General features: G+C 47.1%; 60 protein-coding genes and 1 tRNA gene (1 of these 61 cut by a window edge). 22 read left to right on the forward strand and 39 right to left on the reverse strand.

Annotated elements, in window-relative coordinates; all coding sequences use genetic code 11:
- Both EHQ17_RS19985 and EHQ17_RS13760 read right to left on the reverse strand, forming a co-directional pair.
- The coding region (locus EHQ17_RS19985; protein ID WP_210414552.1) for a hypothetical protein at positions 1-217 on the reverse strand (217 nt) is incomplete at its 3' end.
- 140 nt (positions 218-357) lie between these two features.
- Positions 358-1,059 carry a hypothetical protein gene (locus tag EHQ17_RS13760; protein ID WP_135595588.1) on the reverse strand — a complete coding sequence of 234 codons (702 nt, stop codon included), beginning with the start codon at positions 1,057-1,059 and terminating at the stop codon, positions 358-360.
- Positions 1,060-1,385: 326 nt separating this feature from the next.
- On the opposite strand from EHQ17_RS13760, the gene EHQ17_RS13765 reads away from it, so the two are divergent.
- Positions 1,386-2,771 carry a protein-disulfide reductase DsbD family protein gene (locus tag EHQ17_RS13765; RefSeq protein ID WP_425460716.1) on the forward strand — a complete coding sequence of 462 codons (1,386 nt, stop codon included), beginning with the start codon at positions 1,386-1,388 and terminating at the stop codon, positions 2,769-2,771.
- A gap of 277 nt (positions 2,772-3,048) precedes the next feature.
- Here the strand turns inward: EHQ17_RS13765 and EHQ17_RS13770 are convergent, their stop codons facing one another.
- Together EHQ17_RS13770 and EHQ17_RS13775 are read right to left on the reverse strand one after the other, a co-directional pair.
- Complete coding sequence (locus tag EHQ17_RS13770; protein WP_135595589.1) at positions 3,049-3,981, reverse strand: prolipoprotein diacylglyceryl transferase; 933 nt, start codon at positions 3,979-3,981, stop codon at positions 3,049-3,051.
- A gap of 151 nt (positions 3,982-4,132) precedes the next feature.
- Entirely contained in the window at positions 4,133-5,149 is a 1,017-nt protein-coding gene (locus EHQ17_RS13775) for a M23 family metallopeptidase (protein WP_135595590.1), read from the reverse strand.
- A 53-nt stretch (positions 5,150-5,202) separates the two neighbouring features.
- Here EHQ17_RS13775 and pcnB point away from each other — a divergent pair, with 53 nt between their 5' ends.
- The gene (pcnB, locus tag EHQ17_RS13780) at positions 5,203-6,717 is read left to right on the forward strand and encodes a polynucleotide adenylyltransferase PcnB (protein ID WP_246057553.1); all 1,515 of its coding nucleotides are present in this window, start codon (positions 5,203-5,205) and stop codon (positions 6,715-6,717) included.
- Here pcnB and recJ read toward each other — a convergent pair.
- From recJ to EHQ17_RS13810, 6 genes are all read right to left on the reverse strand, one after another.
- Positions 6,703-8,649 carry a single-stranded-DNA-specific exonuclease RecJ gene (gene recJ / locus EHQ17_RS13785; protein ID WP_135595591.1) on the reverse strand — a complete coding sequence of 649 codons (1,947 nt, stop codon included), beginning with the start codon at positions 8,647-8,649 and terminating at the stop codon, positions 6,703-6,705. The genes pcnB and recJ overlap by 15 nt on opposite strands.
- Positions 8,650-8,651: 2 nt before the next feature.
- Complete coding sequence (locus EHQ17_RS13790; protein ID WP_135595592.1) at positions 8,652-8,972, reverse strand: bactofilin family protein; 321 nt, start codon at positions 8,970-8,972, stop codon at positions 8,652-8,654.
- A gap of 540 nt (positions 8,973-9,512) precedes the next feature.
- Complete coding sequence (locus EHQ17_RS13795; RefSeq protein ID WP_135595593.1) at positions 9,513-10,679, reverse strand: iron-containing alcohol dehydrogenase; 1,167 nt, start codon at positions 10,677-10,679, stop codon at positions 9,513-9,515.
- Positions 10,680-10,765: 86 nt separating this feature from the next.
- Positions 10,766-11,089, reverse strand: a complete 324-nt coding sequence (locus EHQ17_RS13800; protein WP_135595594.1) for a flagellar biosynthesis anti-sigma factor FlgM — start codon at positions 11,087-11,089, stop codon at positions 10,766-10,768.
- 12 nt (positions 11,090-11,101) lie between these two features.
- Positions 11,102-11,890, reverse strand: a complete 789-nt coding sequence (gene rsmI / locus EHQ17_RS13805) for a 16S rRNA (cytidine(1402)-2'-O)-methyltransferase (protein WP_135595595.1) — start codon at positions 11,888-11,890, stop codon at positions 11,102-11,104.
- Positions 11,887-12,630: an LIC11073 family putative lipoprotein gene (locus EHQ17_RS13810; RefSeq protein ID WP_135595596.1), complete on the reverse strand. Its 744-nt coding sequence runs from the start codon at positions 12,628-12,630 to the stop codon at positions 11,887-11,889. Before EHQ17_RS13810 ends, rsmI begins: the two co-directional genes overlap by 4 nt.
- Positions 12,631-12,746: 116 nt before the next feature.
- Here EHQ17_RS13810 and EHQ17_RS13815 point away from each other — a divergent pair, with 116 nt between their 5' ends.
- Entirely contained in the window at positions 12,747-13,451 is a 705-nt protein-coding gene (locus EHQ17_RS13815) for an LIC_20245 family lipoprotein (protein ID WP_135595597.1), read from the forward strand.
- A gap of 100 nt (positions 13,452-13,551) precedes the next feature.
- On the opposite strand, the gene nadE is transcribed toward EHQ17_RS13815, so the two are convergent.
- A complete protein-coding gene (nadE, locus tag EHQ17_RS13820) occupies positions 13,552-15,492 on the reverse strand; it encodes an NAD(+) synthase (protein ID WP_135595598.1) in 1,941 nt (646 codons plus the stop codon).
- Between the two features lie 134 nt (positions 15,493-15,626).
- Positions 15,627-16,706, reverse strand: coding sequence for an acyl-CoA desaturase (locus EHQ17_RS13825; RefSeq protein ID WP_135595599.1), 1,080 nt, complete (start codon positions 16,704-16,706; stop codon positions 15,627-15,629).
- 188 nt (positions 16,707-16,894) lie between these two features.
- On the opposite strand from EHQ17_RS13825, the gene pyrE reads away from it, so the two are divergent.
- On the forward strand, positions 16,895-17,458 hold the full coding sequence (pyrE, locus tag EHQ17_RS13830) for an orotate phosphoribosyltransferase (protein WP_135595600.1): 564 nt from the start codon (positions 16,895-16,897) through the stop codon (positions 17,456-17,458).
- Positions 17,451-18,158, forward strand: a complete 708-nt coding sequence (locus tag EHQ17_RS13835; RefSeq protein ID WP_135595601.1) for a hypothetical protein — start codon at positions 17,451-17,453, stop codon at positions 18,156-18,158. Before pyrE ends, EHQ17_RS13835 begins: the two co-directional genes overlap by 8 nt.
- A 67-nt stretch (positions 18,159-18,225) precedes the next feature.
- Here EHQ17_RS13835 and EHQ17_RS13840 read toward each other — a convergent pair whose 3' ends face one another.
- The 5 genes from EHQ17_RS13840 to EHQ17_RS13860 form a co-directional block, all read right to left on the reverse strand.
- A complete protein-coding gene (locus EHQ17_RS13840; RefSeq protein ID WP_135595602.1) occupies positions 18,226-19,155 on the reverse strand; it encodes a hypothetical protein in 930 nt (309 codons plus the stop codon).
- A 78-nt stretch (positions 19,156-19,233) separates the two neighbouring features.
- Complete coding sequence (locus EHQ17_RS13845) at positions 19,234-21,714, reverse strand: ABC transporter permease (protein ID WP_135595603.1); 2,481 nt, start codon at positions 21,712-21,714, stop codon at positions 19,234-19,236.
- Between the two features lie 7 nt (positions 21,715-21,721).
- Positions 21,722-22,417, reverse strand: a complete 696-nt coding sequence (locus EHQ17_RS13850) for an ABC transporter ATP-binding protein (RefSeq protein ID WP_135595604.1) — start codon at positions 22,415-22,417, stop codon at positions 21,722-21,724.
- 25 nt (positions 22,418-22,442) lie between these two features.
- A complete protein-coding gene (locus EHQ17_RS13855; RefSeq protein ID WP_135595605.1) occupies positions 22,443-23,567 on the reverse strand; it encodes a SpoIID/LytB domain-containing protein in 1,125 nt (374 codons plus the stop codon).
- Positions 23,568-23,641: 74 nt separating this feature from the next.
- Entirely contained in the window at positions 23,642-25,003 is a 1,362-nt protein-coding gene (locus EHQ17_RS13860; RefSeq protein WP_135595606.1) for a class I SAM-dependent RNA methyltransferase, read from the reverse strand.
- A gap of 149 nt (positions 25,004-25,152) precedes the next feature.
- Between EHQ17_RS13860 and EHQ17_RS13865 the strand changes: the two genes are divergently transcribed.
- Together EHQ17_RS13865 and EHQ17_RS13870 are read left to right on the forward strand one after the other, a co-directional pair.
- Complete coding sequence (locus tag EHQ17_RS13865; RefSeq protein WP_135595656.1) at positions 25,153-25,767, forward strand: hypothetical protein; 615 nt, start codon at positions 25,153-25,155, stop codon at positions 25,765-25,767.
- A gap of 6 nt (positions 25,768-25,773) precedes the next feature.
- Positions 25,774-26,283, forward strand: coding sequence for a hypothetical protein (locus EHQ17_RS13870; RefSeq protein WP_135595607.1), 510 nt, complete (start codon positions 25,774-25,776; stop codon positions 26,281-26,283).
- 275 nt (positions 26,284-26,558) lie between these two features.
- On the opposite strand, the gene EHQ17_RS13875 is transcribed toward EHQ17_RS13870, so the two are convergent.
- Together EHQ17_RS13875 and EHQ17_RS13880 are read right to left on the reverse strand one after the other, a co-directional pair.
- Entirely contained in the window at positions 26,559-27,047 is a 489-nt protein-coding gene (locus EHQ17_RS13875) for a DUF3015 domain-containing protein (protein ID WP_135595608.1), read from the reverse strand.
- Positions 27,048-27,065: 18 nt separating this feature from the next.
- Positions 27,066-27,563, reverse strand: coding sequence for a DUF3015 domain-containing protein (locus EHQ17_RS13880; RefSeq protein ID WP_135595609.1), 498 nt, complete (start codon positions 27,561-27,563; stop codon positions 27,066-27,068).
- Positions 27,564-27,872: 309 nt separating this feature from the next.
- Between EHQ17_RS13880 and EHQ17_RS13885 the strand changes: the two genes are divergently transcribed.
- Genes EHQ17_RS13885 through EHQ17_RS13895 form a run of 3 tightly spaced genes read left to right on the forward strand, consistent with a single transcriptional unit; the run spans position 27,873 to position 30,450 of the window.
- Complete coding sequence (locus EHQ17_RS13885) at positions 27,873-28,850, forward strand: ABC transporter ATP-binding protein (RefSeq protein WP_135595610.1); 978 nt, start codon at positions 27,873-27,875, stop codon at positions 28,848-28,850.
- Between the two features lie 2 nt (positions 28,851-28,852).
- Positions 28,853-29,641, forward strand: a complete 789-nt coding sequence (locus tag EHQ17_RS13890) for an ABC transporter permease (protein WP_135595611.1) — start codon at positions 28,853-28,855, stop codon at positions 29,639-29,641.
- Positions 29,642-29,646: 5 nt separating this feature from the next.
- Positions 29,647-30,450: an ABC transporter permease gene (locus EHQ17_RS13895; protein ID WP_246057555.1), complete on the forward strand. Its 804-nt coding sequence runs from the start codon at positions 29,647-29,649 to the stop codon at positions 30,448-30,450.
- 4 nt (positions 30,451-30,454) lie between these two features.
- Here the strand turns inward: EHQ17_RS13895 and EHQ17_RS13900 are convergent, their stop codons facing one another.
- Entirely contained in the window at positions 30,455-30,967 is a 513-nt protein-coding gene (locus EHQ17_RS13900; protein WP_135595612.1) for a hypothetical protein, read from the reverse strand.
- Here EHQ17_RS13900 and EHQ17_RS13905 point away from each other — a divergent pair.
- A complete protein-coding gene (locus EHQ17_RS13905; protein ID WP_167882481.1) occupies positions 30,916-31,527 on the forward strand; it encodes a hypothetical protein in 612 nt (203 codons plus the stop codon). The two genes, EHQ17_RS13900 and EHQ17_RS13905, sit on opposite strands and share 52 nt — an antisense overlap.
- On the opposite strand, the gene EHQ17_RS13910 is transcribed toward EHQ17_RS13905, so the two are convergent.
- From EHQ17_RS13910 to EHQ17_RS13980, 15 genes are all read right to left on the reverse strand, one after another.
- A complete protein-coding gene (locus EHQ17_RS13910) occupies positions 31,445-32,395 on the reverse strand; it encodes an alpha/beta hydrolase (protein ID WP_135595614.1) in 951 nt (316 codons plus the stop codon). The genes EHQ17_RS13905 and EHQ17_RS13910 overlap by 83 nt on opposite strands.
- Positions 32,358-34,391, reverse strand: coding sequence for an Lnb N-terminal periplasmic domain-containing protein (locus EHQ17_RS13915; RefSeq protein WP_476737700.1), 2,034 nt, complete (start codon positions 34,389-34,391; stop codon positions 32,358-32,360). Before EHQ17_RS13915 ends, EHQ17_RS13910 begins: the two co-directional genes overlap by 38 nt.
- A 52-nt stretch (positions 34,392-34,443) precedes the next feature.
- Positions 34,444-34,926, reverse strand: coding sequence for a DUF3015 family protein (locus EHQ17_RS13920; protein WP_135595615.1), 483 nt, complete (start codon positions 34,924-34,926; stop codon positions 34,444-34,446).
- A 16-nt stretch (positions 34,927-34,942) separates the two neighbouring features.
- Positions 34,943-35,440 (reverse strand): DUF3015 family protein, encoded by a 498-nt coding sequence (locus tag EHQ17_RS13925; protein WP_135595616.1) that lies wholly within the window; start codon positions 35,438-35,440, stop codon positions 34,943-34,945.
- Positions 35,441-35,537: 97 nt separating this feature from the next.
- Positions 35,538-36,428, reverse strand: a complete 891-nt coding sequence (locus tag EHQ17_RS13930; protein WP_135595617.1) for a hypothetical protein — start codon at positions 36,426-36,428, stop codon at positions 35,538-35,540.
- Complete coding sequence (locus EHQ17_RS13935) at positions 36,425-37,153, reverse strand: hypothetical protein (protein WP_246057556.1); 729 nt, start codon at positions 37,151-37,153, stop codon at positions 36,425-36,427. Before EHQ17_RS13935 ends, EHQ17_RS13930 begins: the two co-directional genes overlap by 4 nt.
- Positions 37,150-37,482: a YajG family lipoprotein gene (locus EHQ17_RS13940; protein ID WP_135595618.1), complete on the reverse strand. Its 333-nt coding sequence runs from the start codon at positions 37,480-37,482 to the stop codon at positions 37,150-37,152. Before EHQ17_RS13940 ends, EHQ17_RS13935 begins: the two co-directional genes overlap by 4 nt.
- Positions 37,479-37,817 (reverse strand): hypothetical protein, encoded by a 339-nt coding sequence (locus EHQ17_RS13945; protein ID WP_135595619.1) that lies wholly within the window; start codon positions 37,815-37,817, stop codon positions 37,479-37,481. Before EHQ17_RS13945 ends, EHQ17_RS13940 begins: the two co-directional genes overlap by 4 nt.
- A gap of 217 nt (positions 37,818-38,034) precedes the next feature.
- Positions 38,035-38,373 (reverse strand): TRL domain-containing protein, encoded by a 339-nt coding sequence (locus EHQ17_RS13950; RefSeq protein WP_135595620.1) that lies wholly within the window; start codon positions 38,371-38,373, stop codon positions 38,035-38,037.
- Positions 38,374-38,375: 2 nt separating this feature from the next.
- Positions 38,376-38,696: a TRL domain-containing protein gene (locus EHQ17_RS13955; protein WP_135595621.1), complete on the reverse strand. Its 321-nt coding sequence runs from the start codon at positions 38,694-38,696 to the stop codon at positions 38,376-38,378.
- Between the two features lie 14 nt (positions 38,697-38,710).
- The gene (gene lsa14 / locus EHQ17_RS13960; RefSeq protein WP_135595622.1) at positions 38,711-39,154 is read right to left on the reverse strand and encodes an adhesin Lsa14; all 444 of its coding nucleotides are present in this window, start codon (positions 39,152-39,154) and stop codon (positions 38,711-38,713) included.
- 236 nt (positions 39,155-39,390) lie between these two features.
- The gene (locus tag EHQ17_RS13965; RefSeq protein WP_135595623.1) at positions 39,391-39,753 is read right to left on the reverse strand and encodes a TRL domain-containing protein; all 363 of its coding nucleotides are present in this window, start codon (positions 39,751-39,753) and stop codon (positions 39,391-39,393) included.
- The gene (locus tag EHQ17_RS13970; protein ID WP_135595624.1) at positions 39,750-40,076 is read right to left on the reverse strand and encodes a TRL domain-containing protein; all 327 of its coding nucleotides are present in this window, start codon (positions 40,074-40,076) and stop codon (positions 39,750-39,752) included. Before EHQ17_RS13970 ends, EHQ17_RS13965 begins: the two co-directional genes overlap by 4 nt.
- Positions 40,073-40,624, reverse strand: coding sequence for an adhesin Lsa14 (gene lsa14, locus EHQ17_RS13975; RefSeq protein ID WP_246057557.1), 552 nt, complete (start codon positions 40,622-40,624; stop codon positions 40,073-40,075). The genes EHQ17_RS13970 and lsa14 (EHQ17_RS13975) overlap by 4 nt, the downstream gene beginning before the upstream one ends.
- A gap of 142 nt (positions 40,625-40,766) precedes the next feature.
- Complete coding sequence (locus EHQ17_RS13980) at positions 40,767-42,026, reverse strand: tetratricopeptide repeat protein (protein WP_167881095.1); 1,260 nt, start codon at positions 42,024-42,026, stop codon at positions 40,767-40,769.
- A gap of 13 nt (positions 42,027-42,039) precedes the next feature.
- On the opposite strand from EHQ17_RS13980, the gene EHQ17_RS13985 reads away from it, so the two are divergent.
- Positions 42,040-44,157 (forward strand): sodium-translocating pyrophosphatase, encoded by a 2,118-nt coding sequence (locus EHQ17_RS13985; protein ID WP_135595626.1) that lies wholly within the window; start codon positions 42,040-42,042, stop codon positions 44,155-44,157.
- Positions 44,158-44,393: 236 nt separating this feature from the next.
- Here EHQ17_RS13985 and EHQ17_RS13990 read toward each other — a convergent pair whose 3' ends face one another.
- Together EHQ17_RS13990 and EHQ17_RS13995 are read right to left on the reverse strand one after the other, a co-directional pair.
- The gene (locus EHQ17_RS13990; protein WP_135595627.1) at positions 44,394-44,666 is read right to left on the reverse strand and encodes a hypothetical protein; all 273 of its coding nucleotides are present in this window, start codon (positions 44,664-44,666) and stop codon (positions 44,394-44,396) included.
- Positions 44,644-45,900, reverse strand: coding sequence for a 3-deoxy-D-manno-octulosonic acid transferase (locus EHQ17_RS13995; protein WP_135595628.1), 1,257 nt, complete (start codon positions 45,898-45,900; stop codon positions 44,644-44,646). The genes EHQ17_RS13990 and EHQ17_RS13995 overlap by 23 nt, the downstream gene beginning before the upstream one ends.
- A gap of 6 nt (positions 45,901-45,906) precedes the next feature.
- On the opposite strand from EHQ17_RS13995, the gene EHQ17_RS14000 reads away from it, so the two are divergent.
- The gene (locus EHQ17_RS14000; protein WP_135595629.1) at positions 45,907-46,527 is read left to right on the forward strand and encodes an HAD family hydrolase; all 621 of its coding nucleotides are present in this window, start codon (positions 45,907-45,909) and stop codon (positions 46,525-46,527) included.
- Here the strand turns inward: EHQ17_RS14000 and EHQ17_RS14005 are convergent.
- The gene (locus EHQ17_RS14005) at positions 46,499-47,218 is read right to left on the reverse strand and encodes a flagellar filament outer layer protein FlaA (RefSeq protein ID WP_246057561.1); all 720 of its coding nucleotides are present in this window, start codon (positions 47,216-47,218) and stop codon (positions 46,499-46,501) included. The genes EHQ17_RS14000 and EHQ17_RS14005 overlap by 29 nt on opposite strands.
- A gap of 135 nt (positions 47,219-47,353) precedes the next feature.
- On the opposite strand from EHQ17_RS14005, the gene EHQ17_RS14010 reads away from it, so the two are divergent.
- From EHQ17_RS14010 to proC, 3 genes are read left to right on the forward strand one after another with little or no spacing between them, the layout of a single operon-like run.
- Positions 47,354-48,130, forward strand: a complete 777-nt coding sequence (locus EHQ17_RS14010) for a hypothetical protein (RefSeq protein ID WP_135595630.1) — start codon at positions 47,354-47,356, stop codon at positions 48,128-48,130.
- Between the two features lies 1 nt (position 48,131).
- Positions 48,132-48,800 carry a YggS family pyridoxal phosphate-dependent enzyme gene (locus tag EHQ17_RS14015; RefSeq protein WP_135595631.1) on the forward strand — a complete coding sequence of 223 codons (669 nt, stop codon included), beginning with the start codon at positions 48,132-48,134 and terminating at the stop codon, positions 48,798-48,800.
- Positions 48,801-48,802: 2 nt separating this feature from the next.
- Positions 48,803-49,576 carry a pyrroline-5-carboxylate reductase gene (gene proC, locus EHQ17_RS14020; RefSeq protein WP_135595632.1) on the forward strand — a complete coding sequence of 258 codons (774 nt, stop codon included), beginning with the start codon at positions 48,803-48,805 and terminating at the stop codon, positions 49,574-49,576.
- A gap of 244 nt (positions 49,577-49,820) precedes the next feature.
- On the opposite strand, the gene EHQ17_RS14025 is transcribed toward proC, so the two are convergent.
- Positions 49,821-49,893 (reverse strand) — tRNA-Met (locus EHQ17_RS14025).
- A gap of 196 nt (positions 49,894-50,089) precedes the next feature.
- Here EHQ17_RS14025 and EHQ17_RS14030 point away from each other — a divergent pair.
- The 6 genes from EHQ17_RS14030 to EHQ17_RS14055 form a co-directional block, all read left to right on the forward strand.
- The gene (locus EHQ17_RS14030) at positions 50,090-51,148 is read left to right on the forward strand and encodes a sensor domain-containing diguanylate cyclase (RefSeq protein WP_135595633.1); all 1,059 of its coding nucleotides are present in this window, start codon (positions 50,090-50,092) and stop codon (positions 51,146-51,148) included.
- A gap of 41 nt (positions 51,149-51,189) precedes the next feature.
- A complete protein-coding gene (locus EHQ17_RS14035) occupies positions 51,190-51,420 on the forward strand; it encodes a hypothetical protein (protein WP_135595634.1) in 231 nt (76 codons plus the stop codon).
- On the forward strand, positions 51,399-52,349 hold the full coding sequence (locus EHQ17_RS14040) for a pepsin/retropepsin-like aspartic protease family protein (RefSeq protein ID WP_135595635.1): 951 nt from the start codon (positions 51,399-51,401) through the stop codon (positions 52,347-52,349). The genes EHQ17_RS14035 and EHQ17_RS14040 overlap by 22 nt, the downstream gene beginning before the upstream one ends.
- The gene (gene mnmA, locus EHQ17_RS14045; protein ID WP_135595636.1) at positions 52,346-53,485 is read left to right on the forward strand and encodes a tRNA 2-thiouridine(34) synthase MnmA; all 1,140 of its coding nucleotides are present in this window, start codon (positions 52,346-52,348) and stop codon (positions 53,483-53,485) included. Before EHQ17_RS14040 ends, mnmA begins: the two co-directional genes overlap by 4 nt.
- 15 nt (positions 53,486-53,500) lie before the next feature.
- Positions 53,501-55,780, forward strand: a complete 2,280-nt coding sequence (locus EHQ17_RS14050; protein ID WP_135595637.1) for an alpha-hydroxy-acid oxidizing protein — start codon at positions 53,501-53,503, stop codon at positions 55,778-55,780.
- A gap of 109 nt (positions 55,781-55,889) precedes the next feature.
- Positions 55,890-56,206: the start of a PilZ domain-containing protein gene (locus EHQ17_RS14055; RefSeq protein WP_135595638.1), read on the forward strand. It continues 763 nt past the right edge of the window; 317 of the gene's 1,080 nt are visible here — the first part of the coding sequence; its start codon is at positions 55,890-55,892; its stop codon lies beyond the right edge, outside the window.

Below are 56,206 nucleotides of genomic sequence, written 5' to 3' on the forward strand. Positions count from 1 at the left end.
CTTCGTATAAACGCGGGTGAAATTCTGCGGATTTCGTATAAACGTGGGTAGAATTCTGCGAACTTCGTATAAACGTGGGTGAAATTCTGCGGATTTCGTATAAACGTGGGTAGAATTCTGCGAACTTCGTATAAACGTGGGTGAAATTCTGCGGATTTCGTATAAACGTGGGTAGAATTCTGCGAACTTCGTATAAACGCGGGTGGAGGGAGATCATACGACGCTTTCTACGCCGGAGGGTTTCTATCCACGGTCAAATTTCGCCCGACGGAAAATCTTACCGTTTCTAAGAATGAATTTCTTTCTTGGATTTATCGTAATTCCGACAAAGGAAAAAAATTACGATAAATCATAAATTCAATCGAGAAGCGGTTTGTTCGCTTCTGGATGTCGTGCCAGAAATTCCTGAATGGTTTTTCTTTTTTTCTCCAAACGAGAAAGATGATCTTCTATGATTTTACCGAAATCCAATTTCCCGGTAATGATCTCATAACGTTCCGTTTCCATCGTTCCTAAATCCAGATCCGAATCGATTTCCGACGAACGATCCGCGTATCTCTGCGCTTCCTTCCAATAAGGAATCGCCTCCTTATAAAATCCCTCGGCCACCTCGAAGGAACGATCCAGGTCGTAGGCAAAGTCGAGATTATAAAAATAAAGATGTCGTTTATCGAATTGGGACGCTATTCTCATATAGGAACGCATGATCTGAAGATGAATGTGCATGAACAAAAGGTTGCGATATTTATAATATTCATCCTCGTCTTTAACCGCACAAAGGGCGTTCTTTGGATGTCTGAATCTTTTTTTTAATCCTATTTTCAGGAAGTAGATGTCTCTTCGGAGTTCGTTTTCCCCGTAGTGAAGTTTGAGTCCGTAGAGTTGATAATAATCCTCGAGAAACTTCGGCTCCCATTTGTGAAGTTTATACGGAACCCAATCCGAAAACTTGGTATAGGGACCGTTCTTTTCGTATTCGTAGTTGTAATCCAAATCGATTTCGGCGCGAATCGACCCGGAATTTCCGTGCAAAACCGCAACCAAAAGTATACAAATCATCGATCGAGTATGCCGCAGACTCACGTTAATAGTTTCGGCAGAATTCGTCGTTTCGCCGACCTTTCCCGCTTGAAAAACCTCCTTTTTGGAGAACGTAAAATTTCGTAATTCAAAATCCTCCGAAGAACGAATTTCGAACGAAAGAACGCGGTGTGAACGCGGAAAAGGGATCGGTTTTTTTATCGAAAAAGAACCCTTTTTTGGGACTTTCGAGTCTAAACTACGAGTTCCAAACGGTCGTTTGCAAGAATCGGATTGACCTCGGTTTTTTGGAAGAAAGGATTGTTATCGGAATGAAGAATTGTTTTTCTCTGGTCGTTTGATCCGTGGTTTCGAAATTTCATCTTCGTAAAATTGTATCAAACTCGTTTCCGCTCTCCGCGTTCCTGTTTCTATTCCTAAGTTTTGAAACCGTTTCTTTGTCCGCCCAGGAATCGGTTTCCTGGTTTTCGAAACTCCAAACCACCATCACACACGGAGCGGGAGCCGCAGAACTCGGCTGGACAACCGCTTTAGTTTTGATCGCCGGAGGAATTCTGGCCAGCCTTCTTCCTTGCGTCTATCCATTGTATCCGATTACCGTGGGAATCGTCCGCGCCCGGGGAGAAGGTTCCCCTCGTCTTCTTCATCCAACGCTTTATTACCTCGGCCTTGTGGTCGTTTACGGGTGTTTCGGGTTGATCGCCGGATTTTCGGGAGGTGCGTTTAACGTTATTCTCCGTTATCCGATTACGAACCTCATCCTTTCCGTAGTTATTTTTTTACTCGCCTTGGCTTCTTTGGATCTCGTCCATCTTCCTTTTTTTCAATCCAGAGGTATGGAAACCAAGGAAGGATGCGGAGGAACCTTTCTTTTGGGAATGGGCGCTGGGCTTTTGTCATCTCCTTGTGTGGGCCCTGTCGTAGTGGCCATTCTTCTGCAAATCACGGCGGGTTCGGGTGCGATTTCGACGGAGAACGTTTTGTTGGCCGCGCTAAAGATGTTTCTTTTCGGTGTGGGTTTGGGATTTCCGTTTTTGATGATAGGCATTTTCGGCTTGAGTCTGCCCAAGTCCGGAAGATGGATGCGCTGGATCCAATACGTGCTCGGCTTTTTGGTATTCTATTTTTCTTATACGTATTTCGAGAAGGCGCTCGGAGGTTGGGGAGTCGGAGAAGGTTCCATTCCTATTGCAGCGGCAGGGATCGTAATTCTTTTGGTATGTCTTTATTTTTTTCTTCCGGATGATTGGGATAAATACTTGCGAATCAAAAAAACCCTTTTCTTGGGCGGGGTTGTGCTTTCCGCTGCGGGGTTGATTCTTCTTCTCGTTCCTTCGTTTGCGGGCGGAGGTTCCGCGGCTCATGAGGAGTTGGAAACCAAGGGAAATCTATCCTGGTTTCGTGTTCCTCAGTTGGCATATGAGGAAGGAAAATATTCCGGGAAAAAGATATTCGTCGATTTTTACGCGGATTGGTGCACCAACTGTAAGGCGTTCGAAGAACTGACCCAAACGGACGATGCGCTAAACGCCGCTCTTCAAAACGCTGTACTTTTGAAGATCAAGGATCAGGATCCCGTTTTTGAAACCTACGTGAGAGATCCAAGGTTCGAAGAGTTAAAAATCGGGCTTCCGTTTTTCGTGGTTTTGGACGCCGACGGAAATCTTCTCTACAAAAACACGGATTACCTCGATACGGAATCGATGATTCGCGCGTTACAACAACCTTAAGAAGAACGCGTTTTGTTGACTTAGAAAGGACACGTTAGTCGTCCTTCGATCGTTTCTGACTTCCTGCCGATCTCAGTATTTTGTTTCGTTTCGCGGACTTGTTTTTGTGGAATTCCAGTCGAATCGCAAACGAAACGAGGAAATTTGGGGAAAGCAATTCTTTGGTGGAAGTAAAAAAGCGAAGTGGATCGGGTCGTTCCGATTCGAGGAACGGGCTTTGGACTTTGAGGGCCGGCGGATTTTGCCGACCCTGATGATTCATTTTTTCTAATATTGTTTATGCGGTGATTTCCTTTTGCCAGAGTTTGCCTTTTACGAGAAAGTAAACTCCGACAAGAATGATCGCCACGGAAACCCACTGGGATTGCGAAAATCCGTGCCAGTAATACTGACTTAGGAACGCAGGGTTCTGCTCCGCATTGGGAATATTGACCAAAGAAGGAGGATCGATAAACGGGAATACCGCCTTATTCACCCTCAGAAATTCCACAGACAATCTTGCCGCTCCGTGGAGGATCAGATACTGCGCTCCTAAGGAGAATTTTTTGAAGTTTTGATCCTTGGCCCAATACTGGAAATACGCGAAAAAAAGAAAGGATATGATCGATTCGATCAAAGGGGTGTTCCATACGGGAACTCCGGACGGATGCGCCCCATGATAATCGAACACGAGCAAGGGGATTCGCACGTCCGTCGCAAAACCGTAACAGCCGTCGCCCGAAACCCAACATCCCAGTCTTCCAATGGCGTATCCGATCGCCATACTCGGAACCGCCGCGTCCAGATAGGAAGGGATATCGAGTTTAAAATATTTCATATACAACGAAATAAAAAGAATTCCGAATAAAAATCCGCCGTAGAATACAAGCCCGCTTCCGGAGAATAAATTATCCCACAACGCCATTCTTCCGGGGAAACCGTACCAATGTGTGAGCGGGTAGAGATATTTGCCGTCGAATCCCGGAGTTTCCACGAAGATCTGGTCCCAGATTTCCAATACGAAAAAGATTTTCGATCCGACGAGGGTGCTTAATATTCCCAATAAAAGAAGCCAGTCCGAATGTTCCGGTTCCAATCCTCTTCGTTTTAATTCCTTGGGGAGAAGATACGACGCGGCTAAAAAACCCAACATCATCAGGATGCTGAACGTGGAAGGTCCGTCCCAGCCGAAGGCTTGTTTGAGAAACGGAATCTGAATTCTATCGATCATAGTCTTACCAATACTCCTTATCTCTGGAGGGAAGCAACCCATAATCCGTTTTCGAAACAGGGCTCGGCTCGCATCGAATTTTCGAAAACGGATCGGCGACTTCGAACCGCTCTTTCCAAAGGAACGTTTCCAAAAGAACCGAGGTCCCGGTTTATTCTATGTTGATGAATTCCGCCGGATCCAAAGGAGGATCCTGACCGATATGCACCTCGTAGTGAACGTGCGGTCCGGTCGCTTTTCCCGTTGAACCTACGAGCCCGATTTTTTGTCCACGTTTGACCATTTGATTTTTTTCCACGAGGATTTCGGAACAATGTCCATAGACCGTAAAAATTCCGTTGAGGTGATTGATCTTGATGTTTTTTCCCAAACCTCCGGAAGACTGACCGGATTCCACTACCATTCCGGGAGCGGTCGCGTAAATGGGGGTTCCTTCCGAAGCGGCAAAGTCCACGCCGGAATGGTGTTCTCCCAAAATCACGAGGCCGAACGGATCCACTCTTCCGCCAAACGTGGAAGATACGAAACCGACTCCCGGATTCAACGGACGTCCTCTCGGTAGAGCGTAGAGGATCGATTCCCGTTCCTCCAGATAATCAAACGCGTTTTCGAAGGCCTGGCGAATGCGGGACAATTCGATGTTCTGTTCGGAAAATCCTTGCACCGTGTTTTTATATAAATCCAGATTCGTCTCGGAATCGGGGATTTCTTTTTTGAGTCGGAACTCCGGAATCACTTCATACGTAAGAATCCGCTTCCACGGAACCTCGTCCCAAGCCACGAGATTGAGCTGCTCGGTCTTCCGTTCCAACCCACGGATCTCCTTTTTGGCGTCCTGGAGAAGCATATCGTAATACAGATACTGACTTACGTTTTCGTCCGTCCTCTGGAAGAGGTCTTCGTCGGGTTGATAGAAAAAATTCAGATACGAAAGGAACACAAACGCGAGACAGAGAATGAGTCCCGCTAAAATTCCCAAAAACCAAGCCATAAAGACGTTCAGCTCGATCCGGACCACGTTTTCATGACTGTGCGGAACGAACAAAAAGGAGATCTTGCGGGAACCGGCTTCCTTAAACTTCCGAAACCGATTTTTGAGTCTGAGAATTCGGACCTGCAGACGTTCGGAACGGGTAAGTTTGAGATCGAACTTTGCAGGACTTGTCATAGATTTTTACTTGCAGGTAGGGGGAATGAGAGGATTATAGACTCATTCTTTATATGAAATTTCTGTCCAATCTGTTCAAGAAAAAAATAGAATCAGTTGAGGATATTCTCTCCCACCCCGACGGCAAGCGTTATTACCGGGATTCTCACCTGATCCGCAAAAACATGATAGATGAGGACGCGGTCAAGATCATCCACAGGCTGAATAAATTCGGCTTCAAGGCGTATATCGTAGGAGGAGGGGTCAGAGACCTTCTCCTCGGAAGAAAACCCAAAGACTTCGACGTTGTCACTAACGCGACTCCCAATCAGATCAAAAAAATCTTCAACAACTGCCGCATCATCGGAAGAAGATTCAAAATCGTGCATATACTTTTCCGTGGAAAAGTGATCGAAGTCAGTACGTTCCGTTCCCTTCCCGATTATAGGCTGGGAAAAGCCGTGGAAGATCAGGATTACCTCATCAAACGAGATAACAAGTTCGGAACTCCTCAGGAAGACGCCGCTCGCAGAGACTTTACAATAAATTCCTTATATTATGACGTTCGAAACGACTCCATCATCGATTACGTTGGCGGTTTCGACGACATTCAAAATAAGGTGTTAAGAGTCATAGGCGATCCGGACATTTCCTTTCGAGAAGATCCCGTGCGTATGTTGCGCGCCGTGAAGTTTTCGGAAATCCTGGGTTTGGAAATCGAAAAGTCCACGGCCAAAGCGATCCGCAAACACAAGATCGAATTGGAAAAGGCTTCCAGTTCTCGTATGCTCGAGGAATACAATAAGATCTTCCGCACTTGGAAAACTTCGCTTATCTTTCAGGGAATGGCGGAACACGGTCTTTTGGAAGTTCTTTTCCGCGAAGCGTTCGAAAAGGAACGTAAAAAAAATTCCCATTTCGGGGAAAAGTTTTTGGAAACCAATATCGGCAAACGTTTGGCGATTGCGGACAAACTTCTGACCGAACGCGAAGAGATGACTCCGCATATCTTTTATTCTTTGATCTTTTCCGATCTGGTTACGGACGCGCTTTCCAAAGAGAATATGCATCTGGTTTCCTCGATCAAAAACAATCTCGAGCCGATCTTTCAACGTTTGGAAACTCCGAAAAAGGACAAGGATCGTCTGATCAAAATTTTCGCGAGCCAACAAAGATTCCTAAGTACGGAAGACGAGAAGTCCTCTCAGAATAATTTTTTCCGTATGAAGGATTATTTCTACGACGCGTTTATGGTTTTTAAGATCGGCGCGATCGCGGAGAACGACGAAAAATCGATCCAGAGCGCGTTCTTTTGGGAGATCTCCGTTCGCAAACGTCCGATTCCAGTGAAAAAATTCAGTGGCGGAGGAAATAGCGGAGGCGGAGGAAACGGCGGCGGACGTAACAACCGCAACCGAGGAAAAAACTTCCGCAACAAAAACCGGGAAGAAGGCGGACAAAACCAAAGGGGCGGCGAGGAGCGAAATCGAAGAGGGGACGTTTCCCCATCCGATTCGCAACGTTCCGGCGGAAAGGATTCGGATTCGACGGGAACAAGGGGCTCCGACTCGGATTCATTCGAAGACTGAGTTTTTTTCCACAGGTCGGAAATGACCGACCACGAATTGCAGGGATGTTTTGGATCGGTAGGTGGATTCTTCCAAGGAACCCCAAAGGTCCAAACTTCCCGTGACGCTTAACGTATCCATAAATTCTTTTCCCCGATTCCAGAGCAGGCATTGGATCGATTCGGGGGCTCCCAGTATTCGGAAACGAACGTGTTTTCCGTCCGTCATCGGTTTGGTGTGGTAGATCTTCGCGTTTTTGATCGAAATCAAAGGGATCGGATTTTCGTGTCCGAACGGTTCGAAGACGGAAAGTTCCTGAAAAAGTTTTGCGTTGAGTTCCGTCGGGTCGAGTGAGATCAGACTTTCGGTGCGGTCCTCGGCGGATCGTTTTTGTTCTTCTTGGAGCCAGGTTTCCGCGGAATCGAACACGATCTTTGCGAGTTCCGGAATCCGTTCCACTTCCAGGGAAAATCCTCCCGCTTCCTTGTGTCCTCCGAATTGAAAAAATACGGATTCCGCTTTTTTGAGAAGGTTGAGTACGTTCTCCTTTCCGTAAGAACGGATGCTTCCCTTGGCGTGTCCGTGATCGGGCGTGATGAAAAGAACCGGCTTTTTGTATTCTTCCACGAGTCTGGTCGCGACGATTCCGGAAACGCCGGGTTCGAAATCGGGTTCGTAACAGAAAAGGACCGGCTTTTGCGTGCGTTCCGTTTTGCGTTTTAAAAATCCGTCCACCTTAAAGAGGTTGCGTTTGGTTCTTTCTCTTCTTTCCTCGTTGAGTTTTTGCAGTTCTTTGGCTCCGGTTTTCGCGCGTTCCGGATTTTCTTCCATTAGAAGATCGAGCGCGACGTGGGTGCGGTTCATTCTTCCGGCGGAATTGATCATCGGTCCGAGGCTCCATCCTAAGTCCTTGGAGGTTACTTTTTTTTCGTCCATTTCCACAAGTTGCAGAAGTTGATACAGGCCTTCCCGATGACTCGTTTCCCGTTTGCGGAGACGAGAAAGGATTTTACATCCTTCCTTTACGATGATCCGATTTTCTCCGTACAAAGGCATCATATCGGATACGGTTCCTATAGAAGCGAGATCGAAACTCTGCAGGTATTGTTCGTGGAGCGCAGGGTATTTTAGAAATTCGTAATAGAACCATTCCCGTTCCGGATACGCCGATTCAAACGTATAGGTTTGTTCCGAGATCGGAAACGGAAACTTTCCCGTTAGATCCTGTCGTTCTCCCCGGAATAGAAGTTTTCCTCTGTGGATGAGATATCCCGAAAATAGGGAATTGCCGTCGGGAATCCAGACGGCTCGGTCGAACTCCTCGAGACTCGAGTAGAGATACGCCTGGATGAATTTTAACGCAAGTACGGAAGTGCAGATTTTTTCGTTGGGGTAGGCGGAATCCTTTCGTTTGGGTGATACGAGATAACAATCGGGGATTCGTTCGGGGATTTCGTGGTGATCGAGGACGATCACTTTGATGCCGAGCGATGCGAGTTCGTCGATTTGTACGTGATTGGTGGTTCCGAAATCGAGAGTGATGAGAAGATCCGGTTTGTGTTTTTTGACGAATTCCATCGCCGCCGGACAAAGTCCGTAGTCTTCTTCGTTGGAGGTTTTTAGGATCAATTCTCCTTTATGGATTTTTTTGATGAATCCTCCGAGGAGGCTTGTGGAGGAAACTCCGTCGCAATCCCGATCTCCAAAGAGGAGGATTTTTTTTCCGTCGCGGACGGAACGCCGTAACAATTCGAGGGCCGGTTCCAGATCGGGAAGTAGGAACGGAGAGGGGAGTTCCCGTAGTCCGTGATACAAAAGATGTTCCGGATGGGATTTATCTTTTAGGTGCGCTACGTAGAATCTGTTTTGGAGCGGAGTGAGGTGGCGATTCGACCCGGCGATAGATAGTTCTTTCAGACCCGGGCCGTGTGCGTACGCGTAAGAATTCTGCATTCTTACATGGCGCTGTTGCCGCTGAACTTGGCTCCGGATTCGATCTCCAGGTCCGGGGTGCGAACGTCGCCCAAAACTTTACCGGTTTTTCGGATGGAAACCTTTTGGTGGGCGGAGATGTTTCCTTTGAGAGCTCCTTCCACCTCCAGCGTTCCGGTTTGGATATCCGCTTCCACTTCGCCCGTGTCTCCGATGACGAGCCGTCCCGTGGTCTCGATCGTTCCTTTAAAATTTCCTTTGATTTTCAGGGAATTGCTGAATTTGAGTTTTCCCCGAAAATGGATATCGTCGCCGATGATAGTATCGATTTGTTCGTCGCTCATTCTGGCTCCAAGTTTTCCGTGAGAAGAGTCGGTTTCAAATGTTTTTTCGGATTTTTGAGACGGGCCGCAGGGGGAATGCGGGTGGTCGGCGGTGCGACCCGGTTGTGCGTTGCGTGTGAGTTCCCACGAAAGTTTTGTTGTCCAAGTGCGTGGGGTGAGGGTGGGTGGTCGTCGGCAGGTGCGACCCGGTGTTGTGCGTTGCGTGTGAGTTCCCACGAAAGTTTTGTTGTCCAAGTGTGTGGTGTGAGGACGGGAGGTGCGGCGGTGCGACCCGGTGTTGTTTGTTGCGTGTGAGTTCCCACGAAAGTTTTGTCGTCCAAGTGCGTGGAGTGAGGGCGGGTGGTCGGCGGCAGGTCGGAGGTGAGGCCCGGTGTTATACGTTGCGTGTGAGTTCCCACGAAAGTTTTGCCGTCCAAGTGCGTGGTGGGCGGGTGGTCGGAGGTGCGGCCCGGTGTTGTTTGTTGCGTGTGAGTTCCCACGAAAGTTTTGTCGTCCAAGTGCGTCGCGTGGGCGGACGGGAGGTCGGCGGTGCGATCTTGCCTAAAAAGCCGCGACTAAAATCGTTTCGATTTCGTTTTTTGGAAGTTCCCGGGTCAAAGAATCCAAGAACGGAAACGACGCCGCAAGATTTGCGATCAACGGAAGATCGATCTTTCGGACCTCGTATTCGGAAAGTCTCTGCGGAATCTTCAATTCGATAAAAATTTTCCGGATCCCTTCTACTGCCTTAATGGCCGCTTCGATAACGGAGATGTTCGTGATGTCCTCGTCCAAAGCGCGCGCGATCATCACGTATTTTCCGGCGGAGGAGGTGAGGTTGTATTCCATAACGTGCGGAAGAAGAATGGACATCGACTGAAAGATATCCAAATTTGTAATATTCGAACTTGCTAATGAAAGTGCGAAACAAAGTCCGAGAGAACTAGACGACTGGGCGATCCCCGTCAAAAGGCTGGCCGCATAGAGACCGTTTTTATAGTTCAAGTTTTTCGGATCTCGTATCGAGGGAATCAGGTTTTTCTGAAGAAGTTCGATCGCCCGTAACGCGGAGGAAACCGTCAATTCGGTAGAAAACTTGGAAAGAATCGTGTCCACCGCCGCAGCCAAAATTCCTACGCCGACCTTAGAAACGTCCGTGGAACTCATAAACGAGGAAATTTTAGGATCTGCGATGATAAGCTCCGGAAAAAGAAGTTCGTGGGAAAAATACTTCACGATCTTTTCCTCGCCGAGAAGCACCGTCGAAACGGGAGCACATTCCAAACCGAAAACTGGATGTGTCGGAATCAGGATCAAAGGAAGAGGATTTTTGAGTTTCGCTTTTTTATCGTTTAACATCTCTTCTGCGAAGATATCGTTCGTGACGAGAAGGGCGATCAACTTCGCCATACTGATCGATTCGAAAGAGCCGTAACCGATGATACAATCCGCATTAGCTATCTTTGCAAAGTAGGCGGCCGTATCCAATTCTTCGAGGGTCGGTTCTTTTACGATGTCGTCGTAAAGTATGACACCGTCTATGTGTTTTTCCAGGCTGGTTTTGATGATGGAAAGTTCGTCCATATTTTCCAACTCTTGTTGAGTGGAAAAAATGACGGTTCGTGAGCCGATGTTTTTTACGAAGTTTCCGACTTTGTAGCCGCAGTCCGCTTCGAAGTGTATTTTAGGAGGAAATGTGAAGTTGACCCAATCGGGGAGTATCGGCATATATGTCGTCCCCCCGGGTTAGATCGAGTGACTCGGAATAATTCTAATTTAGATAGAGGTAAAAATCAGTTTTTCCGTAACGGTGTTTATTGACCCAACATGGTTTCTGAGATTCGGTCCGCGATCGTATTCAATACGTCCGCGCTCAGATTGTCGTAGTCGCCGTTTTTTAATTTTTCTTTGATTTCCTTTAATTTCACGGAACGATCCGATTCTTCCGGTGTGGAAAGAATTTTACGCGTAATCGTTTGTACCTCGGCTTGGAGTTTCGCCTCGGACGCTTTTTGTTTTGCAATGTCGGAAATGGAAACGTTATCGAAGGATTCCTTGGATTCCGCTTTTTTTACCGGAGCGGTTCGTTTGGGTTCGTATCCGCTTCCGCCGATCCCACCGATTTTATCGATAGTCATGATTTCTTACCTCTACTGAATTCTATCGGCCGTTCCGAGAGCGCCTTTAAGCATTTTTTTCCGATTCGTATTGATTAAAACCACAAATTCCCCTTTTCTGGCAAATTCCTCCGCGTTTGTTCGGTGCAGAGGGGAAATCAGAAGAATTTGTTCGTGGATTTTGGTCATCTCCCGACCGATTAAAAATTCGCAGTCCGGAAAAATTTCCCGGACGGCACACAAGGAATCGTCAATTCGGTGCACCGATTCGAAAAACATGAGCAATCCTTCGAAGGATTTCCATTCCCCCAATTGATTTCTCTTCTTTCCCTTTTTTTCGGACAAAAATCCCAGAAATAAAAACGGATTGGCCTGCCAGCCGGAAATCCCCAAAAGAGCGGTGACGGCGCTCGGACCCGGAACGGACGCGACCACGAAACCGGCTTCTCGCACGGTTCGAATCAGTTGGGAACCTGGATCGGAAACCCCGGGAGTTCCCGCATCCGAAACCAAAGCGAAGTTTTTTCCGGACCGCAATTCTTCCAATAACGATACATACGGAGTTTCGGATTGATCCCGATACAATGTGGATGCCGGGGTCGTTATGGAATAGTGTCGGAAAAGTTTGCGGGAATGACCTGCGTTTTCGCAAAAGATCCGGTCCGTGTTTTTTAGGATGCGAAGGGCTCGAAACGTAAGATCTTCCAAGTTTCCGATCGGAGTGGAAACCACATACAAGGTTCCTGGTTGAAGGGGAAGCGATTCCGATTCGGAGGATTCCGTTTCCGACGGTTCCTCGGAAGTTTCCTCTCCGGAACTCATAGATTGCAGCCGGGGGGAGAAACTCCCGCCGGACAAACACAACCCGTTTCTTCCGCGCCTGCGACTGCACAAGGATTACAAAGCGTTCCTACGGGACAATTTTGTCGTACTTCCGCGGAGCAGGTGGAGACGTTGCATTCGAAGGGATTACAACTCGAGCCAACGGGACAAAGAGAAGGTCGGGAAGAGGAACACATTCTCACCGGAGTGGAAGGGTTGGAAAAAATTCCAGTGTTCATCAAAGCACGGAGCGTAAACGTATAAACTTCGCATTTTACGAACGGAAACACTCCCGGAGGAGGAATCTGATTGAGGACCCGATGCGACTGTAGTTTGATCGAACTCGTGGACGCATCGGACGCGAGATGAGGAAACGATGGTTGCACCCCGTTTTCGAGATAGATATTTCCTCCGGCCAACGTTTCCGCGACGGAAGGGGCCGCGGTCGTGATGTATAAATTGTAGCCGACGAACTGAGGTTCTACGTTGGTCACGAAATAACGGACCAGATATTCCGGTTTGTAGGAATTGGGTTCGGAAATAAAATCCAAATCCTTTGTGGCGTTGTTCGTGATTCCTTCGTTGATCGCGATTACACTCAGAAATTGGGGAACTCCCACGGGAGAAATAAAGACGAACGGAGATTGTGCCACGTCGGTGTTCATACCACAACCGACGAAGGTCAACCAAAACCAACCGAGGATCGGAAGAATCGTTTGCGAACGTATTCGAAGAAACATTTTTATCTTGCGTAGGATTCAATTTCCCGAAAATTAGAAACGAATCCGTCTTCCGGATAGAATTTACCGGAACTGCGGTCTTACAATCAAAATTTCCCTGTTCTTCGGAGCCGACCGTGCTAAGCATTCGTAAACTCGTTCTTTATTCCGGACTTTCCGTAGCTTTGATCCTGCTCGTGTGGATTTTATTCTCTTCCGAGGATCCTTCCGAACGCGCCAAAAAAAATCGGGAAGCGGACAGCGTCGCTCTTCTTTTGGGCGGAGGGGGTTCTTCTTCTTCCTCTTCTTCGGAATCCGGAAGCGGTAAAACCAACGAATCCATCTTCGATTCTTCATTTTACAAAGCGGGTAAGGGAGAATACGTCGAGTCCTCGGAAACGGGAGCGGCCAAGGAAGCCGATCCGAACGCGGCCGACGCAGACAATCCAGTCAATCCGCAGACCAACAAACCGTATACCAACGAAGAGATGGAACGGTTCAGTCAACTTCGGGAACGATTTCCGAACAATTCCCTCATTCCGAAAAAGATGAGTCCCGCGGAAAAAGAGGCGAAAAAACAAGAGGACGCCCAGATTGCGGATGCGGCCCGAAACGTTTTTGCTAGAACGGCCAACCCCGCTCAGATCCGTTCCTACTACTCTCATATGGAAAAACAAACGCAGGATCGGATGGACATCATCAACTATCTCGTGGATTTACAAAAAGGTTCGGGAGAGGAAGAGACCGAAAAAAAACTTCAGAACATCCAAGAGTCCATCAAAAATCAATTACAACAAGTGCAGAGAGATAAGGAAAACGCGTTCAAACAAGCGGGTTTGTAACACTCACGGCTTTATTTTTTACGAAATCCCATCCTTTCCTCGCGGAAGTTGTGCGCCTCTTTCGTTTCCGCGGGACCGGATTTTCGTCCTAGAAAAACGTCTAAGAGCCGAGTCCGGATCCCTTTTCCTCCGAAAGGATCGGAAATCGGAAACTGGATTTCGGATCCAACCCGTATCCGTCCAGATGAAAGGAAGGAGGAAGTCTTTCCCGTTTCCATTGATTTCTGTGAAACAGTCTTACGTATTTCCGTACGTATTCTTCGAGAACTTCCCGCGGTATTCCGGCCGCTTCCGGCTCTAAGGCGACTAACGTTACGATTTCCGAATATTCCGCACCTCTCACGACGAACAGTTCCTCTATCTTCTGCAGAAGAGGATAAGGCATAAGATCCTTCTCGTCCTCTTGTCCCTCTTCGAGAGGTTTGAGTTCCGCACTCGGAGGAGACAACACGATTTCCTTTACGGAAGGATACGACGGCAGGACCGGGTCTTTCCCCGCCGCCACGTTGTTCAGCCACCGAAGTAGGAATTCTTTGCTCACTCCGGTCAAAGGAGCCACCGATCCGGAAGAATCCCCGTCCATCGTCGTATACCCGGCGCTCGCTTCGCTTCGATTTCCCGTGGAAAGAAGAAGGTGTTCGTTGAGGTTGGCGAGCATCCATACGATCGGAGAACGGACTCGGGCCTGTATGTTTTGCAGAACAAGATTGTGTTTTTTCCAATCGAGTTCGATTCCGGTGACGTTCGATATCTTTTCGGTGATTCGTTCCACTTCGGAATCGACGGATACGTCTCCGTGGTTCGTTCCCAAATCCAGAGCCAATGCCGCGGCGAGACGTTTTGTCCGTTCCGAATTGTTTACCGTGGATTGATACAACGTGAAAAGTAGTTTCGATTCCTCGATCGAACGCGCCGCGAAGGCGCGATCACCTAATTCCTCTTTGGCGATTTTTTTCATCGCCGTAACCAATAGGGCGCAGGCCGCGCTGTCCGCACCTCCGGACAGGGAAAGAGTATAACCTTTTGTTCCGGTTTGTATTAGATAATCATAAAGTCCTAAAGCGACCGCCCGTGTGAAATCGCCGAAGGATTCCTGCTCTTCGGCAACGGAAGGTTCTGGAATCGGTTTGTGAACTCGCGGGGAGCGTACGGGGAAGTCGAGAGAAAGATAAATTTTGGAATCCTCTCCCCCTTTTTCGGATCGGTTGCGATTCCCCGAAGGACGGAAGTTTCGGGCACGGTGAACGCGCGAAACGTCGAAATCGATTTCCACGGTACAGGTTTTGAATTCCCCGAAAAACAGACGTTCGGATTCCGCGATCAAATCCCCGTTTTGTACGGCCATCGCACCTCCTTCGAAGATCAATCTTCCGGATTCGTTTCCGCAGAGATTGGAAAAAAGATATACGTTCGATTCCCGTCGTGAACTTTCCCGAAAAATCTGTCTGCGGACTTTTTGTTTTCCGAACGCGAAGTGGGAGGCTCCCGGAGAAAGGATCAGGTCGGTTCCCGCTTCGCTTAACAAAATGGAAGGTTTTTGTAGAACCCAGGAATCCTCGCAGATTTCCACTCCGAAAGAAAAACGATCCGTTTCAAAAAGTAAGGCTCCGAAGGGTACTGCGCTTCCGTCGGGTGCGATCCAAATTTCTCCCGACTCTTCTCCCCGCGCGAACCAGCGGTTTTCGTAGTGAACTCCCGTGGTCGCGAGGTTGGATTTCGGGACGATTCCGGCTACGGTTCCGTTGCAGAGTACGGCGGCGCAGTTGAACAGATACGGATTTTGGAACACGGGAAGACCGACCACCACGATCTTATTCTCCGTAAAAGGAAGCAGTTCGTTTAACGATTCCCAGGATCGTTTCCAAACCCTCGGAAAAAAGAAGGAATCCTCGCAGCCGTATCCGGAGAGGGAAAGTTCAGGAAATAAAATCAGATCCGAATTCTTCTCCTCTTGGAGCACTCGTTTGATTTTGGAAAGGTTTCCCTCGAAATCCAAAACCCTGGTCTTTAACGAAACGGAGGTGAGTCGAACGGCTTGCATGAATTACAACATTCCGTAAGAAAGCCGTTTTGAAAGTGTTTTTTCTCGGTTTCGAGTCCGCGGAAAAAACGATCCTGGTCGGTTCTCCGATCCCGTCCGTACTCGGTTTCGGATCGAAGAACGTTCGGATCGATTTAGGAAACCATGGAGGTTCCGTCTCCGGAGATAAGCCGTTTCCAGGATTTCAATTCGGAGCGGAACTTAGATTCTAATTCCTTGTTCTTGGTTTTGTCCCGAGATTCTTTTTGTGCGGTCCATTCCGACTGAAGTTCGAGCAGGGATCGTTTGCGCGTTTCCAAACCGGATTCCCATTCTTCGGGAAGAGATACCGACCGGTTCTCCCATTTTTGGCGAATTCGTTTTTCGTCCATCTGCACCCGTTTGCGGAAAATTTGTTCGTCGGGAATCCGTTTTAAATCCCAGGCAAGTCCCAAAAGTTCGAAGGCTTTGATGAGCCACTTACTCGGGTCGTAGTCGAAAAAGCGGATTCCATTTCTGTAATCCGCTTGGAACTCGTGATGGAAGTTGTGATAACCTTCTCCGTACGTGAAAAGCGCGAGGAACCAATTGTCTTTGGCGGTATGTTTGTCGGAAAAAGGCTGCGATCCTTTGAAGTGACAGAGTGAATTGATGAAAAACGTAAAGTGATGATTGATCGACAAACGTAAAAATCCCGCGACCAAAACTCCACCCGCGAAATCACCCCAGGTCCATGCGATCAGACCGGGAAAGAAAAAACACATAAAGATCGAAATCGGTAGGTAATACTCGTGTTGCAGTACGATCCATTTGTCCTCTTTCAGATCGGGAATGTTCTGCAGAGTATATTCGCGTTTTTTAAACAACCACAGGATATGAGCGAACCAAAATCCTTTCGTGATCGCGTACGGATCCTCTTCCTTGTCCACGTATCTGTGGTGGATCCTGTGGTCGGAACTCCACTCCAGAACCGAACTTTGAAACGCGGCTCCTCCGAAGAGAAGAAAAAAGATACGAACCGGAAACGAGGCCTTATAGGCGCGGTGGGAAAAAAGACGGTGATATCCCGCGGTAATTCCGACCCCCGTCGAAAACATCATAAATAAAAACAAAAGCCAGGTTTGGTAGGGGATTCCTCGGTCGCTCGCGAGCCAAATCGTCCCGGCGATTCCCACGATCGGAGTGAGAATCAAAAAGATCGTGGTAACCCAGTTGATCGTCGTTTCTTTTTGCATCGTATTATCCTCTTTGTGCAGTTCCGAACTTTTAATTAACTACGTTAGTTATGAGAAAGAACGGGATCGCAGGTTGCAAAATTCGAGTTTTTTTTTCGAATTTTTTTCCCGGTCGAAAACGGTTTCCAGATTTTTTCCCGGAAATTCACTGGCTAAAAATCCATTCTCCAACGGGATGATGATCGTTTATGAAACAAGAACTCTTCGAACTGATTCGAACCCACGCGTATCGTTACTCGGAAGAACCCTTTACCCTGGCTTCCGGAAAACGTTCCCGTCATTATTTCAATTGTAAGGAAATCACGCTCGTTCCGGATCGTTTGGAACTTTTGTGTCGGTGGATCGTCCAGGAACACCTACGCGAATCCGGAATCACCAAGGTGGAAGCGTTCGGTGGTTTGACGATGGGTGCGGATCCAATCTGTTACGGTCTCGGTCTGGAATTCCGAAAGTTCAATCAAAACGTTTATCCTCTGATCGTGCGCAAACTTTCCAAGGATCACGGAACGAAAAAACTCGTGGAAGGCGCGATCAAAGCGGTAAAATCCTGCGTGGTCGTGGACGACGTAATTACGACCGGAGGTTCGACGATCCAGGCCATCCGAAGCCTACGCGATTCCGGTCTGGATGTGACGCACGGAATCTGCATCCTGGATCGGGAAGAGGGAGGCCGTGAGGCGATCCGTTCCGAAGGTGTGGAAATGTTTCCTTTGTTTAAAAAAAGCGATTTCGGGAACCTCGAACATGAGTGAATTTGAATATGATTATCCCAAGTTCCGCAAAAATCTGATTCTTCGTTCGTCGGCGGTCGTTCTTTTATACTTTGCGTTTTTGGTTTGGAATTTTCTGAAAGTTCCCGAGGAAAGCCGCACGGATTTCGTGAGAATTTTCGGTCTGTTTTCGATCGTACTGGGTTTTCTTCTTCTACGCAATTTTACGAGGCAGTTGCAGGTGCTTCGCGGCGCCAAGGTGGAACTGACGCAACATTCCCTCAAACTCTACAACTCCAAGGGGCAATCCTTCGAAATCCGTTTCAAATCCATCGTTACCGTCGAACGGGACCGATTCCGATCATATTCAAGATTTCTAATCAATACGAAAGAGGACAAGATCCCCGTCCTCAATCTCGCCGATCCCGACGCGTTTCAGGAGGAATTGGAAAAACGCAGCGGTAAAAAAACGACTTTGACCCTAAACGCTCCGGCTTTTTTTCATCCGAGAACCTTGTTGTATTTTCTTCCCACGTTCGCGATTTTTGCGGCGGTCGCCATGCCGAACTGGAACATAAAACCGGAATCGGCGTATCTGATCGCCAACGTCAACGCTCTTTTGGTGGCGGTTTATTTTCCGGAGGATAAAATCCAAACCCGTTTTTCCGCGAAACGCAGATGGATTTTTCTTTTGGGAGCGCTTTTGATCGCGCAGGCGCTCCGTTATTTAAACGTTTTATAATATTCTTTTTTTGGAACGTGTTCGGGCTTGGTTCGGAAACGCGTTTCCGATACGGCGTTTTTTCCCTTTAAAAGGACTGCGATTTGGAGAGTATATTCAATTTTCTTTGTGCGAGTCTGCGCAGTTCCGTCATTTCCTCTAAGTAGGAGGCGAGGACCCGATCCACGTTGACGTTTTTTTCCATTTTCAAAAGGCTGTCGCGAACCAATCGTAGATGTTCCGTTTCCACGACCTTCCCGGAGAGGATCAGTTTTCGGATCGTTTCGAATTCGCATTTCCTAAGATGAACCCGCAAAAGAAAGTCGATGGAAAACTTAGAAACCATTCTTCCCCAAGGACTGTTCGGATTAAAACTGGCGGTCTGCGATTCCATCCGATCCGTCGCCCTTTGCGACAACGCCGGTCCGAAAGAACCGGAAAATCCGGTGGGGGTTTCGTCGGCGATATCCTTTCCTCCGGAGGCGATTCCCGTTTTCGATTCCAGGATTTCCTCTAAGGCGCGCACGCGGAACTCCTCCTGAAAATCGTTCGGATTGTTGTTCATCATTCGGACGAACTCTTCGAGCATCACGACGATGTTTACGATTCTTCCTATGGGAGTATTGTTCAGCTCTCGGATTTTCGGAAAAAGTTCGCGGGTTATCAGGGAAGGCGATTTCTTTTTATAATAGGTCGCTTCGTAAAGACGTTCCAATTTTTTTTCGGCGAAGTATTTCACGTCGCCCAGGATTTTCAAATCCGCGTAGGCGTACGCGTCCACGCCCGGATCGTTCATCTTCGTATTCTTATCGTCGGGTAATACGATCTTGATGACGAATATGATCTTCGCCTCGCGCAAAGCCTCTAAAATATTGCGGATCTCCTCGGGCTCCCGGGAATACATCGACATCAGTTCCTTCAGGAACGTGTCGGAGGTCGGGATCTTTTCGTCCTCCTGTAAATTTACCTTCCTGATTTCGGAGGCGATTTCCAGAGCTACGTCGGCGAGTGTACTCATGTCGGTGATAACATCCTATCGAAGCGAAGACTACGGATCAAGTTGGTTTTCGTTTCAGTTCGTTTCGGAACGTGTCGCTCATTCTCTACTCATCTTGTATCCGAGTTTTCTCAGAGTATACAACGGAAAGACGGAGGATATTATTCCCAAAATCGGCGAAAGAAAAAGAAAAAACAGGACGATTTCCGGGGAAACCGTGAATTTTAAGGTCCATCCGAACGCGTTCTTATTGACCACATACAATACGATCGGAGACAGAAGAAAGGCCAAAAGAATTCCGAAACAGGTGGAAATCACGGTGATAAAAACGCTCTCCGTCATAAGGATACGCCGTATTTGTGCGAAGTCCGCTCCCAGATACTTTAGGATTCCGAGAGTGGTTTTTTTAGAGATCAGATTGTGAAGTAGGGAGGAAATCAAGGAAATCATCGCGATCAGAAACGCGGTGGTTTTTAGAGTATTCAAAACTCCGAACACCTTATCCACTCCTTCCGTGTACAAAGCCCTCACTTCCGCGGCGTCCAAAATTTTTAGCGAAGGATTTTCTTCGAGAATTTCCTCGATTTCTCTCTTTGTCAAAGAGAGGTCGGCTCCCTTATTTAAGAATATCTTAATAGAGTTATATCCTTGAAGTCCGAAATATTCCTCGTATCGATTTATATCCATCATGATCGTTCCGCGTTCTGAGAAAAAATGTTCCTTGATTCCCCGAATCAAGAATTCCTTTTTTCCGAGAGGAGTGGATATAGGAATCGTATCTCCGACCTTGAAATTCTGAAGATACGCCATATTGGAAGAGATCAGTATTTCCTTTTCTCCCGTCGCGTTTCTTTCCGGGGAATTTTCCCCGTCGTGTGTAGAAAAAGTATATGCGTGAATCGTAAAGTTTCCTTTGTCAGTTTCGACGCGAGTGTTAACGCAAAATCCGTCCAACGATCGTACCGTTTCGATTTTTGAGATTTCGTTTAACAAAAAGAGGGGAACTCCGCCGTTGATTCCCGCGGCTAAGTTGGAGGAATTTATCACGGTCAGATCCGCCGGAAATTCCTCGTTTACCCAGTCGTTTAGGGATCTGCGGTAACTGTCCGTCAAAATCGAAAGACAGACCACAAGGGAAGTAGCGAGCATCAACGTTGCGGAGGTGAGCGTATTCCGCAGAGGTTGGTTTTTGGTTTCCTCCAAACCGATCCTCGCGAACACAAAGGAACGGTCCGAAATTTGTGAGAACCGGAAAAACAATTCTCCGAAGGCGGAAAATATCCAGGGAAAACAAAGAACGATTCCGACTACGATTCCTCCGATGCCTATCAATCCCGCCCACGGAATCTGCGTTCGAAACGGAAGATAGGCGACTCCGCAAAAAAGAATCAACGACGTCACTCCGTATAACAGCAATTTTGCGTCCGATATCCTCGCGTTTCCTGACGCCGATTCGCGCAGAACGGTTGACGGGGAAATTTTACCGGCTCTCCAGGATGAGAAGGCGGAGGAAAACACGGACCCGAAGATTCCGATACCCATCGATACGATCCATATTTCCGAAGGAATCGAAGTATAAGTTTTGAGATAGGAAAGGTCTGCGGTGGTCGCTTCCGGACTGAAAAATTCCAATCGGGAAAAGTAAAATCCCAAAATAAGACCGAAAAAACTTCCCGCGCTTCCGAGTAAAAACGACTGCGATACAAAAAGTAAAAACGTATGTCCACGACCGAGGCCCATCGTTTTCAAAATTCCTAATTCTTTTTCGCGAGCGAGATACAATCCGGACATCGTGTTCGATACCATGAAGAAGGCGATGATCAGGGAGATGAACGAAATCACGAGAAGATTGAGCTGAAACGATCGCAGCGCGTTTCCGGATTTTTCACGTATGTCGTCTATCGTTTCCACTCTGTAATCCGGACCGAGTTTGGTTTCCAAAATCGATTTTTGTTCTACGCGAAATTCGTCCGGTTGAACGAGAAGAAAACTCACCTTTCCCGAAATCCCAAAGCGTTTCATCGCCGAGTCGATGTCCTCTAAGAATAGATTGCCTCCTTCGGTTTCGATTCTTTTCCAATTTGCGATCGTAAACTTTTTCTGATCCGCTTCGATTTTAGTCGGTTCGGAATTCAATCGTTCGGACAAGGCGCGACTCACGAATACCGTATCCATTCCCAATCCCTGAAACGATTCGGCGGATACGCTTAGGTTTCCCGTTTCTTTGAGAAAATCCAACCCTAGATATACCGCGCGTATGGAATCGTTTACGATCACTTCCCTTTGTATCCTGGGGACGATTTTTACGACCCAACCCAGATCGGGATCTCGATGAAGTCTGGAAATTAGTTCCGCGGGAAGATCCTGTTCCCCTAACGCGGAGGAGATTTTGATTTTGTATTCTCCTTGGAAATATCCCATCGCGAAGTCGGTGAGACTTTTTTCGGCTTTGATTCCGTTGGCGGTCGTGGATATAAAAAGGCCCACTCCGAGGGATATTCCGACTAACGCAAAAAATGCGGCGGACGTATGGCTTCGGAAGTATTCGAAAAGAAAAAGTACGTAAAGTCGTATCGACATATTGGCGTTAGTCGGTCAGGATTCCGTCCGCCATGTTGAGTCTATGTTCTCCGAGTGAGCCTAGGTTCGGATCGTGTGTGACTATAAAAAGAGTGAATCGGTTTCGTTTTTGTAGGTCGATCAGCAACCGAATCACTTTTTCCGCGTTTTTGGTATCGAGATTCCCCGTGGGTTCGTCCGCTAAAATGAGCGAAGGACGTTTGCAAACTGCTCTCGCTATGGCGACTCTTTGTTGTTCTCCGCCGGATAATTCGTCCGGTTTGTGGAACATTCTTTCCGCGAGACCCACCTGTTCGAGGGCTTCTTCGGCCTTTTGTCTCGCTTCCTTTTTTCCGATACCGGAAATATAAAGCGGAATCGCCACGTTTTCCAAGGCGTCGAGGTAGGGAAGTAAATGAAAAAATTGGAATATGATTCCGGTTTCCGCGCGTCTGTAGGCGGTTAGTTCGGCCTCGTCCATTGTATGAAGTTCGTATCCGTTGACGTTCACTTCTCCCGAGTCGGGCACGTCGATTCCCGCGAGTATATTCAAAAAAGTTGATTTACCCGAACCGGAAGGTCCCATCAGAGTCACCAAAGAATCGCTCGTAATGTTTAGGTCCAGACCCTTGAGGACGGGAGTTAGAAGTTTTCCGCTACGATACGATTTGTTTAGGGCGGAGATTTCTATTCTACGTACGTCGGACGAAACCGTTTCGGTCATAAGAGTATCGTTAAACGACTTCGGATTAACGCGTTATCCGGGCTAGATCCGTACCCGGATAGTAGTGTCTCAGGATTTCGACGTAGTTATAATTCTCCTTCGCCATTCCGAAACTTCCCCATTGACTGAGTCCGACTCCGTGACCCGAACCCATCCCCTTTACGAGATATCCGTTTCCTTCTTTTTGAATTCCGAACCGCAAGGAGCGTACGGAATTTCCCAACGTTTGTCTGAATTCTTTGCCGCGTATTCGGGAAGAACCTTCGCTTCCGGAAAGTTCCATCAGATCCACTCGGCCGGACGCGGTTCTGGACAATACTTGAACGGAACGGATCTCCCCCAATTTTAAATGCGAGAATTTTGAATCCAACGTTTCCTGCGGAATCACGTCCTTCCAATAAAAGTTGTCGCCCGCGCGATCGAATTCGGAAGCCACCGTCGAAAGATAGGGAATTCTTTTTCCTCCCCATACGTTTTCGGGGACTTCTGTTTTTCCGCCGCTGTTGGAATGAAAGAAGGCTTGGATTGGCGTCTCCTCGTAAACCGCCAATACTCCCGTCGTATCCTGCACCGCTTTCGTCGTGGAAGGATGTTCCTTTTCCAATCCTCCGTATACCTGGGAATTGGTGTTGGCCTCCACGTCGTAAAACGCATTCTTTTTATTTAATATTTCACGCACCGCATAGGTTCTAGCGCAGATCGCCTGCGCTTTGAGAGCCTCTTGCGGCCAGCTATAAGGAACCTCGGAAGGTACGACGGCGTATAAGTACTCCTCGAGAGGAAGTACGTTTACCACGAGCGCCGGTCCCGAGTTCTGGGGAACCAACAGGATCGATCCGCGCACTTTCAACGATTTGAATTCCAGGCCTTGCGTTTCGGACGCGAAACGGATCGGAGCCTTGAGTTTGGAAACGTTAAGCGAAATGATATCGATTCCCTTTTTTATAAGAAGTTCGTTGGCGTCGTATACGGATAGGAGACCTTCCCCGCGGATCTGAAGATCGCCTTCCGCTTTTCCGATCAATACGCGGATCTCGTGCACCGAACGGCTCTTATACGGAGGAGTCCAGGGACGAATGATCACGGTGTTACAACCGGCTTCCCAAAGGACGAGGATGAGAGTACAATACAAAACTAGTTTTCTGGTCATAGAGAATCCCGGAGATACGTCTATCTCCTTCTTAAATATCGATTTAAAACGGAAATCCCTACAGAGATTTTTGTTCAGGAAATAACCGAAGTCAAAAACGCCACGGATTCCAAATGCGGGGTCTGAGGATACGGATCGGTGATCATAAGTTTCCGGATTCGGAACCGATCCTTCAATTTGCGAAGGTCTTCGAGTTGGGAGGAGGGATTGCAGGACACGTATAAGAACGATCCGATCGTGGAATTTAGAAGCGCCTCCAAAACGAATTCTCCCAGTCCGGCCCGGGGAGGATCCGCGATGAGCACGTCGTTTCCGTTCGAACGAAACAGTTCCGAAAGTCCGGGCAAAGATTTTTTGGAAAACAGATCCTCTCTGTGATACGTGCTTTGAATCTCCGGGAAGTCGGCCCTCATCTGTGTGCGTGCGATTTCGAGAGAACTTTCGATCGAATCGATTCCCACTACTTCCTTAAAACGATGCGCAAAGATCCTCCCGAAAAAGCCCGATCCGCAGAAAAGATCCACGAGTTTTCCCGAACCGTTCGGAATTTCGCGTTCCATAAAATCAAGGATCGGTTGAAATCCGGTCGGATTGGGTTGGAAGAACGAATCGAAAGGAACACGAAACTCCTTTCCCCATACGAGTTCCGAGTAGGACGAGGAACCTCGGATCGATCTGGCTTCTCCCGAAGAGGAAACTTCTCCCTTTCTACGGTTATAACAGAAAAGAAGGTGATCCGCCTTTAAGTTTTTCAGACATTCTTCAGCGAACGTTTCCTCTTGGACGGAATTTTTGAATTCCTCCACGAAGGTAAGAACGGTCATCAGTTCGGACGTGTTCCGGGCTTTTCGTATCGTTATATATTTTAGAAATCCTGCATCTAGTTTGCGATCGTAAGGAAGGTCCGGAAAACGGGAAAGCAGTCCGCGGAATCGTGCCAACTCTTCGTCCGCCTCTCGGCTTTGGATCGAACAACTTTTTAGGTCCACGATTTTTCGGAAAGAACCGGATTCTCTTTGTCCGACGACGGGCCCCGGGAAAACGCCGAAGTCCATTCGATTTCTGTAATGATAGGTCGTTTGTGCGGGAATTAGAACCGGCTCCGCTCCGAAGTCGTTCCGATAACTTTCGCAAAGGGAAGAAGTTTTGAGACGGAATTGTTCTTCATACGGGATATGTTGCGCGGCACAACCTCCACAACGTGTGAAGGCTTCGCAAGGAGGTTTGACGGAACGGGGAACCTCCGAAATCGGAACGAGTTTGACGGAAGGTTTTCTACGTTTCTTTTTAAAAAGAAACACGTCGTATTCGTCTCCGGGAAGGGAATACGGGGCCTCGATCTTCGTCGTACCGGAGATCAAAATTCCGCGCAGATTGGAAGAGATCCTTTGTACGAATTGTCGTTCCGGGGTTTGCGAAAATTTCTGCGTGTCCATTGTGTTCCAGTTTTTTGCGAGAACTCGTACTGTAAATAGCAGTTTTGAATTGTGCGATGATATCGCTGTAAGAACATCAACGCGTGCGCGTTTCGATCGTAAATTTTTTTCAAGAATGGCGAGGGCAGAACGTACTCTGCGTTCTTGCCTTGGTCGCGACCGGTTGTTTTCCGATCCGGTCCGATTCTTCGTTTTCCCGTTTTTTTCCTTCCGAACTAAATTCCGAACAGACGAAAAAAATCGAATCACTTTGGAAATACGTGGCCGAGTTGAAACCTCGTGAATTAAAAACGAGTTCCTCCTTTTACAAACGGAATTCCAAATTCGAACGTTATTTCGGTTTTTCCTTTTCCGGTCCTTCTCTGAGGAATTGGCTTCAGGGAAGAATCTCCGGTTTTAAGTCGGACCTTTCCCAAGAATACACGGCGCATTATCACCGGGGAATCGTGTATCTCAATCGGGAATTTTTTCGTTTATCCGAATGGGAACAGGCTCTCGTTCTGGTCCACGAGGCGAAACACTCCGACGGCGGCGAATTTCAACACGTGGTATGTCCTCCCGGATTTCCGTATCTCAGTTTAAGAAAACCGGAGACGAGGTTGGAAGGAATGGCGGCCTGCGACGATCGAGAGGACGGCGCGTACGGACTAGGCGCGGCTTTTTTATTCGAAATGTATTGTTACGGGCTTTATCCCGAAAATCATGGAACTGAATTGCTGGGGATATACAACTCGGAACTCGGCAGAATCATCACGAAACGGTAAACGAACATGTCGCTTAACAAAAGAAAACTCATTTTCATTTTCATTTTCATCTTCTTACTTCTATCGGTCTTCGGGTTCGGGACTTCGTGTTCCGAAAAAAGACCGTTCGTACGTTTGGAGCCTCCTGCGGATTCCAAGGGAAGGTTGTACGTCATTCGTCCGATCGAAACGGCGCTTGCCGCTTGGACGTACGAATTCGAACTCAAAAAATACAAAGGACATTTTAAGGAATCTTCTGAGACGGTTACCGTTTCCGTGTTTCGTCTTGCCAACGGAGGATTTTATGCGGAGGATTTGGAGGAAGGGTTTTATCGGCTTACGGTCGCCTCCAAACCGGACGTAGACAAGATCCTGCGTATCGAAAAAAGAAAAACTTCGTTTTATCGTTTTATCATATTCAACGAAAAGGAAATCTCCCTGCCTGATTTTTTCATAAAAGAAATCACACAAGAGGAAGCGTTAGGCGATCTTCTGGAAGGCGAACACCTGAACGAGAGTCTTAAACGTATAGAATAGATCCGTTCCCCGTAGTCAGTTTTTTTGTTCTTGGAACCGAAGAACGTATCCGGCAGAAGTTCTTTGTTCGATACGATTTCGGAAGTTCGAAGTTCGTATTCTTTTTCCAAACTTCGCGTCGGAAATTCGTTCAGAGCGGGAACGAACCTTTTCGTTTTCTTGCGTCTACACTCGGGACCGCGGACGTAATTTCGGGTTCTTTCTTTTCGGAATAAAAAAAGCCCCGGAATTTCTTCCGAGGCCTTTTCTCTAACTAAAATTCCGGGGAATTAAACTTAGATTTTGCAGCTGCTTTTCAGTTCAGCGTCTTTTCCCACTTCGATTTCGAGGTTGGAAAGGATCACGCTAGGATTTTTGATCGCAGCAGTGGTGAAAATTTTAGAGTAGTTTTCTTTAGCCACTTCTTTGAATCTTTTGGAATCTGCGGAACATCCGAAAAGAGTCGCCAAGCTGGAAAGTTTTTCACCCTTTCCCATAGCGATTTCCTGCTCGAGACTTTCGTAGTTCATGTGAACGAAAATTTCTTTCGCCTTATCGTTGTTAACGATTCCGTCGGTAGTACAATTGGAGGTTCCGGAAGTCATTCCGAAAGATTGGTTGTAGTAAAAACCGTTGGAAGTCGCCGCGAAAATTTGAACGAATCCGTTGTCCTTGATGATCAATGACCCCAATCCGCATCCCGCCATTCCGTAAGCCGGTTTAGCGGAGAGATTGGAGGAAAGAACGAAAAGGGAAGTGAGTGCGATTGCAATGAGTTTCTTCATATCTTATGAATCTCCCGATTATAGAGTACAGTTCTTAGAAAGAGACGCATCTCCTTTCACTTCGGATTTAACCGCGGAAAGTAAAAGAGAAGGAGTGGTGTCTTGTTTGATCAAAGACGAATATTTGTCTTTGGTCAGTTTTCCAAAACGAGAAACGGAACCTGCGTCACAACCCAAAAGTTTTGCGAAAGAATCCAGTTTTTCCCCTTTTCCGAGAGCCATTTCTTGTTCCAGGCTTTGGTAGTTGACGGTCACGAAAAGCTCTTGCGCTTTGTCGGATTTTACGATTCCGTCAGCAGTACAATTGGAAGTTCCGGACGTAATCCCGGAAGTCTGAACTCCAGTGGCGTTCAAAGTCGCCGCAAAAAGTTGTGAACCGACGGTGTTTTCCTTAATGATGGTCGCACCCAATCCGCACCCTGCCATTCCGTAATTCTTTGCTTCTACTTTACCGGTCAGACCGAATCCGGCCAACACGGCGAGGCAGAGAACAGTCGAAACTACTCTTTTCTTCATAATGTATCTCCTTTGGAAAAATCAGAGTAAGGTTCATTTAAAAAGGGAACGAGTCAACGCATTTTTGGAGAAAATAATTTCTTTTTCGTTTATTTTCGGAGTCGAAACCATGGGAAATTACTTTACGGTCGATCGTATCGAATACGATTCCGTTTTTTAAGGCGAACGGTTATATCGCCTAACGGAGAAATTCGATCCTATTCGATGAAGTTTTATTTTATCCTATAAGTCGTAAGTTACGGACATTCGACGCGTTTTTTTCTAAAGACGCATCCGAAAGTCCGATGGAAAACACGGAGCGGTTTCGCATTGATCCAAGTAGAAAATCTTAGAAAAAAATTTTTGATCTCAAAAAGAAGTCCCGGCTTGCGCGGCGCGGTTTTGTCCCTGTTTCATTCCCGGAAGGAAGCCATTCCTGCCGTGGACGATATCTCCTTTTCTCTTCCACCCGGAGAGTTCGTGGGTTATATCGGTCCCAACGGCGCGGGAAAATCCACGACCATCAAGTTGTTGACCGGGGTGTTGACTCCCGACCAAGGAAAAATTTCCGTTTTCGGTCTGGATCCTTCCCGAGACCGGAAGGAAAATTCCAAACAGATCGGCGTAGTATTCGGACAAAAGACGCAACTCTGGTGGGATCTTCCTGTGGGAGAATCCTTCGATCTGTTGAAATCGGTGTATCGTATCTCCGAAAAAGATTATAAAAATAGAATGGAGTTGTTCTTCGATCTTCTCGGTTTCGAGGACTTTTTCCACCAACAGGTTCGTAAGTTGAGTTTGGGACAGAGGATGAAAGCGGAAATCGCGGCCAGTCTTTTGCATTTTCCTCGCGTACTTTTTTTGGACGAACCTACCATCGGCCTAGACGTTCTTGTCAAAGAGCGGGTGAGAGAATTCATCCGTACGATCAACCGGGAAGAGAAGGTGACCGTACTACTCACGACTCACGACGTCCAGGATATTGAAACTCTTGCGAAGCGGATCATACTGATCGATCACGGGAAAATCCGTTTCGACGGTGGTCTCGATTCTTTCCGAAATTTGGGTGGAACGGACCATTTCGTGGAGGTGCTCTATCGGGGGGATTCCGTTCCCGATCTTCCGTCCGATTATACGCCGATCTTTAACGGGGCTACGGATCGTTTTCGGGTGAGGGTTAAGGAAGGGGAATCCCTCAATCGGTTGATGGGAACGTTAGGCGCTTCCGGTTCGGAAATTTTGGAGGTCAGATATCACAAAAACGATCTCGCCCAAGTGATCCGTACCCTCTATAAGGATAGGACCTGAGCATGTCTTATTATTTTAAGGTCGTCTCCAAGGCCTTTCAAAGATCCAGCGCGTATCGACTGGAATACTACACCGGTGTTTTAAACGCGGTTTTATATCTTTTGATTTTGACCTCGGTTTGGAATTCCGTTCGCGGGGACGAATTGGGCGGTACGGAGAGAACCAAGGATTCCCTCGTGTTGTATGCCGTGTTCTCCACGTTGATTCGGGTTTCTTTCGGAAGACAGGACGGACTCGTTTCCTCCAAGATCAAAAACGGGGATATAGTATTCGATCTTCTCAAACCGGTTCGTTTTCCTCTCTCCGTTTTGGCGGATACGGCGGGAGTGAGTTTGTATCATCTTTTTTCCAGATCCTTGCCCCTTGTAGCGTGTGCGTATCTTTTTTTGGATCTTCGTTTCGTTCCGGAACCGCTCGCTTTCGCGAAGTTTCTGTTCGTTTATTCGGCTGCGTTTCTGATTTTTTTTCTGATCGGCTTCGCGCTTTCCTCGTTGTCGTTTTATTTTACGGAGATATTTTCGTTTTTCCTTTTGTATTTTGCGTTGATCACTCTTTTTTCAGGCTCCGTGATTCCTTTGGATCTTTTTCCCGATTGGTTGAAAACGGTTTCGTCTTGGCTTCCGTTTCCCTATCTTTATTATTATCCGACGCAGGTGTTGACCTCTCAACAGTTCGGAATGGATTTTTACGAGTTGTGTCTGCGTTATGCGGTCATGGTCGGAGTTTGTGCGTTATGCGCGTTTTCGATTTATTTTTCCGGTCTTAAACGTCTTGAATTGGCGGGAGGTTGATCTGAGTGTTGACTACCTTTAAAACGTATCTCAAGCTGGCGTTTTCCTCCGTTCAGGCGCGTATGGAATATAGGGCGAGTTTTTGGATTTATCTATTCACGCTTTCGGTGTTTTACGGCGCGCAGGCTGCCACGATTTTTCTTCTTCTTTCCAGGTTTCAGTCCGTGGGAGGATGGGAGAAGGGCGAGATAGCCTTTTTATACAGTCTGCTCATCTTCGCGCAGGGAATCGTCGCTTCCGTTTTTTCCGGAATGGTGGAATTCGGATCGCTCGTGCGCAACGGAGGTTTCGACCGTTATCTTCTGCGTCCTTTGTCGCCGATCGGTCAGGTTCTTATGAACCATTTCGATATTACGGGACTTCTACATCTCGTATTGGGAGCGGTTACTTTCGTGGTCGCCAATCGGTTTACGAATATTGAATGGACTTTGGAGAAGACGTTTTCTTTGGCTTTGGTGGTTTCCGGAAGCGCGACCATTCTCGCCGGAATCCGGATCGCGATCGCATCGATCGCCTTTTACGCGATCCAAAATTCGTCCCTGATTCAACTTTTCGTTTTTTCGACGAGGGAGTTTATGATGTATCCGATGAACATCTACAACTTCGGAATCAGGGTTTTTCTGACCTTTTTTCTTCCTTTGGGGTTCGTGAACTTCTACCCAGCGCATTATTTCCTGGATAAAAGTTCGGAAGGTCTGTTTCATCCTTCGTTCGTTTTTCTGAACGTTCCCATCGGATACGCGTTATTCGCTCTTTCTCTGTTGTTGTGGAAAAAAGGACAAAGGCGGTACGAATCCGCCGGATCTTAAAGGATCATTTCAATTCCAGATTGTCGATTCCGGATTCGGTGAACACTTCTTCGTAACGGGAAATGAACGGGGCTTCTTTTTCGATCCGTTCCTCGATCGCCATCGATTTGATTTCGTTTTCGCTGTAGGTCCGCATAAAATCGCGAGCCGCCAAACGTTGTACTAATTCGTCCCAGAAGATGCTGTCCTGATATTCGGTGATCAGGTCGGAGATATCCGTTTTCTCCTCGAATTCTCTCGTAAGATAATGGAGTTCCTCTTCGCTGTCGTACGCCACAAGATGCGTGACTTCCAACGACTTCGCGTAGGAAAGAACTTGTTGTTCCATGTCCTCGAACGCGTCGTACGAATCCAAACGATCCGGAGCGGGGTCCTCTTCCTCTAAAATCGAATGATAGAGAAATCGTGTGATCGCCAAGGATTTAAGAAGCGCTTCGTATTGTTCGCGTGAGAGTTCTATATTCATTGCAATTCCCATTTCACGGAATCGGTCCGGATTGCCAAACCTATTTCTCATCGGAAATCCGCAGGAATGAAAACGCGGTTCCGGATTTGAATTGGTTTTTGGAGAGGATTTACGACGATATACGAAGGATCCGATTTATGCTACCGAATTTTAGAATATTCTGCATTACCCTCGCTCTTTTGTTGACGACTTGTTCGGGTTCTTCAAAAAAATTCATCCGCTTAAAAACGGAAAATCCCTCGAAGGCAGTTCTTTATCTTCTGCGTCCCTCTAGAATTCCTATGGCTTTGTGGAAGGAGAGGATTAGAGTTCTACGTTATCGAACTTCCTTTTTGGATGAGGAACCGGTTTCGAAGCAAGAGTTCCGTCTTTCGGACGGGGAATACATCTGCTTGGAATCGGAGGAGGGATATCATAGACTCGTTTCCTCCGACTCGGAGAAGGTCCTGTATCTCGAAAAGAATCGGATTCGTTATTTGGATTATATGATCTTTAACGAATCCTTTTTTTCGCCCGCGGAAAGATATTTCAAGGAGTTGGAAGCCGAGGACGCGTTACGTTTGCTTCTCGACGGAGCGCGTTTGGATCGACATCCGCTCTCCCAGGATTGAAGTCCGATTTTTCGATCACGTGTTCCAAGAACGAAAGAAAGTTTTTCGCCTCTTTAGATGCTCCGAGGTTCATCCAATTCACGTGACCGCCTCCGCGTACTTCCCAAAACCACTTCGGCTGGCCGGCCAATCCGAAAATCTCGACGCCGTTCTGAAAGGAAACGATATCGTCCTCCGTTCCGTGAACCACCAAAACGGGAACGGGGGATATTCGGGAAATTGAATCCTCCGGACTGAACGAGTCGCTTACGAAAATTCCCGCGATCCAATCCATCGGAAAAAAGAGAACCCTTCTCACTACCTGACGAAAAACCTTTTTATAACTGGCAAAGGTTCCGTCCGCCACCATAAGGACGATTCCCGATTTATCCGGCAGGTCCGCGACGGCTCGAAGGGCGATCGCTCCTCCCAGACTTTGCCCGTAGACGACTGCGGGAATATTTCTTTTTTTAGAATATTCTAATTCTTTAATAAGGAAATCCACCGCGTCTTTGTGAATCGTCTCGCGTTCCGGGGTCCCGGTGGAATCCAGATATCCCCTGTAATCCAATACGACGAGTTCGTATCCGTGATTGACCATCCATACGAGACTCGTAAAATGACTCGAGCGGTTTTCTCCGTTCCCGTGGAATTGAAACACGACACCTCTCGGTTTTTCCTTGGGAAAAATTCTCCAGAACTTGAGTTTTTCTCCGTCGAAGGTTTCGAAAGTTTCCTCGTGGAATCTGAATCCTAAAACGTCCGGGGTCCAGTATTTCCTATCCGTAGGTTGATAGAACAAGGAAGCGCACGAAGAAAACGCCAAAAGTAGGACGGATGAATACGCCGTTCTAAAAAAATACGGAAACGCTGAGTTGTGCTTCTTCATAATACTTTTGTAATTTTCCTTCCAGTCTTATTTCGATGTTTCGGGACGGGCTGTAGCGGATTCCGGGCGATACCTTGAAGTCGTCTTTGTATCCGTAGATCGAAAACGCGAAGTATTGCGCGCTCAATCCCAACTTCCAATCTCCGAACGAACATCCCGTAAAAACCGCGGCTTGCGGCGCGATCAACATTCCTTCCGGATAATATCCGTTGGCCCTTCCTTTTCCTCCCAGTTGAAAGGAGAACGTCCACAAAAGGGACGAGCCGGAGTTTACGTTCGAAAAGGTGAGTCCTCCGCCGGCTTCCGCGTTGAAGTTCGTGGTTCTATACGCTTTGGTATAATCTTCCCTGTCCTTTTGATAAACCGGTTGTAGAAGCCAAGAGGACATTCCCGCCGATATCCCTGCGAGATAAGATAACGTTTTTTCGTTTTGGTATTCCCGTTTGATCATAGAAGAATCCGCGCCCACGTCCACGAAAAACGATACGGGAGTGGATATCGGAGTGATCGGCGAAAGAGAAAGAATTTTTACGAGACTTGCCTCTTCTAACGCAAGATTTTTTTGCGAGTCGTATTTACGAAGGACCACGGGAAAATATTCTATCGTGGAAAAAGGGACGTATCCGCGGTCGTTGTTTAGGAAATCGTGATACGCCGGGCGGATCGCGAATTCCGAGTAACCGCCTAACGTCGATTCGCCGCGACTGAATTTGAGTCTTCCGCTTCCGTGTCCTTCCTCGGGCGGGGAAACCGTGGGAGGTTGTTCCGGAAACGGAGGGAATTGCAGTTTACTTCTTTCCAGTAACACGTTTCTATATCTCCGTTCTTGTTCGGGGGAATACGTTTTGAGGGACTGTTGATATCTTCCCGCGTCCAAAATCGTATCCAGAACGTAAGCCCGTCTTTGTCCGTCGGATGCGTCCAAAACCTCCGGTAGATCCATATTCCCGTTTAGATACTCGAAAACCTTGCGCTTTTCCTGCGCGTCCAGGAGCAGAAGTTTTTGATCCAACTTGGAACTCAAGGAAGGTCGATAGGTTTTTTTTCGAACCAAACCTTCCTGTTCCAACAGTAGTTTTACCGTGTCGGTGGGAATCGTATATAGATTGAATTGATCGCGTAGTCTGAGTTCCGGTTTACCCAGTTCCACGAGCGATAAAAGATGATAGGAACAATTTTCGTCGAAGAAAAAATAATCGAAATAGGTGGATCCCAGTTCCCATACGTGCGAGGCGATTCGTTTCGAGTCTTCCGGACCGAGTTCGAGTTCGTATTCCCAGAGATCGCGGCTTTCGATGTCGTTGTATTCGTTTATCTTATAATAATATGGAAATATACTAAAATATCCCGGATATCCTCCGGCTAAACCTTTGATCGTATATGCGAGCGCGGAATCCTCCGGAGCGTTGTTTGCGGCGAAGTTTACCGCATAGTCCAGGATTTCCGATCTTGAGGAATTTTCGGATCCTATTTTGAGTAGGTTGTGTCCGAATAAGGAAGCGGGATTGTTGAGATAAAAGGAAGCGAAGATGAGTTTGATCGATGCGGGATTGAGGGCTTGGATCCAATTGTTATAACGTTCGCACTTGAGCGAAGGCAGCAAACTTTTGTCGAAGCGAAGTTGCGAATCCAACCAACGAAAGCGTTCCGGATATTTACAGAGGGGGTGAAGTTTTGTTTCACCGAGTTCTTCCTCGGTCGGAGTTTTGAAAAAAGAACGGATCGTTGCGATCAATTCCGATTTAGGGTCCTTGTGTCCGTTCGGGGATAGGAAAAAATCCTTTCCGTCGATTTCGCTTTTCGACTTTCCCAAAAAAATCGGATCCCTATAATGAAGTAGTAAACTCCAATAACGGGAGGAATCCAGATTTTTTTCCAGCGCCGAATTTTCATAGGAGAGGATCGGATCCGAGGTTTGTTCCTGAGAAAATAAAAAGGGAACGCCGATCGAAAGAAGAGTTAAAGTCAGTAATAGTTTAAGAAGGTTTGATTTCAAAAAAGGAACACGATCTTCCGGCTATAAACGCCGGAAGAATTCTTTTCATAAGTTATAGTTTACAGATTTTAGAAAGTGTCTCGTCCTGAGAGGCTCCTATTTTGATTTTACTCAGAAAATCGGAAGGATCCTCGGAAGAGAACAGATTCGCGTGATTTTTTTGGGCGAAGTCGGCGAATCGTTTCGGTTCGCTGCAATTCATGAGTCTGGCGAACGTATCCAAACGTTCTCCCGATCCTTGCGCGGATTCTAATATAAGCGAATTGTAATTTAGATGCACGAAAATTTCCGCCTCTCTTTCCTTATGAGTGACCCCGTCCGTTTTGCAGTTCAACGTCCCCGTAGTGATTCCGAAAAGCTGATTCGCGGAAAAACCGTTCACCGTAGCGGCGATCACCTGGTGTACGACCTTGTTTTCCGTGATTACGACCGAGCCTAAACCGCATCCGGCCGCTCCGTAAGCGTGTATTTGTCCTGTCCAAAGAAGAGAAAGAAAAAGAGAAACGATCGCGATCGATTTGAGTTTTGTTTTCATGAGTTCCTAATCCTTTTTAGAGTTTGCACGAAGCGGACAATACGGAATCCTGCACGATCTCTTGTTTTATCTGATACAACATAGAGTCGGGAGTCGGCTTTCCGGAAAACAATTTGTCGTAACTGCTTTGTGTCATTCGGGAGAAACGATCGTTTTGTTCCGCGGGACATCCGAGAAGAGAAGAAAACGCGGAAAGTTTTTCGCCTTGACCGGCTGCGATTTCCTGTTCTAAAACTTCGAAATTCACCGCGATAAAAACCTCACGAACCTTGTCTTGTTTTACCAAACCGTCCGTCTTACAATTGGATGTTCCTGTGGTGATTCCGAAAGTTTGGATGCCGGTGGCGTTTAACGTGGCCGACAACAACTGAAGTACCATTTTGTTGTCTTTGATGAGGAGCGATCCTAATCCGCAACCAGCCACGTGGTAGTCCGCGGCCAATAGGGAAGACGAAGAAAATGACGCGTACGATAGAAAGACGGACGCTACGATTTTAGTAAGATTTTTTTTCATTCCTTACTCCTTTTTTTCGTTCGAGTAAGTTTAAGAAGGGAAAGGTGTGTGTCAATTTTTTTTCCCTTTCGGAAAACGAACGATTCTTTCTAAGAAATCAGTCCTTGGTTTCGCCTTGCATTTCTTTGAGAAGTTCGCATTCCGGAATTTCCTGTTTTTCAACCTTCTTTTCCTTTACGTATCCGACCACGTGACCCGGCACGGAAGCCACAAGTCCTATGAGAGGATTGAGAGAACTCAACAACGGCCCGGTGGCATAGGTCGCATACGCAGGATATAACGTGCGATAGGCGACGAGTTCGCTTTTGAGATCGCATTTGTGTCGTATGTATCGGAGCGCGTCGTCCGACGCTCTGGCTTCCGGATACAAGGGGCCGATAAATGGGATCGTATATCCCAAGCTGTACAACGACTTGTATTTGCGAAGTGCGAAGTCTTTGGAATGTCCGCCTTCGTGAAGCACGACGGAGGGAAGATCGCTGTATAAATTGATCGTATTGGAGTAGGGATTGTAATGATCTCCTCCGAGAAGTCCCGCGAAAACCCGTTCCGGAAGGATCGCGCCGATTAACCAGTTAAAAATTCCGATGGTGTATTTGAGAACGGGATGAACCGTTTCGGAGCGAATCAGTTGTTGAAGATCGCTGATAGGGGCGTATTGGTTGAAACGAACCTTTACGTCTTTGAGATTGTTTTCCCGAATGTACGCTTTGAGATAGTTTTTCGTCTCTTCCGAAAAAGAGTGACTGTTCATCTTTCGATTCCAAAGGATAAGTTTGGTCAACGATCCGAATACGTTTCCCAGAAAGTCCACGATCCAATACGGTTCCCCTTCTTCGAATTGGGGGTTGTTTTCGTTGAAGTAGTTCTCGTGCGGATAATACGGTTTCGCGTAGACGTATTTTTTTTCTATCGAATACGAGCAATCCAGGAATAGGGACGCCGTTAGGGAAACCAATGCGGTGAAAATGATCTTTTTTCGGCTCATAAGGGAAGGAATCCTTCCGGTTGTTTTCGCGGTTGTTTCGGAGAAAGATTTTTTTGTATCAGAGATCGTTTTAGTACTTCAAAAAATTCTAATAAAGCCGCACGTCCGAGAAAATTGAGCTGATCCTCCCTGGTTCCGCGAAATCCGAGGTAGGGCATATATACGAGCCAACCGAGGACGGTTCCAGTGGCGAGGGTGAAATAACAGTCCGTCACGTTCGACTCTATGTTATCTTCGTGGCGGAAATCGAAAATTTTCTGCTTGGATTCGGAATCGATCGCTTCCACGTTTAGTCGTACGCTGCTTACGCTTTCGATACAACGGTCGGTCGTTTTTAATTCGAAATCGAGGATTCGGATTTCGATTTTTTTATCGGTCTTGTATTCCTCCCGATTGCGATCCAGTTCCCTTTCGATCAGCGTCTTGACGGAACCGTATTCGTTTTCCAAACGGTTAGGAGCCAGGAAAAACAGGGAAGGAATCCTTTGCGCGAAGGGTTGTGTTTCGAGTTCAGTAGGTTGTGAAACCGCGAATTTCGGATTCATCTTCGGAACGGCGAACTGAGGTAGATTGTCCACGTTTCCCGTGTCGAACCGATCCGTTCCTTGTTTGGGAACGTAAACGCGTACGCTAATACAATCGATTGTGAATATTAGAAAAAATGAACAAAGGATAGGGGCGAGTTTCGCGCTCGGCGAGTTTGATAGTTTATCCAAGGTTTTCATGGGGTCACCAATCCGGTGAACGTCGCGCAATATCCGGTTCCGATCAATCCCCAATACCAGGATTCCTGTAGAGTGATTTGGGAGACGGTGCCCTTCCTTTGCGAAATCATTTTTTGATAGGCTCTGATAAAACGTTCGTTGGTATCTATGGGGAGTATTCCGAACAATAAAAATCCGCAACTTCTTCCGTAAACGGGATAGGATGGAAGATTCGGATCCTTTGCGGTTGAGGCGGTTTGGTTTTCCGGTAGGAATACGGGAGTGGACGAACATCCGGACGTCAATAAGAGAACGCTCGTAAAAAGAAGGATCGATAGGTTCCGGTTCATTGAACTGCGTCTCCGGTTAGGGTCAAACATTGTGTGACACCGAGTAAAACCCAATACCAGGTTTCTTGAATGGTTAGATTTACGATTGCCTTCGTGCCGGGAATCTGTCGGATTGCGTCCGCATAGGCCCGCTCCACTTTCGAATTTTGTCGGATCGGAATGAAGTAGTATTCGGGGGATAGGATTCCCAAAAAGCCGCAGGCGCTTCCGCGGACCTTTCCGATTTTTTTCGTTTCCCCTTCGAGAGTCGGTTGGATCAATACGTGTTCGGAAGAACAGGAAAGAAGCAAGGAAAGTAGGACGGGATAGTAAAATAAAACCGTGCGGAGTTTCATGAGAAGTGATCGGTTCTGAATGTTGTCCGTCGTTCCCTTTCGGGTAAAGTATTTTTTCTAAAAGTAGGTCGAGCTCGTCGATTTATCCGCGAAAAAACGAAGATCGATTTTTTTTGTTAGGTGATTTTTAGAAGGTTGAAAAAAGAGCCGCGGTTTCCGTGAGGAAACCGCGGCTCTTCGGTTTTCTTTTTTATTTAAAAAAGGAAACGTTCGATTTTTATTCTCCGTAAACGATCACACATTCTTTCGAATAAAGATATCCTAGAGCACCTTCCGTACTACGATCGATGACAGCTATTTTCGTAATATTTCCGTCCTTCATCGCTTCTTCTACGCTACCTTCTCCACCCGCAAAGAAAAGCCAGGTGATTATTGAATAAGTGGCACAAGAACGTCCTTGTTTTAATACTTTAGCGCTCGTTGGTCCTCCAATTTGTGTTCCAGAAATATGATATTCATTGGACTGAAAAAAATAAATTGGATAAAGATTGGAAGAGCAGTTGGAAATAAGTGCGATTACGCACACCAAAAAAATCAAAAAATATTTTTTCTTCATGATTACTCTCCGCTCACGATTGTACAGTAGTTTTTATAAACGAATCCTAAAGCAGATATCGAAGAATGATCAATGGTGGCTATTTTAACAATTTTATTTTCCATTGCAATTCTACCCGCACTCGCTTTCCCCCAAGAAAAAAGGTGAAGTACGTTATGAACACATCCTTCTCCTTTTTTGACTGAATCCACGTCATTGCTGGCGTTGAACTCTCCCGCAAAGCTCGTTTTCGTAAAAATGAAGCCGGAAACCGGGCCCGATGCACAATTCGAGAACAGAAGACAAAGGCCTAGGATGGTTGTGAGAATGATATTTTTACTCATAATTTATTGTATCCTTATTTTTTTTTGCCCGTAGTAGCTGGTTTAGAATCTGGCTGCGGTGATGCCCCAGAGCCTTTGATAACTGTACAAAAGCTATGATATAAAATCCCGCCGATGGCGAATTGCTCATATTCAATTCGATCAATTTTTTTAATCTTACCTTCCGCTTTGGCAGCTTCGATCGAAGAATCTCCGATAGCAATGAGCCCTAAAAACGACTTAGAACAGGCTGTTCCGGTCAAATCCGCATTTTCTACAGAATGTCCTAATTGACCCGGGACGGAACCCATGTGTAAAAGTAATCCACCGCTCAAATTAACGGAAACGGGGTTTGCGTAGCTTTTCGCTGGATTCGTATTGGCTGTTTTATAAAGAACACCCGGATTGATTCCAGTGCAATTTACAAGCCAAGCCGAAGTCAAACAAACGAATATCGTTACTTTAAAAGAGTTTATCATTTGTAATCCTCATGAATTTTTAGGATAAATGGGCATTTCCTATTTATCCTGGCACAAAGATCGTAACATGATTTAATTTGTAAATCGAATTGTAGAAAAGAATAGATTTATTTAAAAAATCAACATCGTTATGCTTTTCGTAACATACATAAAATTGTCTTCTCGTTTATATTCTTCAACTTTTAATAAGTAACGTTATTTCTTTTTTGCGTCGAGCATTGTGGAAATGAAAGAGTTCATTCTCCCCAGACGACGATACAGTTTTTATAAAAGACCGGCCCTAAAAAACTGAACGTGGAGTAATCGACGACCGCTATCTTCTTGATTCCGTATTCCTTGGCGATATCTGCGACACTCGTTTTCGGTCCTCGAAAGATCGTATTGTAATAGAAAAAGGAAACCGCGTAGGCGCAACCTTCTCCTTTGCGTGCCACATTCGCCGAACTCAAAAGATGTCCGTTGCTTTTGGAAAGAAGATGTTGCGTATTATAAGAAATGAGCCACGCCGGTTCGGATGTGGCGATACAACCGATCGAGGTTGCGATCGTCGAAGCCACGATCCAAACGGGAAATAGGATTTTGGGAAGAATTCGTCTCATCGTTTTTCTCCCGCCACGATCACACAATGGTTTCTATAAAGAATCGCTAATATATGGAGAGCGCTGTAGTCGATGATGGCGATCTTTTTGATTCCGTTCGAGTTTGCGACCGAACCGGCTCCCGCGTCTCCAAAACTTACGATTCCGAATATATTGTGGATACAACCTTCCGCGGTGGTTTCCGGTTTTACGTCGTTTGCCGTATTGATTTGTCCGGGGTATTGAGTGTATGCGAATAACAATCCGCCGACCGGACCGGAGGCGCAGGCGTTCGTCGAGACGGCAAAAACGAAGATTAGGAAGTATTTCAGGATCGTTTTCATTCCGCTTTGATTTCTCCCGTTTTTTTCGATGGAATCAGTTCTGCTTGCGGATCGGTTTCTTGTGTATCGCCGGATACTTTTGTCGTGGAGGTGGATTCTCCGGTGACAATCGTACAAAAGCTATGATAGAACCAAGCCAGGACGGCGGTGTGTTCGTATTCTACGTGAGCGATTTTGTTTATATTTCCTTGGATTCGTGCGGCGTTGATCGAGGAATTTCCGAATGCAAAAAGTCCGAGTATGGAGCGCGAACAGGCTTGTCCTCGCTCGAGGCTTTGGGCATTTCCTCCCAGGAAGGCGGGTATGGATTCGTTGTGATAGATGAACCCTCCTTTGTAGAAAAGCTCCAAGGATGGTCTTCCATAGGCCGGGGTTGGATTGGTATTTAAATCTTCGGGACCGTTGGGCGAATTGGCGATGTTTACTCCCGTGCAGCCGAAGAAATGGATGGTAAGAAGGAGAAATAGGCTCGTTATCCGAGGATGAGCCTGTTCTAAGATTCGAATTCGCATATCGTTTCTATACTGTTCGTCCTTGGCTCCGGACATTGAAATTGCTTTTTTTCTAAAAAAAGGAGAATTGGATTTTTTTTGAAAATCGTGTGAGTTCCCACACAATTTTTTCCTACAAAGTATTGATCCGTGTGAGTTCCCACATTCTCCCGGAAAAAACGAAGAATTTCGACTTTGATTAGGGTGGATCGGGAGCGCCGTACAGAAATTCAGATTCTTCCGGATCCAAGGCAAACGGAGAAACTACGTGAGAAAGATCCTCTTCCTCTTGCTGTTTTCGAAGTTTGGAATACGAATCTCTCCAAGTAGCCGTTTGCGTGTGTGAGTTCCCACGTTTTTGATATTTCAGAAACGCCAAAGAATACAAAAGCAATTCCCGGTTGAAACCGGTCTGTTTGAGTTTAGAATCTAAAAAAATTGCATCCACCGATCGGCCGCTTTCCACGATCTCTTGGAGAATTTCTATGGCCTGCACATCCAAATCCATACCTCTTTGCCGATAAATTCGATGGATCGGATATAAAATCTCTTTTTCGGCCCGACCGTCCTTTTTTAAATTCAGAAAAAAAGCCCGTCTCGCCAAGGCGAGCGCGTCGTTCCAGCGTTTGTTTTGTAGGAATTCCAAGGCAGACTCATAGGCAAAAATCGGTTCGTTTCGAAAGACGGCGGCCCGATCCAACAAAGCCTGTTCCAAACGAAGTGGAAAGGAGCCGTTTTGTATTTGCGTAGAAAACCGTTTTTTCTTGAGGGAAAGAAGAAACATCCGATGCAGCAAAGGATTTTCGGGGAAATGCGGAATGAATTTGGAACATTTGGAAATCGTATCGTCGATTTTTCCCGATTCGAAGGATTGTTTGATTTCGGCTTCGATCGCGGGAAGATCGTCTTTGTAAGGATTGTGTTCTCCGATCCAACGAAGGGTTTGCCGGAAATAATTCAAATTACCCAAACGAGAACTTAGGACGAGGGCTTTGTAACGAACGACCGGATTCTCCGGGTTCTGCGAAAGACCGAGGCGTACAAATTGAAAGGCTTTGTCCGGTTTTCTCAGTTCCTCATATCCTAAAATCAAATCGGACAATAAGGAAGGATGATTCGGATCCAGAGCGAGGCTTTTTTCGAAACTTTCGAGGGCCGTAGTAAGATCGCCTTTGCCGATCCAGGCTCTTCCTTCGATTTCGTAGTAAGAACCGGTTTTCGGTTCTCCTACGGAATCGGCGATTTCCAGTTTTTGCAGGGCTTGGTCGTAACGCTGACGGAACACTTCTTCCCTTGCTTGGCGTAGTAGCTCCTCGTAAGAAAAGGTTGAATTCCCAAAGAGCGTTGAATAACCTGTGCAAAGTAAAAAAAAGAAACAAGTGGATAGTAGTTTCCCAGGCGGTCTGTCAGGTAGAATTCTTCCCATCTTTTTAAACATCGGAACATTGAAAAAAAACAAGAGGTTTCACTGAATGAATTCAGTTACGATTATTATCGCCATGTCCATTTTGGCGATCGTTACTGCCGTAGTGTATGCCCTGAAGGTCGTCAGAATCCAAGTCGGCGCCGCAGGCGGTAACGAAAAAGAAACGAAAAAACTTTTAGAAATATCCTCCGCCATCTCCGAAGGAGCCATGGCCTTCCTCGTTCGGGAATACAAAGTTATTTCCCTTTTTATCGCCTTTATGGCCGTCCTGATCGTCCTTCTTTTGGACAATCCGGGATCGGAAGGCTTCAACGATGGAGTTCACACAGCAATCGCGTTTGTTGCCGGAGCTTTGATCTCTTGTCTTTCCGGTTTTATCGGGATGAAAATCGCCACCGCAGGAAACGTGAGAACCGCGGAAGCCGCGAAAACTTCCATGGCGAAAGCGTTCCGTGTCGCGTTCGACTCCGGTGCGGTGATGGGATTCGGTCTCGTGGGTCTTGCGATCCTCGGAATGATCGTTCTTTTTCTCGTTTTTACGGGGCTTCATCCCGGAGTGGAAAAACACTTTCTTATGGAATCTCTGGCCGGTTTCGGTTTAGGCGGTTCTGCCGTTGCCCTTTTCGGTCGTGTCGGCGGCGGGATTTACACAAAGGCCGCGGACGTAGGAGCGGACTTAGTCGGTAAAGTTGAAAAAGGAATTCCGGAAGATGATCCGAGAAACCCCGCAACGATTGCGGATAACGTGGGAGACAACGTAGGTGACGTTGCCGGAATGGGAGCCGACTTATTCGGTTCTTGTGCGGAAGCGACCTGCGCGGCTCTCGTCATCGGAGCGACCGCGTCTGCTTTGTCCGGATCCGTGGACGCGCTTTTATATCCTCTTTTAATTTCCGCATTCGGAATTCCAGCGTCTCTTCTGACCAGCTTTCTTGCAAGAGTCAAGGAAGGCGGAAACGTGGAATCGGCGCTCAAAGTTCAGCTCTGGGTTTCCACGCTTCTCGTCGCGGGAATCATGTATTTCGTAACGAACACGTTTATGGTGGATTCTTTCGAAATCGCCGGAAAGACGATCACGAAATGGGACGTTTATATCTCCATGATCGTAGGTTTATTTTCGGGAATGTTCATCGGAATCGTAACCGAGTATTATACGTCTCATTCTTACAAACCCGTAAGAGAAGTCGCGGAAGCGTCTAACACCGGTGCGGCGACCAACATCATCTACGGATTGTCTCTCGGATATCATTCTTCCGTGATTCCCGTGATCCTTCTCGTGATCACCATCGTTACCGCGAACCTTCTTGCGGGAATGTACGGAATCGCGATTGCGGCTCTGGGAATGATTTCCACGATCGCGATCGGTTTAACGATCGATGCGTACGGTCCGGTTTCGGATAACGCGGGTGGGATTGCGGAAATGGCGGAACTCGGTAAAGAAGTTCGCGATAGAACCGATACTCTGGATGCGGCGGGAAATACCACTGCGGCGATCGGAAAAGGATTCGCGATCGGCTCCGCGGCGCTGACTTCTCTTGCGCTTTTCGCGGCGTTTATCACAAGAACTCACACAACAAGCCTCGAAGTTCTGAATGCTGAAGTGTTCGGAGGATTGATGTTCGGAGCGATGTTGCCGTTCCTCTTTACCGCAATGACGATGAAGTCGGTCGGGAAAGCGGCGGTGGATATGGTGGAAGAGGTTCGCAAACAGTTCCGCGAAATCCCTGGTATCATGGAAGGAAAGAACAAGCCCGATTACAAACGTTGTGTGGACATTTCCACGACTGCGGCTCTTCGCGAGATGATTCTTCCCGGACTTTTGGTTCTTTTGACTCCGATTTTCGTAGGATATCTTTTCGGAGTGAAAACTCTGGCGGGAGTTCTCGCGGGTGCGTTAGTGGCGGGAGTTGTTCTCGCGATTTCCGCCGCAAACTCCGGCGGAGGTTGGGACAACGCGAAGAAATACATCGAGAAAAAAGCCGGTGGAAAAGGTTCGGACCAACACAAGGCGGCGGTGGTAGGTGATACCGTGGGAGATCCGTTTAAGGATACTTCCGGACCTTCGATCAACATTCTGATCAAATTGATGGCGATCACAAGTCTTGTTTTTGCGGAATTTTTCGTTCAACAAGGCGGACTTTTGATGAGATTGTTCCACCATTAAGAATTTCTAAATTAGAATGTCTTAAAATAATAGGCTCTCTCGTGAAAGCGGGAGGGCCTTTTTTGTCGCTGATTGGTATTTGAGTCCGCCTCCGGATTTCTACGGACCGATCGTGTCGTATTTCCGACGATCCGTCCGTGAAACACAGGCTCCCTAACTCGGGCGGGGGCCCGGTTTTTATCACGAAAAAATCGTGGTAATTCCTACAAAATCTTCCCGATATCCGGTAGTTTGATTTAACGACGACTGGATGAAAAATAAATCAGACAACCTTCTTCATCCTTGCTTTTTAGCACGCACGCGTCCCTGCAATAACCGCGTTTAACGTTTCTGAAATTCGGGAATTCCTCATCACAACGCGACAAACAGGATTCGAGTTTTTTACTGCATTCTTTTTGAATCGAACGCACCTCTCGAGAGACATCGTCCTCGTCCGCTTTTGCGGAAAAAGTCGGAGAAAAAAAATATAAAAATAAAATGAGTAAATTATAATTTTTTAATTTCTTCATACAATCTTTCCGCCGCACCGCGTCCGCTTCGAACGAAATCCCGGTTGTGTTTTCGGACGACTTCCAACGCGGATTCCGGCCGATCGATAACATCCAAAATATCCTCCGGCTTCGAAACGACAAACAGGCCCCCCGTTTTTCGCAAGATCGTCGCCTCGGGAGAATTGGAAATGTTCGGACCCGTCATCAAAGGTAAACCGAACAGAGCAGGTTCCAGAACGTTGTGGACCCGATTGTGGATCGCGCCTCCTACATACGCAAAATCGGCCGCCTGATATGCGAAGGCTAAAACGCCTAATACGTCAAAGACGATCGTTTGAGCGTCCATTTTTTCGTAAGGAGTGGAAGTCCAGGTCTGGTAACGGATACGGGCGTCCTGAAGAAGATGTTCGATGGAAACGATCCGGTCGGGCGAGGTTTTATGCGGAAAAATCCAGAACGCGAGTTCGTTTAACAAATCCGGTTTTTTTTCGCGCAAAAAAGAGTAAAACGAAACGAACAAAGATTCACAAGGTTCGTAAGTGGATGCGAATAGTATGATTTTTGAATACGGATATCCGGGGGGCGGTCGAAACTCCCGTTTGTTGTCCTCGATTTTTTTTATTACCGTATCGAAACGTGTGTCGCCCAAAACTTTAATCGGAACTATATCAGGAACCAGGGAACGGAATGAATCGTAAAAAGTCTCATGCGAAGGATAAATGCCGTCGAGATGTCGGAAAACGGCTTTGGTCAATCGCCCCATGAACCCTTGTTTGCGACCGCCTATTACCGCCGAACCTAACACGACTTTGGTTCCGAAAGTTTTCGCGGTCAAAATCAAATTCGGCCACGTGTCCCATGCCATCAAAACCAAAACCTTCGGATGAAATTTGGAAAAGATCCAATCGTAGGAAAACGGAGTGTCGATAGGAAGGCGAAACGTTTCGTCCGCGGGAAACGCTTCCAGCTGAGAATCTCGAACACTTTCCGAAAAAACCGACTGAAGCAGAAATGCGGACGGATTTTTTTTTCGAAACTCCAAAGCCAAGGCCTTGCACTGATCGAGTTCGCCGACGGAAGCCGCGTGAAACCAGAATACCGTTTTGCCGTTTAGATCCGGATTTTTCGCCAGTATCCTTTTTTTATCGCGCCTTCTTTTTTGGAAAAAAATTCTTGCGGAAGGGATCAGATACGAAATCGGAACGATCCAGAAAAGAAGAAAGGTCGTCAGAAATTTATAAAGAAAAATCATGGGTGTATGAGCGGAGTTTTGTTTGCGTTCGATCTAATGGATACGTTGATCAAGGATCCGTTCCATTCTGCACTTTATAAAATCCTTTCCCGCGAATCGAGAGAAAAATTCATCCGTGCGAGGGAAAGGGAAGCCTTTATCGAATTCGAAAAGGGGAGGATCGAAGAAGAGGAGTTTTTCGAAAGATTCTACCTGCCCGAATTCCGAGGCGACCCCGATCTTCCCGATCCTAGAAAGATCAAGGAACTGATGTTCTCCAAGGTCCGCACGATTTCCGGTACGGTGGATTTGGTCAAACGTCTGAAGGCCGCCGAAAACACGCTCGTTCTCGCGAGCAACTATTCCGTTTGGCACAAGGAACTTCGGAAATTCACCGAGATGGAGGAGGTGTTTTCTCTCTTCGACCAATTGTATTTTTCCTGCGAATTAGGAGCCCGTAAACCTGCAGAGGAATATTTTCAATGGATTCAAACGGACTTTCCTGACAAACGTTACGTCTTGATCGACGACAACGCGTCTAACGTGGAAGCCGCGGGTTATATCGGCTGGGATACGTTTTTGTTCGACCCGAAAACTCCTTCCTCGCTCGAGGAATTCTTCAAAACCCAGTACCCCAGTTATCTTTGATTTCCGCTCCGGGATACGCGTCTTCCCGCGTATCCACCAAAATTCCCATCCGATCCAGGTAAAAAATAAATTCCCCTTTTTTCTGAAACGGTCCCGGAATCAATCGAAACGCCGCTACCTCGAACGGATATTGAAGACTCTGATTGAGCCTTATATTTCTAGGCGGAATTTCCAATTTTTTTTCGATCCGTTTCCAACCGTCGAAATTCAAATCCGAGAGTTCGATCACGATCTCCTTGGATTTGTGTTGTCGTAACACCAACTGTAGTTTCGCGTTTTGTGAGGAAGCGTTCAGCCAAAAAAAGATCCGCGTAGGAATTCCGATCGGAAGACGGATCCGTTCCTTCGGGCGAAATTCGAGTTGGGAATGTTTCGGATCCTCGAAAAAAGTCTGAATCATCATCGACCGATAGTCGTTCGAAACGTTTAACGAAGGATACGATTCCCTTTCTTTCAGAAAAGCCTGGCTTTCCGGAATTTGCGAATTGAATCGGATCTCGTTTAAAAAGGAAACGCCCCTGTAAATTTCCCAAGGCCTGTCCCCTTCGAACGAATCCACGAGAAAAAGATTGTATTGTTTCCATTCCCGCAATATCCTTTCGAGAATCGAAACACGGCTCATTTCGTCCCGGTCCCGTTTTACGGGAGCCGCGTAGACGGCGGAATATAAAATCAGACCGGAAAAAAACAGTACGGACGGACGGAAAAAGGAAAACGGAGAGTTCACAGGATTCTATTCGGAGAAAACGGCTTCGAAAAACAGAAGTTATCCTCTTTTCCCTCCCTTTGGAGCCGGAAAAATCCGATAGTTGAATCAGGTGTATCCATGAAACGAGAACAGTTGAAAATCATTTTGTCCGGCGTTCTAATCTTATTACTGGGATCCTTGATCGTTTACAGTTATTTATTCCGGGAAGATATTTCCAAATTCCTCAAAAAGAAGGAAAACGAGGAAACCTCCGGAAATCCGAGGACCGACCGAGTGATCCTAAGCCCGGAATCGAATTCGGAAACATACACAAACCAAAACGAACGCACCGCGCCGCCTACGGAGGAAAAAAATTTCCCTCCACCGGAAGAACCAACGTATCCGGATTCCACACTTTCGGAAACCGCTCCTAAAAAACCGCTTCGGGAAGAATGGCCCGAAGAACAACGCAATTCCACGGAAGAAAAAACGAAACACACGGAACGGGAATCCCGTGATCCGGATAAAATTTCGGACGGTAAGAACGCGCGACAATCGAAAACTGTTCGCGAAGAGAAACGCCTTCCCGCAAAGGGAGAATCCGATTCGTATCGGGAAAACGAAGAGCGGCCCAAACACGACCGCAACGGATCCTCCGACTACGGAAGAACCGAACACAAACGGAAATCGGGAAAATCCTTTTCCAAAGCCGGATCCAAATCCAAAAAAAGTTCCTCCGTTAAAACGGGAAAACGCATCCGTTCCCTGGAAAACCGGGTGAATCGTCTCGAAAGAAAATTAGGAATTTCTAATGTTTCAAAAAAACGAAAACGTAAGACCGGAAAACAAAACCTCGAAAAGAGGGTGGAAACGCTGGAACGAGAAATGAAACGACTCAAAAAAGACGAAGGTTGAAATGGGCGTTGCGGAAAGGTATTTCAGGATCCAAGAGGAATTTCTCGCGATCAGACCGAACGACCCGCCCGTTCTCATCGCTGTATCCAAGTTTCAACCCTGGGAAAAAATCAAGGAAGCCGTGGACGGAGGTGTGATCCACTTTGGGGAAAATAGAGTCCAGGAAGGTTTGGAGAAATTCGCTCCTTGGATTCGTCTCGAACCCAATCCGTTGATCCTTCATCATATCGGTCCGGTACAAAGCGGGACCCTTCGTAAATTATTTTCCGGTTATTCCTACACACACGGTGTGGGAACGGAACGTACGATTTCCGAATTGGCGTCGCGCGCAGAGAAGGAAAAAAAGAAGATCGGTATTTTTTTACAGGCGAATCTTACGGGGGAAAGCGCCAAACACGGATTCGTAAAACGGGATCTGATTTCGATTCTCGAAAAAAAAGAATCGTTCTTTAATCCGTACTGTGTCCCGGAAGGAATGATGACCATGGGACCTTCCGACGGTGATCCGGTCCGTACGAGGGAAGTTTTTCGGGAACTTCGTATTATCCGGGAAAATTACTTTCCGGAAGGAAAATTATCCATGGGAATGTCCGGGGATTACAGGATCGCTCTGGAGGAAGGAAGCGATTTCGTTCGAATCGGAAGCGCAATATTCGGAGAAAGGAATTAAACATGAAACAAATCATCGGGATCGCAGGTTGCGGCAACATGGGAGGAGCGATTTATTCCTCCCTCAAAAAACGTTATCCGACACAGGTATTAGGATACGATCCGTATCTTACTTCCGATCAAACGATAGAACTCGTGTCTTCCTGGGAGGAATTCTCTTCCCGAGCCGATCTAATCATAGTTTGTGTCAAACCCGGGAAAGTGACGGAGCTCCTCCGTTCGATTTCAACTCCCAAACAAGTGATTTCCGTCGCGGCGGGGATAGGAGTCGAAACCATCCGCAAACATCTTCCCGTAGGTTCCAAAGTCGTCCGGGTTATGCCCAACTTACCGTTGTTAGTCGGAGAGGGTGCGATCGGATATTACGGAGACAAGGAGTTGTACGAAACCGTAAACGAAACTTTTTTTTCCCTCGGTCTGACTCTTCCCGTCGCTTCCGAATCCTTATTGGACGCGGTCACGGGTTTGTCCGGTTCCGGTCCCGCATACGTCTTTAAATTCATTCAGGCTTTGGCGGAAGGAGGTGTTTTGTCCGGTCTGGGATATCAGGAAGCCTTGGACTTGAGCATTCAAACCGTGATCGGAGCCGCGGAACTTTTACGAAACGAACGCAAAAAAAATCCTCAGACACATCCGGAAGTCTGGAAAAACAAAGTTACTTCTCCCGGAGGGACCACGATCGCCGGTCTCGCCGAATTGGAACGAAGCGGTTTTTCGCACGGTGTTTTGGAAGCGGTGCGCGCCGCTTCCGTTCGTTCGAAAGAACTGGGAAGTTAGACGTCTTTGATTTAATTCCGATTTCGTCCATTCTTGTTATAGCTTGAGAAAGGTGAAGTCGGAGTGGTTGTAGTTCTTTTTGATTAGTTTGAGTTAGAAAAGAGACTAACGTTGGAGTGCGAATTAAGATTCCTATTCAAAATGAAAAAAGAAGACAAACTTTTCCCGGTCTTCCGTTATTAGGGAAAACAATCACTTCGGATTAAAATTTATCTTGAAAAGAAATAGGGAAGGAGTAAAACACTAGCGCGGACAGGATTCGAACCTATGACCTTTGGGTTATGAGCCCAACGAGCTACCAGCTGCTCCACCGCGCGGTGTATGAAAGTCAGTATTTGAAACAACTTCTCGAAAGCAAGAATAAAACCGTAAAAAGAATTGATTTTTAGAGAAAAATTAGATCCGATATCCTCTGGATGTGGATTTTGGGTCGAATGAAAAAGCCGCTGAAACGAATTTCGGCGATTATTTGGAAAGGTTCCTTAGTATCCATTTTACCGGAGAACTAACCGTTTGATCAGTAAAGAAAATGATCCCTTGATGATAGAGTATCTGGAAAAGAAAATCTATGATCAAAAACAATTATTAGAAATCAGCAAGGCCCTAAACTCGACATTGGATTATAAATATCTAATGGACGCGATCCTGAACATCTGTCTCGCGCAGCTTCAGACCTTACACGCCGCCATTTACGTGAGCCCGGAGGCCGATTCCGATTTTTTCGAATTGGATCCGAGTTATAAGGGGTTTGACCTTTCCGAAAACGAAAAGTCTTTCCGTATCAAAACGGACGCTGCGCTTATCCAGTTTTTGGAAACCAGAATGAAGGCGATGACCGTAACTCAGATCGAGGAAAGTATGGGGCGATCCGTAACCGAAATCGATTTTCTGAGAGGAATCGGCGCCGATCTCATCATTCCCCTCAACGCAAAGGGAAAGGTCAACGGCCTTCTCGTTTTGGGAGAAAAGATGACGATGAGCGAAGTGCAGGAAGAGGACCGGGACTTTTTGACCACTCTTTCCACGTTAGCCGGAATTGCGGTGGAAAACGCCCGTCTTTACGAACTCGCCACGGTCGATATGATGACCGGTCTCAAGGTTCATCATTACTTTCAGACCAGACTCAAGGAAGAGATGGATCGATGCCGTAAAAAGAAATCGCACCTTACCCTTTTGTTTACCGACGTAGATAACTTCAAAAAGTTCAACGACACACACGGACACCAGGCGGGCGATCAGGTTTTGATCGAGGTCGCCAAACAGTTGATCCGTCACGCGGGCAAACACGACACTCCGGCTCGATACGGAGGAGAAGAATTCTGCCTCGTTATGCCGGGAGCCGATCTGGAACGAGGTTATGAAATGGGAGAAAAAATCCGTAAGGCCGTCGAAGCCAGCTCGGTGAAAAATCCCAACGGAGGACCCGATTTGAAAGTGACCCTTTCTGTGGGAGTTTCCGAATTTTGGCCTAAGGATAAAAACAATCGGGATTTGATCGAACGTTCGGACAAGGCATTGTATACGGCGAAACATTCGGGTAAAAATCGTACGGTCTGTTACAAAGAGGAATAGAAACCTCTCTTCTTTTTCCGGAATCTGCCGATGAATACGGTATGGAAAAAAATCTCCTGCTGTACCAAGTTTCTTTGACTCAAATCGAAGAAAGGGAACTCACGAAACGGATCCAAGATCGCGCCCTGGGGAAAGAAAAATTTGATTTTTCCCCGTATTCCTGTTTTATAGAATACAAACCAGCGGACCCGGTGACAGGAATCCAATACAGGGACTGCGTGATCGATTACACACGATGTTCCAACCACAAATGTATCAAAAAGTTGCTCTGAGGTTTTTTCTTTCTTTTACTCTTTCGTTTTTCCTCGGCTGCTCCCTTCTTCCTTCCCAGGCACGGATCACTTCCGTGTCCGGAGGAATGGAAATTCTTCTTCCGTTTCATGTCGAAAACGACCTTCGCTATGTTTATCTTTCCTTATCGGATCGGGAAAAACCCTTACGGTTTCTTTTAGACACCGGATCCCGTTACAGTCTTTTGGATGAAAGATTTTTTACCCAGAATCATCTTAAAAAAAAACTGAATCTAGTTTTTACCGGAGGGAGAGATCATTCTTATCGAAGAACGCGTACCGCGAGTTTATTCGATAAAAGTCGAATTCTGTTCCGTGATCTTACGTTTTATTCCAATTCCTTTTCCGGAAATTTGGCGTCCATAGACGGAATTCTCGGAGTGGACGCCCTTTGGAATAAGACTTTCATTCTGGAATATCCGGATCAAATCCGTTTTTTAGAAACGAATTCCTCGACCGCAGAATGGAAAAGACAATTTTCCAGGATCGAACCTCTGCTTTTTTTTTCCGGGCTGCCCGTTCTTCAAGCGGAGATCGGTACCGGAGAAATTTTGAATTTGATTTTGGACTCGGGTGCGGAAATCAGCCTGTTGGAAATTCGGCAAACCGTTCCCGGAAAAGTATGGAAGAGTTTTTGGAATCGGGACGCGAAGGTTTTGAACATTCTGGGACAGATTCAGGAAATCAAAACCCTCACCGTGGACCGGCTCTGCCTTCTCCGCGCCTCGGATTGTGTGGACAATCTGGAAATTCTTTCCTCCGGTCTTCCCGTGGAGTTTGCAGGAACTTCGACCGGAGTTCGAATTCAGGGAATTCTGGGAGTAAACTGGCTGAACGAACACAGAATTCTTTTGGACATGAAACGGAGTCTTATAGGTATAGTTGGGAAGGACGGCGGAGAACCGAAATGACGGACAAGGGCAAAATCATCGTAGCTATGAGCGGAGGCGTGGACAGCGCGGTCACCGCGGGCCTACTGATGGAAGAAGGATACGAGGTGATCGGAGTCAACCTTCGCACCTGGGAATACGAAGCCCCCGCTTGCGATACCACCAAAAAATCCTGTTGTTCCCCCGAAGACATCCGGGACGCGAGAGACGTGGGTCTTTCTCTGAAAATTCCGTTTTACGTCGTTAAGATGGAAAAGGTGTTTCAGGAGAAGGTGATCGATCGTTTTATCGACGATTACAAACACGGTAAAACCCCCAATCCTTGTGTGGAATGTAATACCTTCGTCAAGTTCGGCGCGCTTTTCGAAAAAGCGAAGGCGCTCGGAATCGACAAAATCGCGACGGGTCATTACGCGCGAATCGCGCACAACGGAGATCGTTACGCGATCGCCAACGGAATCGATTCCGCTAAAAATCAGGCCTATTATTTATACGGACTTTCCCAAGAAAATCTTAAAAACGTAATATTCCCTTTGGGCGATATGACCAAACCGCAAGTACGGGAAATCGCAAGAAGAATGGGGCTTCCCGTCGCGGAAAAAGCGGAATCTCAGGAAATCTGTTTTATTCCGGAAAACGATTATAGAAAGTTTTTGGAGAAAAAAAACGTGGAGTTCACTCCGGGTTTTTTCAAACTGCGCGACGGGCGAATCATCGGTAAACACAAGGGCAGGGAAAACTTCACGATCGGTCAGAGAAAAGGTTTAGGTATCGCTTGGAGAAATCCCCTCTACGTCATCGCGATCGAAGATGACGGTTCCGTAATATTAGGAGAAGAGAATGAAACCTATACCGGTTCCTTTTCCGTGATCGACGCCAACTACCAAGGTCTTTCTCCTTTGATCGAAGGAGAATCTTTGGAATGCCGCGTTCAAGTCCGTTACAGACATACTCCGATCCGCTGTAGAATCACGAAACGGGGAGATGATCTCGTAGTTTTTCCGTTGGAGGACGTGCGCGGCGTCACCCCGGGACAATCGGCGGTGTTTTATCCTTCCGATTCCGACTACCTTTTGTTAGGCGGAATCATCCGTAAGGACAGTATTCAAATGCAGATCCGGGAACCGATCGAGTCGGCGGTTTCCGCACAAGGGTAACGGGGATTTTTCCTTTTGTCATCGAATCCTAAAATCACAGGCAAAACGATCCTGATCGTGGGCGGCGGACTTCTCCAGGTGCCCATCATCCAAACCGCGAAGATGATGAAACTTACCACGGTCGTCGCCGATATGAACGCGGACGCCCCGGGTATGAAGATCTGCGATATTCCGATGGTGATGTCCACGAAGGACATCGAAGGAATGGTGCGAGAATCCAAAAAACTCGCGACCAAGATTAAAATCGACGGCGTGATCACCGCGGGAACCGACGCGAGTATGACCGTGGCGGCCGTCGCGAACGCGCTCGATCTTCCGGGAATCCGTTATGTGGACGCGGAAGCCGCCTCCAACAAAGTGAAGATGCGCGAACGCCTCAAAAAGGCGGGGATTCCTCTTCCCGGATTCGCCCCCGTGTGGAGTCTTTCCGACACGAGAGAAGCATTAGAATTTTTGAAATTTCCGTTGGTGATGAAACCGGCGGATAATATGGGCGCGCGCGGAGTCATCAAGGTGGAAAACAGGGAAGAATTACAAGCCGCCTTTAAACACGCGAAAAAATATTCTCCGACCGGAGAAATGATTCTCGAAGAATATATGCCCGGTCCCGAGGTTTCCGTCGATGCGTTGACCTGGAACGGAAACTTCGTCATCACCGGAATCGCCGATCGGATCATCGAACGGGAACCTTTTTTTATCGAGATGGGACACAATATGCCTTCGGCCTTAAACCCTTCCGTTTTGAAGGAAGTGGAAGACGTGATGTTTCGGAGTATGAAGGCGCTCGGCATCACTCTCGGCGCCGGTAAAGGGGATATCAAGGTAACGCCGGACGGAGTGAAGGTCGGAGAAATCGCGGCGCGTCTGTCGGGCGGTTTTATGTCCGCGTTCACGTTTCCCCTTTCTTCGGGCATCAACTTAAACCGGGCGGCTATCTTGATCGCGTTAGGCGAAGAACCGGACAACCTGAATCCTTCCGTGAGCCGCGTTTCCATCGAACGTTGTCTTTTGGCTCCGAGGGGAAAACTCCTTTCTATCGAAGGCGCGGAAGAAGCCCGTAAGATAGAAGGAGTCAACGATCTCTTCTTTATGAACAAGATCGGAGACATTATCCAGGAACCGACGAATAACATCGAAAAGACGGGACACGTCATCATAAGCGCGGACACGCTCGAAAAAGCCGAGAAAATTTTCGACCAAGTAAAGAACACAATCCGTTTCACCTGCGACGAACTCTATTCCGTTTCGGAAAAGGAAATCCAACAAAACGCGAGGATCCGGTTCGGAAAGGATATATGCTGGGTTTGTAAAGTGTGCGACGGAACCGATTGCGCTTCCGGCGTTCCCGGTATGGGCGGTTTGGGAAGAATGTTGACGTTCCAAGACAATATCGCCGCGCTTCAGGAATTTTCCATTCTCCCGAAATACATCCGTGAACACACGAACGCTTCCGTGGAAACCTCGTTTTTGGGAAAAAAAATCTCTTCGCCGATGATGGCCGCACCGATGACGGGAGCGGTCACGAATATGAACGGAGCCATGGACGAATTCACATTCGCCGCGACCCTGTTGGAAGGTTGTAGAACTTCCGGCACCTTAGCGTGGTTAGGCGACGGAGCCAGTCCGGAAAAATATCTCATCATGCTAGAAGCGGTCCGCAAAACGAAAGCGGACGCGATTCTTATCTGTAAACCTAGGGAAGACGAAGGCCTTTTGCGGGAAAGGTTTCAGGAATCCGAAAGGGCGGGTTTGTTCGCGCTCGGTATGGACGTGGACGCCGTGAATTTCAAAACGATGACGTTACGCAACATCTCCTCCGTGACTCGGGACGTTTCCAAACTCGGCAAGATCCGCTCTCTGACCAAACTTCCGTTTATCGTAAAGGGCGTGATGACTCCGGAAGACGCGAAATCGGCGGTGGACGCGGGCGCGGATTGTATCGTGGTTTCCAATCACGGCGGAAGGGTGCTCGACGATATGCCCGGAACGGCCCGGGTTCTTGCGGGAATCCGAGAAGCGGTCGGAGATAAAATTCAGATCGCGGCGGACGGAGGTGTTCGCAGCGGAATGGATCTGTTTAAGATGATCGCCCTCGGCGCAAACACGGTATTGGTGGGACGGCCTATGGCGATTTTCGCGGTTGGGGGCGGAGTTGCGGGAGTTCGTTTTTTGATCTCCCAGTATACCGAAGGTCTTTTACAATCCATGAACGTTACGGGAGTTTCGGATTTGCGCGGCATTGGAATCGAATCCCTGTTTCGGAAAAAAATTGACCAAGAAAATTCGCAAAGCTGAACGAAAAAATCGTTTTACTAACCCGACTTTTCCGTTCCAATATGCAAACCGAAAATCGCGACCGGGTTCCTTCGAGTCCGAAAATCGGTTCTCGATTTAACTAACTATCATGGATAAAATCATCAACGATCCGGAAGCGATCCACAAGATCCTTCAGTCCTTATTTACGAAGTTGCCCGTCGCCATTCTCGTAAACGGTAGACCGTTTCCCGCACGAGTCGCCGGTCTGAAGGACGCGGTTCGGATCGTAGTCACCTTACCTTCTGGAACGGAACCGGAACCCAGTCGTACTCTTTTTCTGATCCACAATCACCATCGTTTCGCGGCCAACTTCAAAGTGGAGATGCACAATCCTTCCAACGGAGTGGAACTGTTGCAGGCGAATTCCATCCACGTCTCCACCGCACAACGTGCGGAACAGAGGAT

Origin of the sequence: Leptospira gomenensis (assembly GCF_004770155.1) — a bacterium.
GTDB lineage: Bacteria > Spirochaetota > Leptospiria > Leptospirales > Leptospiraceae > Leptospira > Leptospira gomenensis.

Excerpts from the sequence above, each read along its gene's own strand:
- lsa14 (WP_246057557.1), bottom strand. The coding sequence starts at position 40,624 with ATGTCCGGAGCCAAGGACGAACAGTATAGAAACGATATGCGAATTCGA.
- EHQ17_RS13825 (WP_135595599.1), bottom strand. The coding sequence starts at position 16,706 with ATGCAAAAAGAAACGACGATCAACTGGGTTACCACGATCTTTTTGATT.
- EHQ17_RS13800 (WP_135595594.1), bottom strand. The coding sequence starts at position 11,089 with ATGACTATCGATAAAATCGGTGGGATCGGCGGAAGCGGATACGAACCC.
- EHQ17_RS13900 (WP_135595612.1), bottom strand. The coding sequence starts at position 30,967 with ATGAGAAATAGGTTTGGCAATCCGGACCGATTCCGTGAAATGGGAATT.
- EHQ17_RS13935 (WP_246057556.1), bottom strand. The coding sequence starts at position 37,153 with ATGAAAACCTTGGATAAACTATCAAACTCGCCGAGCGCGAAACTCGCC.
- pyrE (WP_135595600.1), top strand. The coding sequence starts at position 16,895 with ATGAAACAAGAACTCTTCGAACTGATTCGAACCCACGCGTATCGTTAC.
- EHQ17_RS13855 (WP_135595605.1), bottom strand. The coding sequence starts at position 23,567 with ATGACCAGAAAACTAGTTTTGTATTGTACTCTCATCCTCGTCCTTTGG.
- EHQ17_RS13910 (WP_135595614.1), bottom strand. The coding sequence starts at position 32,395 with ATGAAGAAGCACAACTCAGCGTTTCCGTATTTTTTTAGAACGGCGTAT.
- EHQ17_RS13790 (WP_135595592.1), bottom strand. The coding sequence starts at position 8,972 with ATGAGCGACGAACAAATCGATACTATCATCGGCGACGATATCCATTTT.
- EHQ17_RS13870 (WP_135595607.1), top strand. The coding sequence starts at position 25,774 with ATGTCGCTTAACAAAAGAAAACTCATTTTCATTTTCATTTTCATCTTC.
- EHQ17_RS13945 (WP_135595619.1), bottom strand. The coding sequence starts at position 37,817 with ATGAAACTCCGCACGGTTTTATTTTACTATCCCGTCCTACTTTCCTTG.
- rsmI (WP_135595595.1), bottom strand. The coding sequence starts at position 11,890 with ATGAGTTCCGGAGAGGAAACTTCCGAGGAACCGTCGGAAACGGAATCC.
- EHQ17_RS13850 (WP_135595604.1), bottom strand. The coding sequence starts at position 22,417 with ATGACCGAAACGGTTTCGTCCGACGTACGTAGAATAGAAATCTCCGCC.
- lsa14 (WP_135595622.1), bottom strand. The coding sequence starts at position 39,154 with ATGATAAACTCTTTTAAAGTAACGATATTCGTTTGTTTGACTTCGGCT.
- EHQ17_RS13880 (WP_135595609.1), bottom strand. The coding sequence starts at position 27,563 with ATGAAGAAAAGAGTAGTTTCGACTGTTCTCTGCCTCGCCGTGTTGGCC.
- EHQ17_RS13775 (WP_135595590.1), bottom strand. The coding sequence starts at position 5,149 with ATGACAAGTCCTGCAAAGTTCGATCTCAAACTTACCCGTTCCGAACGT.
- EHQ17_RS13860 (WP_135595606.1), bottom strand. The coding sequence starts at position 25,003 with ATGGACACGCAGAAATTTTCGCAAACCCCGGAACGACAATTCGTACAA.
- EHQ17_RS13760 (WP_135595588.1), bottom strand. The coding sequence starts at position 1,059 with ATGATTTGTATACTTTTGGTTGCGGTTTTGCACGGAAATTCCGGGTCG.
- recJ (WP_135595591.1), bottom strand. The coding sequence starts at position 8,649 with ATGCAGAATTCTTACGCGTACGCACACGGCCCGGGTCTGAAAGAACTA.
- EHQ17_RS13965 (WP_135595623.1), bottom strand. The coding sequence starts at position 39,753 with ATGAGACGAATTCTTCCCAAAATCCTATTTCCCGTTTGGATCGTGGCT.
- EHQ17_RS14035 (WP_135595634.1), top strand. The coding sequence starts at position 51,190 with ATGGAAAAAAATCTCCTGCTGTACCAAGTTTCTTTGACTCAAATCGAA.
- EHQ17_RS14000 (WP_135595629.1), top strand. The coding sequence starts at position 45,907 with ATGAGCGGAGTTTTGTTTGCGTTCGATCTAATGGATACGTTGATCAAG.
- nadE (WP_135595598.1), bottom strand. The coding sequence starts at position 15,492 with ATGCAAGCCGTTCGACTCACCTCCGTTTCGTTAAAGACCAGGGTTTTG.
- EHQ17_RS13840 (WP_135595602.1), bottom strand. The coding sequence starts at position 19,155 with ATGAGTACACTCGCCGACGTAGCTCTGGAAATCGCCTCCGAAATCAGG.
- EHQ17_RS13930 (WP_135595617.1), bottom strand. The coding sequence starts at position 36,428 with ATGAGCCGAAAAAAGATCATTTTCACCGCATTGGTTTCCCTAACGGCG.
- EHQ17_RS13925 (WP_135595616.1), bottom strand. The coding sequence starts at position 35,440 with ATGAAAAAAAATCTTACTAAAATCGTAGCGTCCGTCTTTCTATCGTAC.
- EHQ17_RS13795 (WP_135595593.1), bottom strand. The coding sequence starts at position 10,679 with ATGCCGATACTCCCCGATTGGGTCAACTTCACATTTCCTCCTAAAATA.
- EHQ17_RS14040 (WP_135595635.1), top strand. The coding sequence starts at position 51,399 with ATGTATCAAAAAGTTGCTCTGAGGTTTTTTCTTTCTTTTACTCTTTCG.
- EHQ17_RS13835 (WP_135595601.1), top strand. The coding sequence starts at position 17,451 with ATGAGTGAATTTGAATATGATTATCCCAAGTTCCGCAAAAATCTGATT.
- EHQ17_RS13810 (WP_135595596.1), bottom strand. The coding sequence starts at position 12,630 with ATGTTTCTTCGAATACGTTCGCAAACGATTCTTCCGATCCTCGGTTGG.
- EHQ17_RS13890 (WP_135595611.1), top strand. The coding sequence starts at position 28,853 with ATGTCTTATTATTTTAAGGTCGTCTCCAAGGCCTTTCAAAGATCCAGC.
- EHQ17_RS14010 (WP_135595630.1), top strand. The coding sequence starts at position 47,354 with ATGAAACGAGAACAGTTGAAAATCATTTTGTCCGGCGTTCTAATCTTA.
- proC (WP_135595632.1), top strand. The coding sequence starts at position 48,803 with ATGAAACAAATCATCGGGATCGCAGGTTGCGGCAACATGGGAGGAGCG.
- mnmA (WP_135595636.1), top strand. The coding sequence starts at position 52,346 with ATGACGGACAAGGGCAAAATCATCGTAGCTATGAGCGGAGGCGTGGAC.
- pcnB (WP_246057553.1), top strand. The coding sequence starts at position 5,203 with ATGAAATTTCTGTCCAATCTGTTCAAGAAAAAAATAGAATCAGTTGAG.
- EHQ17_RS13995 (WP_135595628.1), bottom strand. The coding sequence starts at position 45,900 with ATGATTTTTCTTTATAAATTTCTGACGACCTTTCTTCTTTTCTGGATC.
- EHQ17_RS13770 (WP_135595589.1), bottom strand. The coding sequence starts at position 3,981 with ATGATCGATAGAATTCAGATTCCGTTTCTCAAACAAGCCTTCGGCTGG.
- EHQ17_RS13940 (WP_135595618.1), bottom strand. The coding sequence starts at position 37,482 with ATGAACCGGAACCTATCGATCCTTCTTTTTACGAGCGTTCTCTTATTG.
- EHQ17_RS14015 (WP_135595631.1), top strand. The coding sequence starts at position 48,132 with ATGGGCGTTGCGGAAAGGTATTTCAGGATCCAAGAGGAATTTCTCGCG.
- EHQ17_RS13955 (WP_135595621.1), bottom strand. The coding sequence starts at position 38,696 with ATGAGTAAAAATATCATTCTCACAACCATCCTAGGCCTTTGTCTTCTG.
- EHQ17_RS13985 (WP_135595626.1), top strand. The coding sequence starts at position 42,040 with ATGAATTCAGTTACGATTATTATCGCCATGTCCATTTTGGCGATCGTT.
- EHQ17_RS13875 (WP_135595608.1), bottom strand. The coding sequence starts at position 27,047 with ATGAAGAAACTCATTGCAATCGCACTCACTTCCCTTTTCGTTCTTTCC.
- EHQ17_RS13950 (WP_135595620.1), bottom strand. The coding sequence starts at position 38,373 with ATGAAGAAAAAATATTTTTTGATTTTTTTGGTGTGCGTAATCGCACTT.
- EHQ17_RS13970 (WP_135595624.1), bottom strand. The coding sequence starts at position 40,076 with ATGAAAACGATCCTGAAATACTTCCTAATCTTCGTTTTTGCCGTCTCG.
- EHQ17_RS13920 (WP_135595615.1), bottom strand. The coding sequence starts at position 34,926 with ATGAAAACAAAACTCAAATCGATCGCGATCGTTTCTCTTTTTCTTTCT.
- EHQ17_RS13845 (WP_135595603.1), bottom strand. The coding sequence starts at position 21,714 with ATGTCGATACGACTTTACGTACTTTTTCTTTTCGAATACTTCCGAAGC.
- EHQ17_RS13990 (WP_135595627.1), bottom strand. The coding sequence starts at position 44,666 with ATGAAGAAATTAAAAAATTATAATTTACTCATTTTATTTTTATATTTT.